This window comes from Tenericutes bacterium MZ-XQ (genome assembly GCA_002838205.1).
Lineage (GTDB): Bacteria > Bacillota_I > Bacilli_A > Acholeplasmatales > Acholeplasmataceae > Mariniplasma.
In genome coordinates this window covers 403700-461370 of record CP017950.1, presented here as the reverse complement: position 1 = coordinate 461370, position 57671 = coordinate 403700, and the positions used below count along the sequence as shown (strand labels likewise).

Annotated in this window: 55 protein-coding genes and 1 other annotated feature; of the genes, 46 read left to right on the top strand and 9 right to left on the bottom strand. The window is 32.2% G+C overall.

Translation table 11 applies throughout. The features are described 5' to 3' along the window. The first annotated feature begins 77 nt into the window (after positions 1–77). The 31 genes from BK011_02365 to BK011_02215 all read left to right on the top strand — a co-directional run bounded on the left by BK011_02365 (position 78) and on the right by BK011_02215 (position 35098). A complete protein-coding gene (locus BK011_02365) occupies positions 78–1289 on the top strand; it encodes a hypothetical protein (protein AUD64577.1) in 1212 nt (403 codons plus the stop codon). 89 nt (positions 1290–1378) lie between these two features. Continuing rightward, entirely contained in the window at positions 1379–1960 is a 582-nt protein-coding gene (locus tag BK011_02360) for a dTDP-4-dehydrorhamnose 3,5-epimerase (GenBank protein ID AUD66121.1), read from the top strand. A gap of 15 nt (positions 1961–1975) precedes the next feature. Further along, complete coding sequence (locus BK011_02355) at positions 1976–3442, top strand: hypothetical protein (GenBank protein ID AUD64576.1); 1467 nt, start codon at positions 1976–1978, stop codon at positions 3440–3442. Between the two features lie 86 nt (positions 3443–3528). After that, positions 3529–4599, top strand: coding sequence for a UDP-N-acetylglucosamine 2-epimerase (locus BK011_02350; protein AUD64575.1), 1071 nt, complete (start codon positions 3529–3531; stop codon positions 4597–4599). A gap of 2 nt (positions 4600–4601) precedes the next feature. Further along, positions 4602–5903 (top strand): UDP-N-acetyl-D-glucosamine dehydrogenase, encoded by a 1302-nt coding sequence (locus tag BK011_02345; GenBank protein ID AUD64574.1) that lies wholly within the window; start codon positions 4602–4604, stop codon positions 5901–5903. A gap of 14 nt (positions 5904–5917) precedes the next feature. Beyond that, positions 5918–6994, top strand: a complete 1077-nt coding sequence (locus tag BK011_02340; protein ID AUD64573.1) for an oxidoreductase — start codon at positions 5918–5920, stop codon at positions 6992–6994. After that, complete coding sequence (locus BK011_02335; GenBank protein ID AUD64572.1) at positions 6991–7887, top strand: hypothetical protein; 897 nt, start codon at positions 6991–6993, stop codon at positions 7885–7887. Before BK011_02340 ends, BK011_02335 begins: the two co-directional genes overlap by 4 nt. 10 nt (positions 7888–7897) lie before the next feature. Then, positions 7898–9034 (top strand): aminotransferase DegT, encoded by a 1137-nt coding sequence (locus BK011_02330; GenBank protein AUD64571.1) that lies wholly within the window; start codon positions 7898–7900, stop codon positions 9032–9034. A gap of 253 nt (positions 9035–9287) precedes the next feature. Continuing rightward, positions 9288–9385: a binding site (purine riboswitch), on the top strand. Between the two features lie 55 nt (positions 9386–9440). Continuing rightward, positions 9441–10904, top strand: coding sequence for an IMP dehydrogenase (locus tag BK011_02325; protein ID AUD64570.1), 1464 nt, complete (start codon positions 9441–9443; stop codon positions 10902–10904). Next, complete coding sequence (locus BK011_02320) at positions 10892–12415, top strand: glutamine-hydrolyzing GMP synthase (protein ID AUD64569.1); 1524 nt, start codon at positions 10892–10894, stop codon at positions 12413–12415. Before BK011_02325 ends, BK011_02320 begins: the two co-directional genes overlap by 13 nt. A 148-nt stretch (positions 12416–12563) precedes the next feature. Further along, positions 12564–13529 (top strand): hypothetical protein, encoded by a 966-nt coding sequence (locus tag BK011_02315; GenBank protein ID AUD64568.1) that lies wholly within the window; start codon positions 12564–12566, stop codon positions 13527–13529. 366 nt (positions 13530–13895) lie between these two features. Continuing rightward, positions 13896–14894, top strand: coding sequence for a hypothetical protein (locus BK011_02310; protein AUD64567.1), 999 nt, complete (start codon positions 13896–13898; stop codon positions 14892–14894). 32 nt (positions 14895–14926) lie between these two features. Continuing rightward, positions 14927–15313 carry a hypothetical protein gene (locus tag BK011_02305; protein AUD64566.1) on the top strand — a complete coding sequence of 129 codons (387 nt, stop codon included), beginning with the start codon at positions 14927–14929 and terminating at the stop codon, positions 15311–15313. A gap of 100 nt (positions 15314–15413) precedes the next feature. Beyond that, positions 15414–16340 carry a LysR family transcriptional regulator gene (locus tag BK011_02300; protein ID AUD64565.1) on the top strand — a complete coding sequence of 309 codons (927 nt, stop codon included), beginning with the start codon at positions 15414–15416 and terminating at the stop codon, positions 16338–16340. 119 nt (positions 16341–16459) lie between these two features. Further along, on the top strand, positions 16460–17050 hold the full coding sequence (locus tag BK011_02295) for a hypothetical protein (protein AUD64564.1): 591 nt from the start codon (positions 16460–16462) through the stop codon (positions 17048–17050). 4 nt (positions 17051–17054) lie between these two features. Then, complete coding sequence (locus BK011_02290) at positions 17055–17804, top strand: aminoglycoside phosphotransferase (GenBank protein ID AUD66120.1); 750 nt, start codon at positions 17055–17057, stop codon at positions 17802–17804. A 13-nt stretch (positions 17805–17817) separates the two neighbouring features. Continuing rightward, positions 17818–18060 carry an NADH dehydrogenase gene (locus BK011_02285; protein ID AUD64563.1) on the top strand — a complete coding sequence of 81 codons (243 nt, stop codon included), beginning with the start codon at positions 17818–17820 and terminating at the stop codon, positions 18058–18060. 8 nt (positions 18061–18068) lie between these two features. Continuing rightward, positions 18069–19745: a histidine kinase gene (locus BK011_02280; protein AUD64562.1), complete on the top strand. Its 1677-nt coding sequence runs from the start codon at positions 18069–18071 to the stop codon at positions 19743–19745. Further along, complete coding sequence (locus tag BK011_02275; GenBank protein AUD64561.1) at positions 19738–20907, top strand: serine/threonine protein phosphatase; 1170 nt, start codon at positions 19738–19740, stop codon at positions 20905–20907. Before BK011_02280 ends, BK011_02275 begins: the two co-directional genes overlap by 8 nt. 9 nt (positions 20908–20916) lie before the next feature. Further along, positions 20917–22341, top strand: a complete 1425-nt coding sequence (locus BK011_02270; protein ID AUD64560.1) for a ferredoxin — start codon at positions 20917–20919, stop codon at positions 22339–22341. A gap of 204 nt (positions 22342–22545) precedes the next feature. After that, positions 22546–23559 carry a hypothetical protein gene (locus BK011_02265; protein AUD64559.1) on the top strand — a complete coding sequence of 338 codons (1014 nt, stop codon included), beginning with the start codon at positions 22546–22548 and terminating at the stop codon, positions 23557–23559. Between the two features lie 58 nt (positions 23560–23617). Continuing rightward, positions 23618–25240, top strand: coding sequence for a glucohydrolase (locus BK011_02260; GenBank protein AUD64558.1), 1623 nt, complete (start codon positions 23618–23620; stop codon positions 25238–25240). A gap of 12 nt (positions 25241–25252) precedes the next feature. Then, entirely contained in the window at positions 25253–26485 is a 1233-nt protein-coding gene (locus BK011_02255) for a hypothetical protein (protein ID AUD64557.1), read from the top strand. Positions 26486–26525: 40 nt separating this feature from the next. Continuing rightward, positions 26526–27407: a sugar ABC transporter permease gene (locus BK011_02250; protein ID AUD64556.1), complete on the top strand. Its 882-nt coding sequence runs from the start codon at positions 26526–26528 to the stop codon at positions 27405–27407. Next, a complete protein-coding gene (locus BK011_02245) occupies positions 27400–28224 on the top strand; it encodes a sugar ABC transporter permease (GenBank protein ID AUD64555.1) in 825 nt (274 codons plus the stop codon). The genes BK011_02250 and BK011_02245 overlap by 8 nt, the downstream gene beginning before the upstream one ends. Continuing rightward, complete coding sequence (locus BK011_02240) at positions 28221–30047, top strand: hypothetical protein (GenBank protein ID AUD64554.1); 1827 nt, start codon at positions 28221–28223, stop codon at positions 30045–30047. The genes BK011_02245 and BK011_02240 overlap by 4 nt, the downstream gene beginning before the upstream one ends. Further along, entirely contained in the window at positions 30037–31980 is a 1944-nt protein-coding gene (locus BK011_02235) for a hypothetical protein (GenBank protein AUD64553.1), read from the top strand. The genes BK011_02240 and BK011_02235 overlap by 11 nt, the downstream gene beginning before the upstream one ends. A 138-nt stretch (positions 31981–32118) precedes the next feature. Then, the gene (locus BK011_02230) at positions 32119–32766 is read left to right on the top strand and encodes a hypothetical protein (protein ID AUD64552.1); all 648 of its coding nucleotides are present in this window, start codon (positions 32119–32121) and stop codon (positions 32764–32766) included. 21 nt (positions 32767–32787) lie between these two features. Further along, positions 32788–33528 carry a hypothetical protein gene (locus tag BK011_02225; protein ID AUD64551.1) on the top strand — a complete coding sequence of 247 codons (741 nt, stop codon included), beginning with the start codon at positions 32788–32790 and terminating at the stop codon, positions 33526–33528. A 120-nt stretch (positions 33529–33648) separates the two neighbouring features. Next, positions 33649–34305 carry a hypothetical protein gene (locus BK011_02220; protein ID AUD64550.1) on the top strand — a complete coding sequence of 219 codons (657 nt, stop codon included), beginning with the start codon at positions 33649–33651 and terminating at the stop codon, positions 34303–34305. Position 34306: 1 nt separating this feature from the next. Continuing rightward, positions 34307–35098: a hypothetical protein gene (locus BK011_02215; protein AUD64549.1), complete on the top strand. Its 792-nt coding sequence runs from the start codon at positions 34307–34309 to the stop codon at positions 35096–35098. Positions 35099–35276: 178 nt separating this feature from the next. Here the strand turns inward: BK011_02215 and BK011_02210 are convergent, their stop codons facing one another. Further along, complete coding sequence (locus BK011_02210) at positions 35277–36437, bottom strand: hypothetical protein (protein ID AUD64548.1); 1161 nt, start codon at positions 36435–36437, stop codon at positions 35277–35279. 265 nt (positions 36438–36702) lie between these two features. On the opposite strand from BK011_02210, the gene BK011_02205 reads away from it, so the two are divergent. Genes BK011_02205 through BK011_02180 form a run of 6 tightly spaced genes read left to right on the top strand, consistent with a single transcriptional unit; the run spans position 36703 to position 41554 of the window. Continuing rightward, positions 36703–37653 carry an export ABC transporter ATP-binding protein gene (locus BK011_02205; GenBank protein AUD64547.1) on the top strand — a complete coding sequence of 317 codons (951 nt, stop codon included), beginning with the start codon at positions 36703–36705 and terminating at the stop codon, positions 37651–37653. Next, positions 37646–38362 carry a hypothetical protein gene (locus BK011_02200; GenBank protein ID AUD64546.1) on the top strand — a complete coding sequence of 239 codons (717 nt, stop codon included), beginning with the start codon at positions 37646–37648 and terminating at the stop codon, positions 38360–38362. Before BK011_02205 ends, BK011_02200 begins: the two co-directional genes overlap by 8 nt. Continuing rightward, positions 38363–39052 (top strand): hypothetical protein, encoded by a 690-nt coding sequence (locus tag BK011_02195; GenBank protein ID AUD64545.1) that lies wholly within the window; start codon positions 38363–38365, stop codon positions 39050–39052. After that, positions 39052–40134 carry a hypothetical protein gene (locus tag BK011_02190; GenBank protein AUD64544.1) on the top strand — a complete coding sequence of 361 codons (1083 nt, stop codon included), beginning with the start codon at positions 39052–39054 and terminating at the stop codon, positions 40132–40134. Before BK011_02195 ends, BK011_02190 begins: the two co-directional genes overlap by 1 nt. Next, entirely contained in the window at positions 40134–40745 is a 612-nt protein-coding gene (locus tag BK011_02185; protein ID AUD64543.1) for a DNA-binding response regulator, read from the top strand. The genes BK011_02190 and BK011_02185 overlap by 1 nt, the downstream gene beginning before the upstream one ends. Before the next feature lie 8 nt (positions 40746–40753). Then, entirely contained in the window at positions 40754–41554 is an 801-nt protein-coding gene (locus BK011_02180) for a hypothetical protein (protein ID AUD64542.1), read from the top strand. Between the two features lie 65 nt (positions 41555–41619). Here the strand turns inward: BK011_02180 and BK011_02175 are convergent, their stop codons facing one another. Genes BK011_02175 through BK011_02140 form a run of 8 tightly spaced genes read right to left on the bottom strand, consistent with a single transcriptional unit; the run spans position 41620 to position 49650 of the window. Then, positions 41620–42717: a hypothetical protein gene (locus BK011_02175; protein AUD64541.1), complete on the bottom strand. Its 1098-nt coding sequence runs from the start codon at positions 42715–42717 to the stop codon at positions 41620–41622. 9 nt (positions 42718–42726) lie between these two features. Further along, on the bottom strand, positions 42727–43479 hold the full coding sequence (locus tag BK011_02170) for a hypothetical protein (protein ID AUD64540.1): 753 nt from the start codon (positions 43477–43479) through the stop codon (positions 42727–42729). Next, the gene (locus BK011_02165; GenBank protein AUD66119.1) at positions 43470–44510 is read right to left on the bottom strand and encodes a hypothetical protein; all 1041 of its coding nucleotides are present in this window, start codon (positions 44508–44510) and stop codon (positions 43470–43472) included. Before BK011_02165 ends, BK011_02170 begins: the two co-directional genes overlap by 10 nt. Further along, the gene (locus BK011_02160) at positions 44494–45036 is read right to left on the bottom strand and encodes a hypothetical protein (GenBank protein ID AUD64539.1); all 543 of its coding nucleotides are present in this window, start codon (positions 45034–45036) and stop codon (positions 44494–44496) included. Before BK011_02160 ends, BK011_02165 begins: the two co-directional genes overlap by 17 nt. 49 nt (positions 45037–45085) lie before the next feature. Then, entirely contained in the window at positions 45086–45427 is a 342-nt protein-coding gene (locus BK011_02155; GenBank protein ID AUD64538.1) for a hydrogenase nickel incorporation protein HypA, read from the bottom strand. A gap of 2 nt (positions 45428–45429) precedes the next feature. Further along, positions 45430–48123 carry a pyridine nucleotide-disulfide oxidoreductase gene (locus BK011_02150; protein AUD64537.1) on the bottom strand — a complete coding sequence of 898 codons (2694 nt, stop codon included), beginning with the start codon at positions 48121–48123 and terminating at the stop codon, positions 45430–45432. Positions 48124–48131: 8 nt separating this feature from the next. Then, positions 48132–48803 (bottom strand): hydrogenase accessory protein HypB, encoded by a 672-nt coding sequence (locus BK011_02145; protein ID AUD64536.1) that lies wholly within the window; start codon positions 48801–48803, stop codon positions 48132–48134. Next, on the bottom strand, positions 48796–49650 hold the full coding sequence (locus tag BK011_02140) for a hypothetical protein (protein ID AUD64535.1): 855 nt from the start codon (positions 49648–49650) through the stop codon (positions 48796–48798). The genes BK011_02145 and BK011_02140 overlap by 8 nt, the downstream gene beginning before the upstream one ends. Before the next feature lie 180 nt (positions 49651–49830). Here BK011_02140 and BK011_02135 point away from each other — a divergent pair, with 180 nt between their 5' ends. The 9 genes from BK011_02135 to BK011_02095 all read left to right on the top strand — a co-directional run bounded on the left by BK011_02135 (position 49831) and on the right by BK011_02095 (position 57545). Beyond that, positions 49831–50790, top strand: coding sequence for a hypothetical protein (locus BK011_02135; protein ID AUD64534.1), 960 nt, complete (start codon positions 49831–49833; stop codon positions 50788–50790). Between the two features lie 223 nt (positions 50791–51013). Beyond that, positions 51014–52162, top strand: coding sequence for a hypothetical protein (locus tag BK011_02130; protein ID AUD64533.1), 1149 nt, complete (start codon positions 51014–51016; stop codon positions 52160–52162). Positions 52163–52266: 104 nt separating this feature from the next. Beyond that, positions 52267–53034 carry a hypothetical protein gene (locus BK011_02125; GenBank protein ID AUD64532.1) on the top strand — a complete coding sequence of 256 codons (768 nt, stop codon included), beginning with the start codon at positions 52267–52269 and terminating at the stop codon, positions 53032–53034. A gap of 113 nt (positions 53035–53147) precedes the next feature. After that, the gene (locus tag BK011_02120) at positions 53148–54323 is read left to right on the top strand and encodes a hypothetical protein (GenBank protein AUD64531.1); all 1176 of its coding nucleotides are present in this window, start codon (positions 53148–53150) and stop codon (positions 54321–54323) included. 59 nt (positions 54324–54382) lie between these two features. Then, complete coding sequence (locus tag BK011_02115) at positions 54383–54994, top strand: hypothetical protein (GenBank protein AUD64530.1); 612 nt, start codon at positions 54383–54385, stop codon at positions 54992–54994. A 114-nt stretch (positions 54995–55108) separates the two neighbouring features. Further along, complete coding sequence (locus BK011_02110; protein AUD64529.1) at positions 55109–55654, top strand: hypothetical protein; 546 nt, start codon at positions 55109–55111, stop codon at positions 55652–55654. A 20-nt stretch (positions 55655–55674) separates the two neighbouring features. Further along, positions 55675–55887 carry a hypothetical protein gene (locus tag BK011_02105; protein ID AUD64528.1) on the top strand — a complete coding sequence of 71 codons (213 nt, stop codon included), beginning with the start codon at positions 55675–55677 and terminating at the stop codon, positions 55885–55887. Beyond that, the gene (locus BK011_02100; protein AUD64527.1) at positions 55865–56794 is read left to right on the top strand and encodes an ABC transporter ATP-binding protein; all 930 of its coding nucleotides are present in this window, start codon (positions 55865–55867) and stop codon (positions 56792–56794) included. Before BK011_02105 ends, BK011_02100 begins: the two co-directional genes overlap by 23 nt. Next, positions 56781–57545, top strand: a complete 765-nt coding sequence (locus BK011_02095) for a hypothetical protein (protein ID AUD64526.1) — start codon at positions 56781–56783, stop codon at positions 57543–57545. Before BK011_02100 ends, BK011_02095 begins: the two co-directional genes overlap by 14 nt. The last annotated feature ends 126 nt before the right edge of the window (positions 57546–57671 follow it).

Here is a 57671-nt window from a genome sequence, read left to right as displayed (position 1 = left end):
AATTTTGATAAGATCTTTTAATGCTTTCACTATATTTTAATGATTGTTAAACAAAATAACATGGAGGTTTTTCTAATATGGATAATAGTTATAAAAAAAACATTAATGGCATTGAGTATATAGTCCCTATAATCAATAGAAAATCAATAGATTTAGATTACAAAATGATAGTTGATAAAAAAATCAGAGAAATTGAATACTGTATTTTAGATGTTGGACAGGATCAATTAACTCATAAAGCTTATTATCTTTCGAAAGAGTTGGAAAAAAAAGGAGTAAAGACTGTTTTTTTTGCAGCTGATAAGACAGGCTTGAGTGACGAAAATATAATTAAAGATAAATTAGTTGCAAAAAAAATTGTATTTAATCCTTTTAAGAATGCTATTAATTACATTAGATTAATAAAAAAATATAAACCTATACATATTGAGTTGTATCTTGATGTAATGCCTTGGGATTTAATGTTTTTTGTATTTTATGCAAAACTTAAAAAAATACCTATAGTATCTAGGTGTAGAGGAGGAGAAATTCTAAATTGGACACAACATAGAAAAATTTTGAGAATTGCGTATAGATACACATTGCGAAGATCAAATATAATCTTAATAAGAGAACTTTATATGGTCGATCACATAGTTAAATATAATATTTGCTCAATGAAAAATGTGAATTTTTTTCATAATCATACCCCTGTTCCAAACGAGTATAATAAATTGCCGACGAATATTATTCTTTATTTGAATTCACTAAAAGCATTTAGAAATCCATATATGATGATTGATATCGCTTTAGAACTGAGAAAAAGAGAGATGGATTTTAAATTTGTTGTTGTTGGTTTCACTAAAGGATATATGACTGCTTTTGATGCAAATATCGAGGAAACAAAATTTATTACTAGTATAAAAAAAGAAAAACTTGAATCATATTTTGAGTTGCATAATTTTTCAAATAAAACTTATGAATATTTCTTGGATGCATCTATATTTATCTTACCAACTGATATGGTGTTTGTGAATCATAGTTTAATAGAAGCTATGGCTTACCAAAATGTGCCAATAATACAAAAAAGTAATGGAGGTAACTTAATTATTGAAAATGAAATATCAGGATTTATGGTTGAAATGGATCACATGAAATATGCTGACAAAATTGAGTATTTGTTAAAAAATAAGGATGTTTTAAGAGAGATGGGATTGAATGCAAGAAAAAAAATATTAGCAGATTTCGATTCTAGTAAGCAGGCTGAAAAAATATTAGAATTCTATGCAAAAAATTTGTGGGATATCTAGATGTTATCAATCAGAAAGAAGGTTATGAAATGAATCTTAAAGAAAAATCTAAATTTCAATTTGATTTATGTAAAGACAAAAATAATAGAATTATTTCAGATCTATTTTTAATAACTCCCACTGTATTCGGTGATCACAGAGGTTACTTCATGGAAACACACAATGAAGAGTTTAATAGGTATATTAAACATATAGATGGGAGTCCTGCTTTATATGTCCAAGACAATGAATCTAAATCAAATAAAGGTGTTTTAAGAGGATTGCATTTTCAACTGAATAATCCTCAAGGAAAATGTGTAAGAGTTATATCTGGGAAAGTTTATGATGTGGTGGTTGATTTAAGAGTGAATTCAGAAACATTCGGTTCATGGTATGGTATTGAGTTATCCTCAGAAAATAAAAAACAATTACTAATACCTGAGGGTTTTGCGCACGGGTATTTGGTTTTATCTGATTACGCTATTTTCGCATATAAATGTACAAGAATATATGCACCGGATGATGAAGTCGGACTACTTTGGAACAGCGAATTAGTTGAAGGTGATAAAATTATTTGGCCACATATTGATTGCGATATAAAGCTTTCTGTAAAAGATAAATCTAATAAAAAGTTTTTAGATTTAGTAAATTCAGGTAAAACATTTACTAAGTACTTAGTTAACAAATTATAAAAGTGGGAGTAAACCTTGGAAAATAATTCGATCGGGCAGGATACAATCAAATTAACTATCTCTAAAATCTTTACCATGACCGTTTCATTAGTTTTTGCTATGCTTTTATCGAGACTTGTATCATTGGTTGAGTATGGGACATACTCACAGTTATTAATTGTTGTTAATTTGGCTACAACGATATTTATGCTTGGGCTTCCTTATAGTATTAACTATTTTTTAGCACTTGCCAAAGATGAAGAACAAAAGAGAAAATTTTTGTCGATTTATTTTACATTATCAACAGTTATTAGTATTATAATTGGAGTGGTACTAATCTTAGTTTCCCCAATTATAGTCTTATATTTTAAAAACACTCTATTAGAAAATTTCATCTATTTCCTTGCTATTTTTCCGTGGACTCAAATATCACGAACGAGTATAGAAAACGTATTAATTGTTTATAAAAAAACTAAATTATTATTGATATATCAAACTACCCATGGAATTTTTCTATTATTAAGTATAGTGCTTGTTTATCTTTTTAGTCCCAAATTTGAACACTATATTTTACTATTCTTGATAATTCATTCCATTTTTTCAATTTTTGTGTACGTAATAATATTTAGATTGAAAGCAAGACTTTATACAAAAATAAGTTTTGTGAATGTAAAAAATATTTTGTATTATTCTTTACCTATTGGATTAGCAACCATTGTAGGCACAATTAGCATTCAACTAGATAAATTGATTATTGGTAGATATTTCTCAACTGAGCAATTAGCAATATATACTAACGCATCAAGGGAATTACCGGTAACATTCATTGCCACTGCATTTACTGCTATTGTGATGCCAATAATAGTTAAAAAGATAAGCAGTCAACGAACACATGAAGCAATATTTTTATGGAAAGACTCGATAACTATAAGTTTCATATTTATTTGTTATTTATCAATTGGAATTTTTGTTTTTGCACCAGATGTAGTTTCAATTTTATATTCTAGTAAATATTCATTGGGTGTCAATGTTTTTAGGATCTACACTTTGGTTTTGCTATTGAGATTTACTTACTTTGGAATGATCCTTTCTGCCATGGGAAAGACTAAATTAATCTTGTATAGTTCTGTAGGCTCATTAATATTGAATGTAATTTTGAATTTTTTATTTTTAAGTATATTTGGTTTTGTTGGGCCAGCCCTTGCTACATTGTGCTCTATCTTAATTATGAATTTTTTTCAATTACTGATTACTTGCAAAAAAATATCTGTAAAATTATCTTATGTTTTTCCATGGAAGGGTATGCTATCAATATTGTCAGTAAATATATTATTGGGGACATTATTTTATACTATCAAAAACTTGTTTACTATTGAAAACTACTTAGGTGAAACATTTGAATCGATTTCATTAGCATTAGTTTGGGGAGTAATATATTTACTATTGTTTAAAAGTAAGTTGATCTCGACATGGCGTGACATAAATAACTATAAAATTGTGTAATCATTTATCATATTACTGGATTAGAAACACTTTTTTGATAGCTTATAGTTAGTAGAATAAAATTCGTATAAAAGAAAGGATAATATATGAAAATCATATCAATAGTGGGAGCGAGACCACAATTCATTAAAGAAGCAATGATGCAAAAAGAATTAAAAAAACATCCATTTATTAAGAAAAAATTAATTCATACGGGCCAGCATTATGATTACAATATGTCTGGTAGTTTTTTTGAAATACTAAAACTTGAACAGCCTGACTACAATTTGGAGATAAATAACTCTACTCATGGTAAAATGACTGGTTTAATGATGATAAAAATAGAAGAGATTTTAATGTTAGAACAACCGGATTATGTAGTTCTGTATGGTGATACAAATTCGACTTTAGCAGGTGCATTAGTTGCTAGAAAGCTAAATATTCGCATTGTACATATAGAAGCGGGTTTGCGACAAAACCCAAAAAGTATGCCAGAGGAAATTAATAGGGTTCTTACTGATCATTCTTCTGATATCTTATTTGTTTCGTCACAACTTGGTATTGATGTTTTAAAAAATGAGGGCATAACACAATCAGTATTTAATGTCGGTGACATTATGTATGATTTATTTTTACTAATGAAGGATCAATTTAATTATGACTATTTCTCAGAATTAGGATTAGAAAAAAATAAATATATTTTATGCACCATACATAGGGATTTTAATGTTGATAAAATTGAGGTACTAGAACCCTTAATAAAATCTTTGAATACTATTTCAAATCAATTCCCTGTTGTTATACCAATTCATCCTAGAACAGCGGATAGATTAAAAAAATTCAATCTTAGTAAGTTTACCGATAATTTAGTAATTATTAATCCAGTCGATTACTTTCACCTAATGGGATTAGTAGCAAACTCATATAAAGTCATTACTGATAGCGGTGGATTGCAAAAAGAAGCATATTATAGCAATAAGGAAGCAATAGTAATAATGCCAGATACTGGATGGATTGAATTAGTTGAACTTGGTTACAATAAACTAAGAGATTGTAATAATTTCATTAACGACTCATTGAGTGAGCCCATGAAAATAGAGAATAAAAACATATATGGTAATGGTACTGCATCTAAATTGATAGTAGAGATTATGATAAAAGATTTCGAAGGGAGATAACAATGTTAAAAGATAAGTTAAAGGATAAAACAGCAATACTAGGGGTTATTGGACTAGGATATGTAGGTCTACCACTAGCTGTAGAAAAGGCAAAAGCAGGGTATACTACCATTGGGTTTGATATTCAAGAGGATAAAATTCTTAAGGTTAACTCGGGAATAAATTATATTGGTGATGTTATAAATGAAGATTTAAAGAAGATTGTTGATAATGGGAAACTTAGAGCAACGACAGATTTTTCTGAAGTCGCTTCTGCTGATGCAGTTTGTATATGTGTGCCAACACCACTTGATGAGTATCAACAACCAGATATTACTTACGTTAGAGCCTCAGCTGAAAGCATTGTTCCATACATGCACAAAGATATGTTAATTATACTCGAGTCTACAACATATCCTGGCACAACAGAAGAATTATTAAAACCCATCTTAGAAAAATCAGGTTTAAAGTGTGGTGTGGATTTTTTCCTTGCATTTTCTCCTGAAAGAGTTGATCCGGGTAATCTAATATATAAGACAAAAAATACACCAAAAGTTGTAGGTGGTGTTACAAAACAATGTACTGACATTGCGGCTACTATGTATGAGAATATTCTTGAAGCACCTGTTCACAGAGTATCATCACCAGCAATAGCAGAAATGGAAAAAATTCTTGAGAATACATATCGAAACATTAATATTGGTTTAGTAAATGAGTTGGCAATATTATGCAATAAGATGGACATTAACATTTGGGAAGTTATTGATGCTGCAAAATCAAAACCTTACGGATTTCAAGCTTTTTATCCAGGGCCAGGTTTAGGTGGACACTGTATTCCTCTTGACCCTTATTACCTTTCATGGAAAGCTAGAGAATACGGTTTTCATACATCTATGATTGAATCATCAATGATGATAAATGATAGAATGTCAGAATATTGTGCTGAACGTAGTTCTAAAATTCTAAATAGATTTAAAAAATCAGTTAATGGTTCAAATATTTTAGTATTAGGTGTTGCATATAAACAAGATATTGAAGATTATAGAGAAAGTCCTGCAATCGAGGTTATCAATGAACTTGAGAAACTTGGAGCAAATGTTATGTATTACGATCCATATATTTTTGAATATAAAGAACACGGTAAAGTGAAAAATGGTCTGCAAGAATTAAGTTCGGACGCATTGAAGCATGCCGATCTTGTTATAGTTACAACTGCCCACACTAATGTGGATTATAATTATGTTCAAGAAAATTCACAAATAATTTTTGACACAAAGAATGCATTAAAAAAAGTGAAAAATAGAGAAAACATTGAGTTGCTCTAGGAAGGATGATTAGAATGAAATACGCATTGATTGGATGTGGGAGAATTTCACCCAATCATCTAACAGCTGCAATAAATAATAAATTAAATATCGTTGGATTATGTGATATTGTTATTGACAAAGCAATCAAACATATTAATGATTATGAATTGCAATCAACTGCAAAAAGTTACACTGATTACAAGTTAATGATTGATCATGAAAAACCAGATTTAATTGCAATTGCGACCGAAAGTGGAAATCATGCAGAAATTGCAAAGTATTGTATTAAAAAAGGTATTCACTTGATAATTGAAAAACCAATAGCACTTTCTCTAAATGATGCTGATGAAATCATTGAACTATCAAAAAAATACAGTGTTGTTGTAAGTGCTTGTCATCAAAATAGATTTAACAAATCAGTACAAAAGATAAGAGAATCGATTGAACAAAACAGATTTGGGAAATTATTCTATGGAACTGCACATATTAGATGGAATAGAGGAAAAGATTATTATACCCAAGCACCTTGGAGAGGTACATGGGAACAAGATGGTGGTGCATTAATGAATCAGTGTATACACAACATAGATTTATTGAGATGGATGATGGGAAATGAAATCGACGAAGTGTTTGCATACACGGATAATCTTAAACATGATTATATTGAAGCCGAAGATTTAGGGATAGCAATTGTAAAATTCAGAAATGGATCATATGGCATCATTGAAGGAACTACAAATGTTTATCCAAGAAATTTAGAAGAAACGCTATACATTTTTGGAGAAAAAGGAACCGTCAAAGCTGGTGGTAAATCTGTAAATATTATTGAAGAATGGATGTTTGCAGATAATCTAGATGATTCAGAAGAAGTTAAAGAAAAGTATAGAGAAAATCCACCTACGGTTTATGGTTTTGGACATACACCTTTATATGCAAATGTAATTACCTCTATAGAAAATAATGTTACACCATATGTAACGGCTTTAGATGGACGTAATGCTTTAGAATTGGTTTTAGCTATATATAAATCTGCACAAGAGAGAAAACCTGTAAAACTTCCAATTTACAATTTTTCAACCTTAAGTATGAAAAAGGAGATTTTAAAATGAAACTATCAGAAGTAGTGAAGTTAATAAACGATACAAAGTTAGTCAAGGATGCTGATTTTAATCAATTAGGCATGGCTACAAGTGAATTTACAAAATTTGGAGTGTTATCATTTTTAAGTGATGTGAAGTTTATTAATTCAATATTAGATAATCAAAGTATTTCTGCTGTAATTACAACAGAAGATTTAGTAGAAAGGTTTATTCAAAGTGAAATAGGAGTAATCGTTACCGAGAATCCAAAAGCAAGTTTTTATGCACTCCATAATCATTTAGTTGAAAAAGAATTTTATTGGGAAAAATTTGATAATATGATAGATCAAAGTGCTTCTATTTCTCCAAATGCAACATTAGATAATAACAGTATTCAAATTGGAAAAAATAGCAAAATTGAGGATGGTGTTATTATACATGGCGGAGTCATTATTGGAGATAATGTAACTATTAGATCTAATACTGTGCTAGGTTCATCAGGTTTTCAGTTTTTAAGTGATAACAACACAGTAATTCCTGTAAAAACTGGTGGATTATTGTATATAAATGATAATGTAGAAGTTCAGCATAATTGTTGTATAGATAGAGGTGTACTTGGTGGAAAAACAATTCTGAAAAATGATGTCAAAATTGATAATTTTGTTCATATAGCTCATGATTGCATAATTGGTGAAAGAACATTTATTACTGCAGGTGTAAAATTTGGTGGAAGAACAGTTGTAGGTAAGGATTGTTGGTTAGGTATCAACGCGACGATAAGCAACGGTTTAGTAATAGGTGATAATGTTACTGTATCTTTAGGTTCTGTAGTAACACGTAATGTCCCTGATAACTCAACTGTAACTGGAAACTTTGCTATTGATCATAGTAAGTTTATTGCTTTCTTAAAAACAATAAGATAGGTGAACATGTATGGAATTTAGAGATTTGAGTAAACAATATTATGTGATTAGAGATAGAGTTCAAGATGCTATACAAGATGTTATAAATTCAACGAACTTCATTAGTGGAAAACAAGTTAATGAACTTGAGAGAAGATTAGCTGAATATGTTGGTGTTAAACATTGCATCTCTTGTGCTAATGGGACTGATGCCTTGTCTCTCGTCTTAAGAGCATGGGGAATCGGAAAAGGTGATGCAGTATTTGTTCCTGACTTTACATTTTTCGCAACAGCAGAAGTGGTTTCTTTTGTTGGAGCAACACCAATATTTGTCGATGTAGATGAAAAAACATTTAATATTGATCCTAAAAAACTAGAAGTGAAAATCAATGAAACTATAAAAAATTCTAATTTAAAGCCAAAAGTTATAATTCCAGTTGATTTGTTTGGATTATTAGCAGACTATAAAAATATAGAAAAAATCGCAAAAAAATATAATCTGTTAATTTTAGAAGATGGTGCACAAGGATTTGGAGCTGAACAAGATGGAAAAAGAGCATGTAGTTTTGGCGATGCCGCAACCACTTCGTTTTTTCCAGCAAAACCACTTGGCTGTTACGGTGATGGTGGAGCAATTTTTACAAATGATGAGGACTTAGCTGCATTACTTATATCTCTTAGAATTCATGGTAAAGGTGAGGACAAATATGATAACATCAGAATAGGTGTAAATTCAAGATTAGACACTTTACAAGCTGCAATTCTTAATGTGAAGTTTGATGAGTTCATAAATAATGAGCTAACATCTATTAACAATGTTTATTTGAAATATAATAAGTTACTATCTGACTTCCTTGATGTTCCATACATTCCAAATGGATATATATCAAGTTTTGCACAGTATACAGTGAAACTAAAAAGTAAAAACCAAAGAGATGCATTGAAACAATACTTGTCAGAAAATGGAATACCAAGTATGATATATTATACAAAACCTATGCATAAGCAAACAGCATTTTTAGATTTAGGTATTGGGGATGAGGATTACACTGTCACTAATAGGTTATGTGAAACGGTTTTATCTTTACCAATGCATCCATATTTAACCGATGAAGATATTGAGTATATATCAATGACAATAAAAAATTTTCTAATTAACGATGTTTAAAGTGTAGGTTTTCACAATGACCGACAGTCTTTAGTAAAGGGATAAGGCAAGATTAATAACATTGTATACATTACAATCATGCAATTGCATGATTTGGCCTTTGTAAAGATAATAAGTGTCTAACTAGTTCATAGAAAAAAACGTCTATTTTTGCATATCAATACTAGTACAATGTTTTACGGAAAAGATATGACTTACACATTACACTTGTGTAAGTTTTTCGTTTTACAATTGCTTATCTCGAAATCATTTGTTATAATACTCTTAATATATGCGTATAAAGCTTGAATATGGCAAGCCGTTTCTACCTCAAACCTCAAATTTGAGACTACGCAAAAAGACCAAAATGGTTTTTTTGCATATGCGCAAATAAAACCATTTTTTTATTATAAATAGGAGGAAACATATGAAAAAAGGTTTAACATTTGATGATGTTTTAATCCTTCCAGGAGCATCAGAAGTTGTTCCAAGTGAAGTATCTTTAAAAACATCACTCGTGGGTGGGATATCACTTAATATCCCTATATTATCTGCTGCTATGGATACAGTTACAGAAAGTAAACTCGCGATTGCAATTGCAAGACAAGGTGGGATTGGATTTATTCATAAAAATATGAGTATTGAAAATCAAGCAAAAGAAATTGATTACGTTAAAAGAAATGAATCAGGTATGATCAAACATCCAATCACTCTAAAAGAGACAAACACGCTTCATGATGCGGAAATGATCATGTCAACTTACAAAATCTCTGGTATTCCAATCATTAACGATGAAGGGATCCTAAAAGGGATTGTGACCAACAGAGATTTAAGATATCGAGAACTTGATGATACACCAATCAGTGAAGTTATGACTAAATCAAATCTTATCACAGCACCGACAAACACATCACTAGATGAAGCTAAACAAATCTTAATGGAACACCGCTTAGAAAAACTACTGATTGTTGATGACACCTATCATCTCAAAGGACTTATCACATCTAAGGATATCGATAATATCCTAGATTACCCACATGCTGCAAAAGATGCTCATGGCCGTCTTTTATGTGGTGCTGCAGTAGGAGTTTCATCTGATACTTTAGAAAGAGTAGATGCACTTATCAAAGCAGGTGTTGATGTCATCACAGTGGATAGTGCTCATGGACATTCTAAAGGTGTGATTGATATGGTGAAACTGATTAAATCAACATATCCAAATCTTAAACTCATTGCAGGTAACATTGTCACTAAAGCAGCTGCACTTGCTCTTAAAGAAGCAGGTGTTGATGCAGTGAAAGTGGGTGTAGGTCCTGGATCTATATGCACAACAAGAGTGGTTGCTGGTATTGGTGCACCACAAATCACTGCCATCATGGAAGTTTATGAAGCATTAAAAGATACAGATATTAAGATTATTGCGGATGGTGGTGTCAAATATAGTGGTGATATCACAAAAGCTTTAACTGCTGGAGCAGATACTGTTATGTTAGGATCACTTCTTGCAGGGACTAAAGAAAGTCCAGGAGAAGAAATCATCTATGAGGGACGTTCATATAAAACATATGTTGGTATGGGATCACTTGCAGCGATGCATAGAGGATCAAGTGATCGCTATTTTCAAAAAGGAAAAGATTTAAAGAAACTTGTTCCAGAAGGCATTGAAGGTAGAGTCCCTTATCGAGGAGAAGTTGCTGATGTTTTATATCAACTTTGTGGTGGGCTACGCTCAGGCATGGGTTATATTGGTGCTAAAACCATTTCAGAACTAAAAACAAAGTCAGAGTTTATAGAAATCTCATCTGCAGGCTTAAAAGAAAGTCATCCACATGATATTTCAATTACGAGAGCTGCACCGAACTATCAGGGGAATCACACATGGACAAAATAGTTATCATTGATTTTGGATCACAATATAATGCATTAATTGCTAGACGGATTAGAGAAATACATGTTTATGCAGAAGTGATTTCTCATCTGGATGAGATTATACCTGATCAAAGCATTAAAGCAGTCATCTTATCTGGAGGACCTAACTCGGTTTATGATGAACTTGCACCTAAACTACATCCATCAGTCTTAGCTTTAAATGTACCTATCTTAGGAATTTGTTATGGGATGCAACTTCTCATTCAAACCTTTGGTGGGAAAGTCGCTCCAGGAGATATTAGAGAATATGGTAAAAATCAAATTACTATTGAACATGAAAGTTTATTGACACTAAACATGCATGATACATCGACGGTTTGGATGTCTCATGGTGATAAAGTTTTAAAACTTCCAGAAACCTTTGAAATGCTTGCATCATCCAAACATGCAATGGCTATGGTGAAACATAAAGATCATAATATCTATGGTGTTCAGTTTCATCCAGAAGTCACACATACAACAGAAGGTAAGACACTCTTAAGTAACTTTGTTTTTGAAATTGCAAAAGCGAAACCTAATTGGAGTATTAAAGATTTCATCACTTCAAAGCTCAAAGAGATTAAAGAAGAAGTCAAAGATGAAGAAGTCATCTTAGGTCTTTCAGGTGGTGTCGATTCTACGGTTGCTGCTGCATTATTATCAAAAGCGATTGGAAAAAACTTAACGTGTATCTTTGTAGATACCGGACTTCTAAGAAAGCATGAAGCCATTGAAGTCATTCAAAACTATGAAGTCTTTAGTGACATGCATATCATTAAAGTTGATGCAAAACAAGACTTTTATCAAGCACTTAAGGGGATCACAGATCCTGAAAGTAAAAGAAAAATCATTGGACGTGTCTTTTTCGAAGTCTTTGAAAAAGAAAAAGCAAAACTTAAGAACGTTAGTTATTTAGCTCAAGGTACGATTTACCCAGATGTCATTGAATCGATATCGATCAAAGGACCCTCTCATACGATTAAATCTCATCATAATGTTGGTGGACTTCCTAAACAATCAACATTTAAAATCTTAGAGCCATTAAAAGAACTTTTTAAAGATGAAGTGAGAGCCGTAGGTAAATCTTTAGGTCTCGGAGAAGAACTTGTGAATCGTCATCCTTTTCCAGGTCCTGGATTAGGCATAAGAATCATTGGTGAAATTACAGAAGAAAAGGTTCATATCTTACAAGAAGCTGATGACATCTTTATTAAAGCATTAAGATCACATGGTCTTTATAATCAAGTCTCACAAGCATTTGCGGTTTTACTACCTGTAAAAACTGTAGGTGTGATGGGTGATATGAGAACCTATGAACATGTGCTTGCGATCAGATCAGTCAATAGTACTGACTTTATGACCGCTGATATCTCAAGGCTTTCTTATGATTTTTTAGATGAAGTCTCTACAAGTATTATCAATCAAGTTAGAGGTATTAATCGTGTGGTTTATGATATTACATCAAAACCTCCAGGAACGATTGAATGGGAGTAAATATTAGCATATACTGATAAATATTAAAAAGTCTATAGGAAATTATAGACTTTTTTGATAATATAGATATGTTCTATGAACGATACATTACATATCTAGATATATGTTATCAAATCATTAAAACATCTACAAAAAGAGGTTACAACATATGCAGCAAACAAAACTTATATTAATCGATGGTATCACAGGTTCTGGTAAATCAAGCACCTCACAATACTTAAATCAAGTGTTATCTGAAAATCAGATTGCATCTATTTGGTATCACGAAGAATCTTCAAACCATCCACTCGCTTACGAAAAAGATGTAGAAGTGTTTGAAAATGAGCATGAGATGAAGCATTTCATGACTTCAATCATCTCATTATGGGCATCTTTTACCAAAAAAGCCATAGACTCAGATCAAGTCCATATCATTGAAAGTCATTTCTACCAAGACACAGTTAGAATCTTATTTCAAAATCTTGTGCCTATATCGATGATTAAAGAATTCACAAACAAAATTCAAGACATTATAAAGCCTTTAAATCCTTATTTTATATATTTTCACGAGCCAGATGTTCATATGGCGATTAATACAATTTGGGAAAGAAGAGGTGAACGTTGGAAAAACTGGTTTATCTCATCTGATATTCAAACACCATTTGTTAAGTCTTTAACCATGAAAGATGAAGATCGAGTGATTCAGTTATGGAAATCATATCAAGATTTAACTGATATTTTATTTAACGAGTTTATGTTTACTAAGATAAGAATTGATAAAAACGACTATACTTGGCCAGATATTAAAAAAGAGATATGTGCATGTTTAGATATCACTTACCTTGAAGCATCTATAGAGAAGGCTTTATCACATTTGAATGATTACTGCGGAACCTATCATAATGAAGATCAATCAAAAACATGTACGATAAAACTAATAAACAATGAATTAGTAACAGATCTTAAATGGAAAGATATCACACTCATACCAATTAAAGAAAATAAACATCAGTTTATACTTTCATCTTTTCCGGTGATAATCACTTTTGATACTGACACTATAACAAACAGTTTAAAATTTGCAGTTCATGGAAGTTATTCAGATTTAAATGGACAAACGTTTATAAAATTCTAGCCATAGTACTTAAAAAGCTTTACTCATGAAAACTTAAGCTCTTAATGAAAATAATTGACAATGATTAAAGCTTTTTATAATTAATAATAAATATAATTAAACACCAACGATTTATGACATAATAATTACGTATACAAATCAATGAAATGCACTTATACATAGGATAGATGAAAATGAACTATACAAAAAATATGTATGTTTTCATGTTTATCAAAGGAAGAAAAAGAGAACGACATGGCTTACTTTCATAACGATCACTCATTTTACTATCATTCTTGTTTTAATGATATTAGGTATCATATATCTCATCACATAAACAATATATAATAGATAAAGTATTAAAATTTTGAAGAAAGGAACATCACTATGTCCATACATCAACAAAACAAAAATAAAATAGACGATGCACTTTATACAAAAGGAACACTTAAGTATCTTGTTAAAGATAATCCTTGTGTCCTTCTTGATGGAAGAAGAACACCTGGGATAATTGAAGATATAGATATGGAATCTGGAATGTTTACTTGGCGTATCTTAGATTTTGAAGATAAGGGCAAATGTTGGGAGTTACCTTTTGAAGATATCAGTCAATTTCAGTTTTTAGATGATGAAAAATATAGTGATAAAGATGTCATCAGGCTATATGAAGATATCATTAAACAAAAGAAAATTGAACTCAATATCAAAATCGATATCGACACCCAAAAACAAACATTCAAAAACATTACCAAAATCAAAGAAGATATCATTGCTTGGATGAATAAAGAAAGTAAGTATTTCAAATCTTATGACAAGCTTGATTGGTCTATGAAAAAAGGAAGTCCATTATTGTCAGAAGATTTAAAAAGATATTTAGATAATGAGCATCTTTTATATCTAGAAGATGAAACAACAAGTAATTTTTGTCTTAATCCGCATTCAGGAGAACTCATCAAAGGTATGATCATTTGTTTAGCTGAATTAGGACTTGTCAATTATCAAGGATTTGAAGTCAGAAAAAAATCAACTTTTACGAAACCATACGAAAAAGAAACAAGAAAAAGATATTTGATGCATAGATTGGCTTTTGTTCAAGCCATGTTTGAAAAAGCACATCAAAAAGAATTAACAGTTTATAGAGGTATGACATCTGAACAGACATTTAAATCATTTGAACGACCTTTGATCTCTACTACAGCGCATTTAGAATCTACTAAAGCATTTTTTGATGAAACGATACATCCAAAGCATAAAAGTGCTTATTTGCTGAAGTTAAATATGCCTGTATCACAAATACTGATGACTTATCTAGAAACACCAGCATTTAGCCATCAATATCTTGAACAAGAAGTCATTATCTTAAATAAAGATGGGTTGCCATTTTAAGATGATTAAAGTCTTTAGAAAGAAGGAAATTTATGATTACAAGAATCCATAAAGATAACATTCATTTGTTTGAAGAAATCTATCAAAAGCGTACATCTCAACCATTAAGTATCAACTCAATAGAAGACGATCATCTTTATCTATACGTCATCCATGATGAAGCGGTCTATGGATGGATAAGCATTGTTAAAATACCTAAAATTGGTTACGTTGATAGTATCTATTATTTAGATGAACTCTATATTGCACCTGAAAACAGACATAAGGGATATGCAAAACAATTGTTAGATCATATGCATCAAACATTTAAAGACAAACCGCAAAGACTTTATGTCGAACTATCAAATAATGATGCGATTGCTTTATATGAGAAAGAACACTTTAAAAAACAAAATCAATGTTATTACATGACTAAATAAGAAGACTCATCATACATAAAAACATTTTTTAAACAACTGAAATCGTTTACTTTTTCTTAATTAAAATCTACATGATATAATACATTTAGGTGAAAAAAACATGAATATCATGCATTTACGATACGTTTGCGAAATCGCAAAAACACAATCCATATCTCAGGCTGCAGAAAACCTTTTTATGTCTCAGCCAAACTTAAGTCGAGCGATCAAGGAACTTGAAGCTTCTTTAAATATTGAAATATTTACAAGAAGCTCTAAAGGGATGAGATTAACATCAAAAGGAGAAGAGTTCATTCAATATGCATATCGCATATTAAATGAAGTCGATGAAATTGAACATATGCTAAATGCTAAAGACGAAGAGTATGTGAAATTTTCAATTTCTGTTCCTAGATCAAGTTATATCGCAAAATCATTTACTGAGTTTGCAAGAAAACTACAAGTCTCATGCAAATGTGAGCTATACTATAAAGAAACCAATGCATTAAGAGCAATTAAAAACATTTTAAGTTCACATTACAATTTAGGCATTATTAGATATCAGAGTAAGTATGAATCATATTTCAAACTCATGCTAAAAGATAAAGCACTTGAGTCAGAGGTTATTTGTGAGTTTAAACCAGTTATTGTGATGTCTAAAAATCATGCACTTGCACATAAAGATATAATTTATAACAAAGACTTAAATGATTATGTAGAAATCGCACATGCAGATCCATATGTGCCTGACATGCCGATGACTGAAGTGAAGAAGATGGAATTACCCGAGACGGTCAATCAAAGAATATATGTTTTTGAAAGAGCATCTCAGTTCACACTACTAGAAACCATACATTCAACATTTATGTGGGTTTCAAGGGTTCCAAAAGAGTTACTGGATAAACATGATTTAATTGAAAGAACAGTTGCTGACTGCGATAAGATCTATAAAGACGTGTTAATATACAAAAAGAACTATCAATTTAGTGAAGTAGATCAATTGTTTTTAGATGAATTAGTTGTTCAAAAAAGGTGTTACATTTACTAACTAACCAACCGTGGTTAGTTTTTTTATATAGATATATCGATAAAGATATATCGATATATCAAATAAGCATTTCACTTGAAAACATGGGTTTGTTAACATAGTAGTGTGAGGTGATTTTTATGTTGCAAAATGGCGTATCAGAAGCTATCTTAAGTAGAGTTCCAGGATATATTGCATTTTTGGAAAACTATCATAACAGCTATATATCAGCAACGATCATTGCAAGTGAGTTAAATTATGGTGAAGTCATGGTAAGAAAAGACTTAGCAAAAATCAGTACAGGTGGAAAACCGAAAATAGGATATGAAGTTAGTCAGTTACTCAATGACCTTAAAAGCTATATGGGATATGATCATGAGACAAGAGCAGCTATTGTTGGTATGGGAAGATTAGGCAAAGCCCTTTATCACTACAATGGTTTTGATCCTTATCATATAAAGATTGTTGCTGCCTTTGATTTAAACAACTCATACGAGCATATTCACCGCTTCAAAGCGATATGCAAACTTAAAAAGATTGATATTGGCATCATAACAGTTCCAAAAGACATGGCACAAAGTATTTGTGACCTCATGGTCGAAAGCAACATCAAAGCCATATGGAACTTTGCACCTGTGATTTTAGATGTTCCCAAACATATTATTGTTAAAAATGAGAACATGGCATGTTCTTTATCAGTATTAGCAAAACTTACACACGATCGGAAGTGACTTGATAAATATGGAAAAAATTATCGGTATTAGAAATGATAAAACGATATTTAAAGATGGAGCATTAGTGATTAAAACTTTTCATAAAAACTACACGAAAGCTCAAGTGTTAAATGAAGCATTAAATCATGCTCGAGTAGAAGAGACAGAGCTTTGTGTACCAAAACTTTTATCTGTTACTGAGCAGAACGGACAATGGGTCATGGTTTATGCATATGTTCAAGGACAAACACTTGAACATATCATGCAAAAAAACAGTGATCGTTTTGATCATTATCTTGAAATCTTTGTAAACCTACAGTTAGAAGTACATCAACAAAACATTATGCATTTGCGAAAGCAAAAAGATAGACTGATTGAAAAGATAGAAAAAACAGATTTACTTGCAACAACTAGATATGAGTTACAAAGAAAACTAGATATGATGAGAGTACATAAAAAACTTTGTCACGGTGATTTTAATCCATCAAATATTATTATAGATCAAGATGGAAGATATTATATCATTGACTGGGCACATGCAACTATTGGAAATGCATCTGGAGATGCATCCGCAACCTACTTAGATTTTTTAATCAATGATAATCAAGAGCATGCAGAGAAATATCTTGATCTTTATTGTCAAAAAACAAAGACATCGAAGACCTATGTTAAAGCATGGTTACCAATTGTTGCTGCTGCTAGGCTTTTAAAAGCGAAAAAGAATGAAAAAGATAAGCTATTAGAAATTATCAATCAAAGAAATGATATTTAGGAGATAAGAAGTTATGAAAATCAATGTTTGTATCGGTAGTTCATGTCATTTAAAAGGTTCAAGATTAGTTGTTAGTGCTTTACAAGAGTTAGTAAAAGCACACGGTCTTGAAACATCAGTTGATTTATGTGGAAAGTTTTGCATGGGCAATTGTCAAAAAGGCGTAAGCATAGAGTTTAATGGAAAACATTTTTCTGCAAATGAAGAGAATATAGAAGATTTATTTCATAAAGAAATTCTATCAAATATAAAGTGAGGTAGATCATGAGTGAGATTATTGCATTAAACCGTAATCAATGTAAGAATTGTTATAAATGCATTAGACATTGTCCGGTTAAATCGATTAAGTTTTCTGGTAATCAAGCAAGTGTTGTTAAAAACGAGTGTATCCTATGTGGTAACTGCTATGTAGATTGTCCTCAAAATGCTAAAGAGATTGTCAGTGATATCGAAAAAGTTAAAGTGTTATTACAACAACATGATCAAGTCATTGTTTCTTTAGCACCATCGTTTGTCGCAAACTATGATGGTGCTGGTATCAGTATGATGAGAAAAGCCATCAAGCGATTAGGTTTTTTTGATTGTGAAGAAACAGCAATCGGAGCAGCACTAGTTAAATCAGAGTATGAAGATTATATCGATACAAAAAAACCGAAAATACTCATCACTTCTGCATGTCATTCTGTTAATCTACTCATTCAAAAGTATTATCCGAATCTTCTACCTTTTTTAGCGCCAATCATATCCCCAATGCAAGCACATGCACTTGATATTAAACGCAGATACAAAGATGCTAAAGTTGTTTTTGTTGGACCTTGTATTGCTAAAAAGGATGAAGCTGATTATTATCAAGGTTATATCGATGCAGTGTTGACTTTTGAGGAACTCAGTCGATTATTTGAATACAGTCAAGTTAGATTAGAAAAAGAAGTTGAAGAACACGACGGGTTTAAAGCTAGATTCTTTCCAACGACAGGGGGTATCATTAAGTCACTGTCAAGAAGAAATGATGATTATCAATATATAGCTGTTGATGGTGTCGAAAACTGTATCAATGTGCTAGAAGATATCTCTAAAGGAGATTTGAAGAACTGTTTTATTGAAATGTCAAGTTGCGTCGGAAGTTGTATTCATGGACCGATTATGGAAAAGTATCATAAAACACCGTTAAGAGATTATTTAACAGTGATTTCTTATGGCAGTAAAAATGATATTGATGTAGATAAACTTGAACAAAAGGCTTATCTGAAAAAGTTTCATTCAATCAAAAAGAAAAATGAAATACCAAACAAAAACACGATTGATGAAATCATGAAACAAATGGGAAAAACAAATCAAAAAGATGAGTTAAACTGTGGATCTTGTGGATATGATACTTGTCGGGAAAAAGCAATCGCTATTTTCCAAGGCAAAGCAAACATATCCATGTGCCTACCTTTTTTGAAGGAAAGAGCAGAGAGTTTTTATCGTAATATTCTAAATTATACGCCGAGTGGTATTATCGTCATCAATGAACATCTTGAAATACAAAAAATTAATGATGCAGCAAGAAAAATCATCAATGTAAGATCAGAAAAAGATGTTTTAGGTGAGAAGATCATCAAAATCTTAGATGAAGAACCTTTTAAAAAAGTGTTAGAGCAAAAAAGAAGTGTCTATCAAAGAAAAAAATACTTAGCAGAATATCAAAAGCATGTTGAAGAGTCTATCATTTATGATCGTGATTATCATATCATCATGTATCTGATGAATGATATCACAGATAGTTATAGACAAAATGAAATCAAAGAACAGCATAAAAAACAAACGATAGAAGTTACAAATCAGGTTGTTGAAAAGCAAATGCGCATTGTCCAAGAGATTGCTTCACTTTTAGGGGAGACAGCTGCAGAGACCAAAATTGCTTTAACAAAACTTAAGGAGCATCTAGAACATGAATGATTTATTTTTAGATGTTGGATATGCTTCTATTTGTAAACATAATGAAACATTATGTGGTGATCAAATTGAAGAAGTAAAAACTGAAGATAGTCACATCTATGTGCTTGCTGATGGATTAGGCAGTGGTGTGAAGGCATCCATTTTAGCAACACTTACTGCAAAAATTGTATCGACAATGATCTCACAAGGCATGAGCCTTGTAGATTGCATTGAAACTATTGCTCATACACTACCAACCTGCAAGGTTAGACAAGTAGCTTATTCAACATTTACTTTAATTCGAGTGAACCATTTAGAAGAAGTAGAAATTGTCCAATATGACAATCCCTCTGTTATTTTGATTAGAGATCAAGAGCATTATGAATTTTATAAGACTGAAATGATGATTGCGAATAAAAGAATCTTTCATTCTAAGTTGAAACTACAAGTTGGAGATTGTTTTTTAGCGATGTCTGATGGATGTGTTCATGCTGGAGTAGGTACTAAGCTTAATTTTGGGTGGGAAAGAGAAAACATTATAAAATACATTAAGCATTACAATAGAAAGCATGTAAACGCAAAAGTATTGGTAAATCTGATGATGAATAAATGTAAGGGTTTATATGATCATCAACCTGGAGATGATGCTTCCTGTTTAATGATTAAAGTCATTAAACGAGAACCATTAAATTTATTGATTGGTCCACCTAAAAATAAATTTGATAATCAGCAAATGTTATCGTTGTTCTTTTCTAAAAGGGGTAAGAAAATTGTTTGTGGTGGAACAACAAGTCAAATCGTCTCAAAATATTTAGGTAAACCCATAAAGACAAGTTTAGACTATAATGATCCGAATATGCCACCAACTGCTGAGATTGAAGGTGTTGATTTAGTCACAGAAGGTGTCATAACGATGAATCAAGTCTTGATTTATGCAAAAGATTTTTTAGGGGAAAACAAATTGCATGATCAATGGTCTTTTCAAAAAGATGGAGCATCAATGATTGCTAGATGGTTATTTGAAAAGGGCACTGATATAAATTTTTATGTCGGTAAAGCAATCAATCCAGCACATCAAAATCCAGATCTTCCCATTCATTTTAGTATTAAAATGCAATTGATAGAAGAGATTAGCACATGTTTAAAAAAAATGGGGAAAAACATAAAAGTCAGTTATTTTTAGGAGTAGAAGATGAGAAAATTCGATACACAAGTACAATATATAAAATATCAAGTGTTAAAAGAGGTATCTAACCAAGCATTTAAGGATTCTTTATTTGAAAATATGCTTGATATACCTAAACTGATCAATCCGACGAAAAAACCAATCTCGAGATGTTGTATCTATAAAGAACGAGCAATCTTAACAGAGCGGATCAAACTAGCCATTGGTGGAGACTCAAAAAACAGCAATATTGTTGAAGTTATAGACATTGCATGTGATGAGTGTCCTGTTGGTGGTTATGAAGTCGGAAGCGGTTGTAGAGGGTGTCTGGCACATAGATGTGCTTCAGTTTGCCCAAAACAAGCGATATCTTTTGATGATCATAAACGAGCAATCATTGATAAGTCGAAATGTGTTGAATGTGGTTTATGTGCTAAGGTTTGTCCTTATCATGCAATATCAAATCATATGAGACCATGTGTTAGTGCCTGTAAAGTCAATGCAATCACCATGGATTCGAATAAAGTTGCAGTGATTGATAATGAGAAGTGTATCAGTTGTGGTGCGTGTGTCTATCAATGTCCATTTGGAGCTATAGTAGATAAATCATATATTGTTAATGTGATTGATCTTCTTAAAAAGAGCAATGAAAATAAAGCATATAAGATCTATGCAGTTGTTGCGCCATCCATTGCAAGTCAATTTACGCATGTGAATTTGAGTCAAGTGGTTACTGCGATTAAGAAGGTTGGATTTCATAGTGTTGTAGAAGCAGCTTTAGGTGCAGATATGATTGCTGATCTAGAAACAAAAGAACTTGTTGAAAAAGGTTTTTTAACAAGTTCCTGCTGTCCAGCTTTTGTATCATATATCAAAAAGAATCATAAAGATTTACTTAAGCATGTTTCTCATAATTTATCACCCATGGCATTTTTAGCGAAGTATATTAAAGAAAATGAACCTTCAGCTAAAGTTGTTTTTATTGGACCATGTATCGCAAAGAAACAAGAATCTCAATTAGATGAAGTAAAACCTTATGTTGACAGTGTCATGACTTTTGAAGAACTTCAAGCGCTCATAGACAGTAAACATATAGATATTGAATCTTTAGAGGAATCACCATTAGATAATGCTTCTTATTATGGTAGAATCTTCGCAAGATCTGGAGGTTTAAGTGAAGCGGTGATGCAGTCACTTAAAGAAAACGAAACCCATGATTTTGAAGTGAATCCTGTCATTTGTGATGGGATAGAAGAATGTAAGAAAGCTTTATTTAAAATATCTAAAAATATATCTATTGGAAACTTTGTTGAGGGTATGGCTTGTATCGGGGGATGTATTGGTGGTCCAGGATCACTTAGTCATGGACCTAAGGATAAGATGCAAGTCGATAAATATGGAAAAATGGCATTTGAGAAAACAATTAAGGATTCAGTGAGCCAGTTAAAATAATGATTGGGTTATGATGAGTGTTATGTAGATAAAACAAAAAATCTTTCGATGCTGAAAGATTTTTTTTATACCTCATATATTTATATATGAAGGATTAGAGTCAGCATATATCAACTTTATTCTTATAAAAAAATTTAAAAATATCGTTGACAAACGCTTACATCTCATATATAATTTTAGTATACCGGTAAACGAGGTGTACATATGCCGTCTTTAGAGGATATTGCACGTTTAGCCAATGTCAGTAAAATGACTGTGTCAAACGTGATTAATAAAAGATATGATAAAGTATCTGAAAAAACTAGAATCAAAATTGAAAACTTAATCGAACAATTAAACTATACGCCTAATTTGTTTGCGAGATCTTTAAAGAGTCATGAATCAAAAATCGTGATGCTTGCGATCCCACAAACGATAGAAGCGGATCCTTATAAGAATAAAGCATTAATCAATCCCTTTTATGGAGAATTGATTAATAGCATTGAGTATAACTTAAGAAAACTTGGATATTATCTCATGTTTCGTTTCATTAGTGAAAAAGAAACATTAAAACAACTCATCTTAAATTGGAATGTTGATGGTGTGATTGTCTTAGGTGCTGTTGAAAGAGAAATGAAGACGATATTTAAAGATATTGATGTCCCATCAGTCTTTCTAGATAGTTACATCGAAAATGATCAATTAGATCTCATCATCACCGATGATGAGCAAGGTGGATATCTTGCAACTGAGCATTTGATTCAAACAGGTAGAAAAAATATTGGTATTGTCTTATCATCTTTAGAAGAAGTAGGTGTTTCTTCAAAAAGATTTGATGGCTATAAAAAAGCCTTAAAGAAATACGGATTAACGTATACCAAAGATAATGTATTTGAAGGCTATACCTCATATGAGTTCGGACTTGATATTGGTAAAGTTGTAAAAGAACATATCTCAACGATTGATGGATTATTCGTTTATTCCGATATTATGGCTTTAAGTGTCATGAAGGGCTTAAATCAATATGGGATTAGAGTACCAGAAGATGTTGCGATTGTCGGATTTGATGGACTGTTCATCGGTGAGCTTGCTCAACCGTCCTTAACAACCATCAAACAAGACATAACCCTAAAAGGTGAAGTGGCAGTCAATCTTTTAAATAAGAAGATGCAGCATCAAACGAACAAGCCAGAAAAAATCATCATGCCAGTACAGCTGGTTCAAAGAAAAACAACATAATACCCACCAGTTGGGTATTAAAAATACAGAATTAGTTTAACGTTAAACGGAGGTTCATATGTGGTGGAAACAAGCAGTAGTTTATCAAATATATCCCAAAAGTTTTTATGATACCAATGGTGATGGTATTGGAGATATCAAAGGTATTATAAAAAAACTCCCATATCTTCATGATTTAGGAATCAATGTCATTTGGTTATGTCCAGTCTATCCATCACCTCAAAAGGATAACGGATATGACATATCCGATTATTATGGCATCCATGAGACCTTCGGTACATTAGATGATATGAAGATGCTCATCAAAGAAGCAAAAGCCTTAGATATCCATATCATGATGGATATCGTCGCAAATCATACATCAAGTGAACATGAGTGGTTTAAAGAAGCCTTAAAAGATGAGATGAGCCCTTATAGAGATTATTATGTGTTTAGAAAATCAGAATCAGGGCCACCAAGTGACCTACAATCAATATTCTTAAATTCTGCTTGGACGTATCATGAACCTACAGATTCATATTACTTACATCTATTTGATAAAGATCAGCCTGATCTTAATTGGCATCACAAACCTGTAAGAAAAGAAATCTATGATATTTTAAAGTTTTGGATTGATTTAGGGATTAAAGGGTTTAGATTCGATGTCATTGATTTAATCGCAAAAGAGATTGATGAAAACATCATTGGGGATGGACCAAAACTTCACGAGTATATCAAAGAGATGAACAAAGAAGCTTTTAAAAATCACGATCTGATTACAGTTGGTGAAACATGGGGTGCGACACCTGAGAAAAGTAAACTATATTCAAATCCAGATCAATCAGAGTTTTCAATGATCTTTAATTTCCAACACAGTCTTCTTGATCAAGAAGCAGGCAAGGAAAAATGGGATTTAAAACCATTAAATCTTATGGATCTTAAAAAAGTGTTTGAAGAACAACAAACAACACTTTACAATCAAGGATGGAATTCACTGTTTTGGAATAATCATGACTTGCCAAGAATCGTTTCAAGGTGGGGCAATGATAAGACTTACAGAGTAGAATCAGCAAAAATGCTAGCGACACTCCTACATTTCATGCAAGGCACACCTTACATTTATCAAGGTGAAGAAATTGGGATGACCAATCTATCCTTTGAGATGGATGAATATCAAGATGTTGAAACGATCAATATGATCAATGATCGCATCCAAAAAGGATTCGACATGAAAGATATCATTAAATCGATAGAAGCTAAGGGTAGAGATAACGCAAGAACGCCGATGCAATGGAATGATCAAGCATATGCAGGCTTCTCAAATGTCAAACCTTGGATTAAAGTGAATCCTAATTATATAGACATTAACGTATTAGCTAACTTAAATGATCCGTCTTCAGTATTCAATTATTATAAAAAACTGATTCACTTAAGAAGGTTTAGTGATTATCAAGACATCATCAAACATGGAAAATTCATCATGACATTTAAAGATCATCCATCTATCTTTGCTTATGATCGTGTAACTGATGACATGACACTTAAAGTCATCTGTAATTTCTATGATGAACAAATCACATTAGATGAACCAATATCAACAGATGGAAATATTGTGATTCATAATTATCAAGACGTATCACCAGAAATTTCGGTATTAAGACCTTATGAAGCTATCGTCATAGCTTACAGGGCAAAAATATAAAAGGAGAAAAATATGAAAAAACTTATGTTATTAGGCATGCTCATCATTGCGTCAGTGATGATCGTTGCATGTCAAGAAGAAGAATCTGAAGATGTAGAAATCACATTCTTAAACTATTCTTCTAATGGAGGTCAGGAAGATACACTTACTGATATGGTTGAAGCTTTTGAGGAAGAAAATCCAAACATTACGGTAAACGTAGAAACACTTGGATATGATGATTATTTCACTCAATTAGCAATTAGAGTTGCTGGAAATCAAGCACCAGATGTATTTGAATTAAACATCGAAAACTTTAGAGCATATGCAGATAAAAATGCATTACTAGAAATCGAAACAGATGATCTTGATTTAGATAACGTTCATGCAACAACTTTAGAAGCATTCCAAATTGGTGATAAACAATTCGGATTACCTACTAAATTTTCAAATGTTGTGTTAATCTATAACAAAGATCTATTTGATCAAGCAGAAATAGCTTATCCTACAAGCTCTTGGACTTGGGCAGAAGAATTAGCTGCTGCACAAGCAATTAGTGACTTAGGTACAGATATCTATGGTATTTTCCGTCCAATTCAAACATGGGAGTTTTATAAGACTGTTGCACAAAACGGCGGATCAATGATGAATGCTGATCAAAGCGCATTTACAATCAACTCAACTGAAAACGTTGAAGCATTAGAAATGATGATTGCAAGAATCAATGAAACCAATGTAACACCTAATGCAGAACAAATGGGTGGTATGGGTGACTGGGATTTATTCTTATCAGGTCGCTTAGGTATGATCGTTACTGGTATTTGGGCATTTAGTAACTTTGCTGAAAATGCATCATTTGCTTGGGATATCGAAGTTGAACCAGGTATCTCACAAAAAGCTACGCATTTCTTCTCTGATGCAGTTGTTGTAAGTGCACAAACAGAAGAAAGTGAAGCTGCTCAAAAATTTGCTGCATTCTTATCAGGTAGTGAAGAAGCTGCATTACTTAGAGCAAACGCGAACTGGGATTTACCAGTTGCACTTACAGATGAAGTAAGAACTGCATATACAGCGATTACACCTCCTGCAAATAAAGAAGCAGTATTTGAATCACTGAATCATTTAGTGATGCCACCATCATTAGAAAAATTTGGTCAAGTTGCAGATGTACTTCAATCTTACTTAGATTTAGCAATCGCTGGTGAGATTACTGCACAAAAAGCTCTTGATGATGCACAAGCAGAAATCGTTTCAAAATTTAGTTAATTCATAGAGTAGATATATCTATAGGAAGTAGGAAAAAAGCATGAACCACTTACAAAAAAACATCAAATTCTATATTGTTTTATTTCTAGTACCAAGTATTCTTGGCTACATCATCTTTTCACTACTTCCTATGTTATCTGCTTTTTATTTAAGTTTTACGTCATGGGATATTATCGGTGGAACACCAGACTGGATAGGTATCACGAATTATAAAGATATCTTTAGTTCTGATGAATTTTACCGGGTTTTAAAAAATACATTAAAATTTATTGTGATGTATATACCGTTAATCATGATTTCATCTTTCTTATTAGCATTACTCTTTGATCAAAAAGTTAAAGGTGTCGGTGCATTTAGAGTCTTATTATTCATTCCAGTACTCACCAGTTGGGTTGCAGGTTCTATTATATGGAGATCAGCTTTAAATGGACAATATGGTATTATCAATAACTTACTTGATCTTGTGGGCATCCAGGGACCTGGATGGCTAACTGATCCAAAATGGTCGATGGTATCGATTGTGATGGTGAGTATTTGGAAAGACTTAGGTTTCTTTTCACTGATCATCTTTGGGGCACTTAGAAATGTTGATAAAGAGGTTTATGAAGCGGCTGAGATTGATGGAGCTAGCTCATTTAAAAAGACTTTAAAAATTACATTACCACTTGTATCACCAACTTTATTTTTTGTATTGATTACGACAATGATTAACTCGTTCCAACTTTTCCCTCAAGTCATGGTTATGACTGGAGGCGGACCATTTGGATCGACTCAAGTGTTAGTTGAGCGTATTTATACCTATGGATTTAGATATTTCAATATGGGTTATGCTGCAGCACTGTCTATTGTCTTACTCATTATGATTGTGATTGTGACGATTATACAACTGGTATTTCAGAAGAAGTGGGTGTTTTATGAATAAGAAATTTAAGCTGAAAAGCATGAATGTCATTTTAATCTTATGCGTAATCACTTTCTTAAGCATTATTCCCTTTTTTTGGATGATTTCAACATCTTTAAAGAGTCAAGAAGCTTTGATGGCCATTCCGATCGAATGGATACCTAAAAATGTTTCTTTTGATGCTTTTATTAAGGTTTTGACGAAACTACCATTTTTAAGATCAACGTTTAACAGTTTGCTCATCACATTAAGTTCAACCATATTAACGCTTCTAAGTGCGAGTTTCGCAGCGTTTATTTTTGCGAAATTTGAATTTAGATTTAAGAATGTGTTATTCGTGTTGTTTTTAATGAGTATGATGATTCCTCTACAAGTGACTGGAATTCCAATATTCATTATTTTAACGAAATTGGGTTTGAATAATTCATACTTAGGTGTTATATTACCATCTGTTTATAATGTGTTTGCGATTTTCTTGCTCAGACAATTTATGAGAAAGATCTCAAATGAACTCATTGAAGCAGCTTATATGGATGGAGCTTCATTAATTCATGTATTTTTTAAGATTATTATTCCGATTAGTATTGTGCCATTAACAACGTTATTCGTGATCAATTTCATGCATTACTGGAATGATTACTTTTGGCCTTTAATTATCCTTACTGATCCAGATAAGGTGACTTTACCTGTACTTTTAAGTAAACTGAATGCACAGTATGGTACTGAGTATAATACACTGATGGCAGGATCACTTGTTTCTATGGGGCCAATCTTATTGGTTTATGCATTTGCACAAAAATACTTTATCAGAGGCGTACAAGAAGGCGGTGTCAAATGAGATATCCAGGGCTAACATATATTGGATCAAATACATTTAGTGCTTTATATGGTCTTCATGATACCATCATTGATCAGAAAGCTTGTGGACTACAACACTTATATGTAGATACTTATGAAAAAGATTTGATTCATACCGCAACATCTGTTGTTAAAAAAGATGATGTACTCTATTATGCAGACCGGGTTAAACCTAAAGTTGGACATCCGAAAAGGCACCATGCAAAAGTAAGTGAAGTGATTGATTATGCAATCATGAAAGATCATTTTGTTTATGATGGTTTTGAGAAAATCGATCAAGTTGCTGCTCATGAGACATATATTAGATTTCAAACAACAATTATGAATACAAGCAATGAAAAACAACAGTTTTCAGTAGGTGCACTTGCGATTACTCAACTGAAAACAACTTCAAAGTGGAATTATCAAGATGGGAAACTAGAACTTGATGTTGATGGTTATCCATTAGGGATAAAAACCGATCAACAAAAAACTTATGCATATATCGTAGAAGATGCACCCAGTGGTTTTATGTATCGTGGGTTTCAATCCATGTTATTTAATGAGCATAGAACAGATGCATCTAAGGGGATGACGAAAACACCTTTAGCATCTATCATTTGTTCAGATATCATTTTAGACCAAGGTGAATCATATACATTTAATTGGATGTTATCTGTTAAGGCTCAAAACTCATATGATTTTTCAAAAGGTTTTGATGATGTCAAAACCTATTGGAATCATTATTTATCAAAAATCAATCCGGATATGATCATGACTGAAGAAGTTAAAGTGAAATTGGTAGCATTAAAAGGCGCTTTACTTGGTGGACTTCTTCCAGCTGATTTAACCGGACATTATTTCGCAAATGGACATGTTGCCTTTTATTCAAGAGATGCACTGATGGGTGCAAGAGCATTTTTATATGCACATCTGTTTGATGATTTCATGTCAATCATTCAATTTTTCTTAAAGTGTGAACTTAAAGAAAATGGTGAATATTTTCAAAGATATCGCTTCGATCAAACCGGTGATGAAGGCGCAAACAATGATGTTTTTAAGCAAATTGACTTTATCGGTTATTTCGCATCGATATTTAAAGACTATTATTTAGCTAAAGGCGAACTATTATGCGATTTTGAGACGTTAGATCGCATCTTAAGTATTCTCTTACAAACCGAGAAGAAAAACGGTTTATATGGGCCTGAAGGTGGTGTCAATGAAGGGGTTTACGGACCTGCATTTATTACGTCAACCAACATGTTTATTTGTGGAGGATTAAAAGCTGCACTAGATATGTTTGCTATCTTTCAGATGAAGGATTTAAAAGATAAATGGATGAAGCATTATGAAAATCTTCATCAAGCAATTGAAGCTACTTATGGTCAAGAAGACTATTACTATTATGGCTATGTGGATTATCATCATGATGTGATTAAACGTTATGATACACCACAGCTCTTTGGGACAAGTTTCCATTATCCCTTAACGGATAAATATAGAGCATCATATCACACATTAAAAACACACGCAGCCTATTATACATATGGCATTGGTTATAGTGAACAAGAATATCATGATGGTCCTTGGATCTTTAATACAGCTGCAGCTGCAGAGACTGCTTATGTATTAGGTTATGAAAAAGATTATTTAAATTTTATGGATTTCATGAAAGCACATCAAAATGGATATGGCATGTTACCAGAAGCCATTGATGCTCAATTAGAAGCACGACCACTCATTAACCCACTGATGTGGGCAAATGCAGAGTTTGTTTGTGCTGCATATATCAGATATGTATGGAAGGTAAGAAATGATGCATAAAATGTATAAGTTAAAAGATTTAACATCAATTAAAACCAAATCATATCTCATTACAAAAACACGTAGTCATCTGATGATTATGGGTGAATCATCATTTGTCTATGGACTTGGTGAAAAATATAATGGTATCAATCAAAAACATCATATAGTCGTTAATGAGGTTTTTGAGAAGTTTTGTAATCAAGGTGAAAAGACATACTATCCATGTCCTTTCTTTATCTTAGAACATGGATTAGGTGTATTTATTCATACGAAAGATGTCATCAATTTTGAGTTTAAACAACCGATCATGATTGATATTTCTAAGTTAGATGAACATACAGAGATTTATATCTTTGAAGGATCTTATGAAGACATCATCAAATCATATAATGCATTAACAGAAACATTAATGCCACCACTTTGGGTATTTGGTCCTTGGATTTCAGCTCACAGATGGAACTCACAAGAACTGATATTAAACCAATTAAACATACTAAAAAAGCATCAAATTCCAGTTTCAGCTTTAGTGATTGAACAGTGGAGTGATGAAGCAACCTTCTATATTTTTAACGGTGCATCTTATCAAATCAAAGATACACCTTATCGTTATGAGGACTTTACATTTGATCCACATGGCCTTTGGACAGATCCAAAAGCCATGATCAAAGCACTACATGACGAAAATATCAAAGTCCTACTTTGGCAAATTCCGGTTTTAAAACACATGGAATCTCATGAGAAGCTTAATCCAAAGCATGAAAATGATAAGGCTTATGCAGTTAAAGAAGATATGATTGTAAAACTAGATGAAAAGCCCTTTAAAATACCTGAGGGTCGTTGGTTTCCTGGATCATATGTTCCAGATTTCACCAATCCAAAAACAAGAGATTGGTGGATGAAACAAAGAAGATACTTACTAGATATTGGTGTTGATGGATTTAAAACCGATGGTGGTGAGTTTATCTCAGATGAAAAATGTAGTTTTTATGATGGTTCAACTGGAAAACAAATGACCAACGATTATTCAAGACTTTATACTGAAACGTATAAAGAAAAGATGACAGATGATCAAGTTCTATTTTCTAGAGCTGGCTATCATGGCAGTAAAAAAGATACGATTATCTGGGCAGGAGATCAAAAATCAACGTGGGATGAATTAAGACATGTTTATGGTGCAGGCTTATCTGCAGCACTATCTGGTCATGCGTTATGGAGTTTTGACATTGGCGGATTTGCAGGTGATATGCCTTCTTATGAACTTTATGTGAGATCAACACAACTTGCGGTGTTTGTGCCAATCATGCAATGTCATTCTGAGCCTGTAGGTGGACAGTTTGCAAAACTAGATCCATCTAAAGAATTACATAATGAACGCACTCCATGGCATATTGCATCTTATCATGAAAAAATAGAAGAACTACCACAACTGATTAACTATTATTATTTGCGTATGCATTTACTCCCATCCATCTATAGTTGGACAACACAGGCGATATTAGATCATACCACAGTGATGAAGCATATGATGGTTGCGTTTAATGATGAGAAGTATGCACATATCGATGATCAACATATGTTTGGTAATCTATTGGTTGCACCTGTGTTAAATCCAAATCAAAAACAAAGAGAAGTAATCTTTCCAGAAGGTACTTGGATACATTTACTAAGTAATGAAGCCTATCAAGGTAATCAAACACATACCTTTGATGTTGATCTTTATGATATGCTAGTCTTTTTGAGATCAGGAAAAGCATTAATTACTCAAGGTGATGATCTATTATCACCGATCACTAATGACTTAGACTTTAAGTTACTTTCGATCAATCTTTATGGTGAACAAGGCAAAGATACATTTATGATTAACCAAAAAGAAGTTTCCATTACATGGAGAGATCAATCATATCAATTAAAAAATGAATCAAACATTCAGTTTAAGATAAACTTTAAATAACATCTCCTCCTAAAACAAGTAGATTCATACCTACTTGTTTTTTCCTTTTTTAAACGTGTGAGGTCATCTTTCCTTTTTAGAACACTTATGCTAGAATAAAGTAGATAAAAACGATCAAAGGAAAAGGGATATAAACATATGCAAATGACAGTCATATCATTTTCACAAAATACGAGTAAAGCTGTAACAAACTCAACACAGATTGGTAGAGTCATCCAAAAACTGACACATCAAGATGTTGATATCATCAACATCAAAGATTATGGATTAAAGCCATGTCACTTATGTGGTAAGTGTGCGGAAAGTAAAACATGTGAAGTAGATTCATCTTTTAAAAAATTATTGGAAGATATCAAACATCCAGATCTCATCTTTTTTGTCATTCCTTTTTATGCACCATTCCCATCAAAACTGATGATTTTTTTAGAGAAACTAAACGAAATATTTTATGCATCTTGGTTAAAAGATCCGTCTTATGTTCATCCTCTTCAAAAGGCAAAGATTGGTCTTGTTACTCACGGTGGACTTGTAGATCGTGTTGATGTAGTAAAACATTATCAAACGATGCTTAATGAGCCTATGGTAAAAACTCTAAATGGTTTAGGATTTAAAGTGATTGTTGATCCAAAAGCGTATCCATATGGACTCACGTTTGGATTAGAAAGTGATCACTCAATAAAAATGGACAAAGATAACATCTTTCCTGATATTTCTCATCAAGAATCGTATGTAGAACATCGGATGAAAGATTATGTGGGATATGTCATAAACCAAATGAGTCAATAAAATATCGTTAGGAGAGTGATTATGAAAAGACATGATATAAAACAAGGGGTTTTGATTCAAAACCATAAGATCGTTGATCTAAATCAAATGGAAGTCATCAATCTAGAGACGCTTATGAACTCTAATATCAATCATGTATCTGATTTTCATCTAAACTCAAATCAAATACTGATTGTTGATGGACCTTATATCGATATGAGTCCAGCAACCCAAGATTTAGATATATTTGAAATTGTTAAACGTAAAGTGCTAAATGCCATTCATGAGGCACACCGATTAGGAGCCAAAGAAATTATTTTTCTTTCGAACTACATTCCAAATATCAATGTTTCGTTTTATGATGATGATTTTTTACAAAAATCCATCTCATTTTGGAAACATATGATTAAACATTCCAAAGATATCACCATCTCACTTTGTAACACCTTTGAGCATAACCCAAAGATGATGCTTGATATCTATTATGGCATATCGTCTAAACGCTTTTCTCTTGCATTTGACATGGGTCACGCACTTGCATATGCAACCATGGATTTAAACGCTTTTTATGAACAAATAAAGCCATATATTCATACAGTCTATATCCATTCAAACGATCAAAAAAGTGATGCTCATTTAAGCATTTTAAAAGGCAATCTATTAAAACAAACATCAACATTAAATATCATCAAAGGTTTTAAAGATATCAATTTAGTTTTTAAATCTTTTGATCAGTCAGATGTTAAAAAGCAATTAGAACAAATTAAGATGATATTAAATTAAAACTTTCAAAAAGTACTATATATATAGTGCTTTTTTCATTTTTATCTATAACATATTGATTAACTTACTAAATATTGATATCATGAACTTAACGAATAAGCGCTATTAGGAGTTTATCAAATGGAAAATAAAAAAGAAAAAATAAAGTTATTTTGGGATGATGTTTTTAAACGTGAAGAAGCAGTTTATCCGAAAACCAAATCAACTGGAAATAAAGATTTAGATGACATGTTGGATCAATTAATCAAACCCAATGATGTAGTCTTAGACTTTGGGTGTGGCAATGGATCTATGCTGATTTACGCAAAATTAAGAGGAGCTTCAAAGCTTACAGGTATTGATTTAAGTGAAGAAGCGATTCGTTTATGCAAAAGAAGAACTGGACGTAAAAGAGGATTTAGTTTTATTCAAGGCGACGCTCAGCAGTTAACTCAAATTAAGGATCAGAGCTTTGATAAAATTATCTTGTCCAATATCATTGACAATACCGATTATGCTGAGACCAATCATATACTCACCAGCGCTATAAGACTTCTAAAACCTAACGGGTTGATATGGATTAAACTTAATGATTATATAGATCCTAGACTCTACGAGTCATATGGTATTAAAGTCATTGAAAATGATTTAGTCGATGATGGTTTATTACTGCTTAATCAAAAAACAGAAGTATGGGAAGAGTTTTTTAATATGTATGGTGATATCATCGATTATAGAAAAATCTATTATCCAAAACACGATACATATAATCGATCATTTATGATAAAGAGGAAATAAGATGAAATCAAATAAACCTTTAAAGATACTGATCAGTGGTGGTAATCAAGGTATTGGCTATCATATGGTTCATACATTATTAAAACAAGGTCATCATGTCTATGTTTTAGATATCGAGCTCGATCAACTTAAAATTTTATCTAAAACCTATAATCAAGAAGCGCTCGCATATACGATATGCGATATGAAAGATGAAGATATGGTCAAAGCGAGTATTGCAAAAGCAATAAACACTCTTGGACATATCGATTATGCCATACATAATGCGTGTATGTGTACATTTGAGAGTTTCATGGACACTGATATCAAAACAATGAAAGAAGTGCTAGATATCAATTATTTTGGGGCAATCCATATGATTAAGCATATACTGCCTCATTTTAATCAACGACATCAAGGACATATCTTTTTAACAAGCTCTGGCGTAGGCATTATGGGCTTTAAAAATATCAGTCCTTATGCTTCATCTAAAGGCGCATTAGAATCACTTGCCAAGTGTTTAAATATTGAATTAAAAGATACCAATATAAAATGTCATCTGATTCATCCACCATTAACGCATACCAAATCAGCAAGCGGTTTAGGTATGCCTAAGGAAATGATGGCTGATCCAAAAGTTGTTGGTGAAAGATTAGCGAAAAGGATGCATCATAAAAAAAGAATCATTACATATACTAAAAGAAATAGAGTGATGGTAGCGCTCATGTATCTCATGCCTGTAAGATTAGGTCGATTTATGAGTATGATGACAGATAGATATCAAAACAATTTAAAAAAACCTAAAAAGATGTGACAAATGTCACTATGACGATTGTTTATGATTTGATATGATAGTGTCGAGGTGACTAACTATTAAAAGTCAAGTACTTTTATTAGACATACTGTAAAAACCTCCTATAGCAGATAAAATATGGAGGTTAGCTTATATTACAGATGACTTTTTACTTAACCGCCACAGTTTAAGTAATCAGTTATTTGAGTTTAGAAGAATCAAAATCTTCATGATGAGTTTCCAAATGATGAATCACTCTAATCAGTTTTTTGGCGAGATGAATAAGTGCGACACGGTGATGTTTCCCCTCTTGTTTCTTCTTGGTGTAATAATCATAGAACACAGGGTTGTGAGTCATAACCATCAGGCAAATATTAACGAGCGTAGAACGTAGATATTTACTACCGCGTTTGACAAGTTTACCTGTAGAAGACATGGTGCCAGATTGTTTGATGGTTGAATCTAGACCTGCATAGGATAACATTTCAGAGGGATTTGAGAAAAGCCGAATGTCTCCGTATTCACATATAATAATAGCTGCTGAAATGATGCCAATACCCATAATTGTTTGAATCTTTGTTGGATACCGTTCCATTAAAGAAGTGATTTGTTTCTCAGTTTCTTCGATATCAGTGTTAAGTTTCTCAACATATGAGATTGAGGTCTTTAATTTAAAGAGTTGATGATCTTGAGTGACACCAATGGTTGATTTCGCGAGGTCTTTCAGCTTCACAAACTTAGGATAATTGAACTTACCCTTTGATAGTCTTCGAAGTTTATCGAAATGACTATCGGTCATCTTAGCGATTTTATCTGGAGAAGAAAAACGTTTTAAAATGTGCAAAGATGTACCACTATAGCCTTGTTCTCGCATAAAAGGCTTATATTCAGGAAAGATGACATCTAAGACCTTAGTCATCATATTGTAGTGCTTTGTCCGTATAGAAATGAGTTTAAATCGTAACCTAGTCAGTGATTTTAAAGCACTTATATGATAAGATTGATGATGATAGGCTTTGTAGTCTACAGATCTCATATAAGTTGAAATCAATTGAGCATCTTTCTTATCCGTCTTTGTTTTTCTTAGTGAATGGGCTTCTCCAAACTTCTTCACTAGAAAAGGATTAATCTCCATGAACGAATAGCCATGGAGGGTAAGAAATGACTTAAGATTTTCACCATAATGACCTGTAGCCTCTAAGCCTATTATCATTTCTTGCTTCACATAGGGTTTAAAATGCTCTAAAAGTTCTTTAAACCCGGACTGACTGTTCTCAAATGAGAACTGATAATCAACTGTTTCGGTGGCGATGAAACAGTCGTGCTTGTACTTTGAAATATCGATACCGATATAGATCATAAGTACACCTCCTTAAAATTATGTGTACATGTGGTAAGTCCAGCTAATCTTTATCTCATAATCATGTAAAAAGCGTCTTGCGCTAACTAACTATTGCTGATTAAAATAAAGACCGTGGTAAGCGTCACCTCGAAATAGTCTAAGCTATATAAAAATGAAACAAATCCACAGTACATTATTATTATATTAAATTAGAAAGAAAGGGGAAAGATTTAAATCCGTCTTAAGTACTAACTTAATACAGTTTAAATCTTACATGAACAAAATGATTGTAAAAATGAAAGATGTTATTAAACGTTATGGCGATGAAGTCATGGCACTAGATTATTTAAATTTAGAGATTAAAAAGGGTGAAGTGGTTGGACTACTTGGTCCTAATGGTGCAGGTAAGACGACTGCCATCAACATTATTTCTGGTTTGTTAGAACTGGATGAAGGTGAGATTTTTGTTTTTGGTGAAAAACAAACACCTAAAAACAAAAATGTTAAGAGAAAAATAGGTTTAGTTACGCAAGAAGTAACTGTATATGAAGATTTAAGTGCATATGAAAACCTTAGATTTTTCGGAAGTCTTTATGGCTTAAAAGGTAGGGCATTAGAAGATAAGATTCATGAAGTTGCTGAACTTGTTGGGATTACCGAAAAACTACATGTCATACCTAAGAAATACTCAGGTGGAATGAAAAGAAGATTAAATATCGGATGTGCACTCCTTCATGATCCTGAGCTTGTGATTTTAGATGAACCGACTGTAGGGATAGATCCACAAAGTAGAAATTATATCTTAGAGTTTGTTAAAAAACTAGCAAAAGATAAAGATATATCTATAATCTATACATCACATTATATCGAAGAAGTCGAACAAATCAGTGATTTTGTCTATATCATCGATCAAGGACATATCATTGCGAAAGGCACAGTCAAAGATTTAATCTCAAAGATGAAGGGAGATCAAATCATTGACATTGAAGTCAGACATCCTGAAGAAGAAACAGTGAAGTCAATCAAAGCATTGCCTGATGTTAAAGATGTCCATTTAGAGCATCAAACCTATAAGATTATGATTGAAACATCAGTCAATATCTTAGATCAAATCTTACAGATTGTCTCTAAAGAAACAGTACTTCATATTAAACACAATGAACCAAACTTAGAAGATGTATTCTTAATGCTTACAGGTAAGCATTTAAGAGATGGTGGTGTTTTATATGATTAGGTTTTACGGACTTAGATTTCTAAGAGATTATATTGGGCATATCATCTTAATTGGATTACCGATTGTGATGATTATTGCGATGGTTTTCATCAATCAGGGTATAGCAGACCCAAGTGAACGCAATGACGTGATCTTATATATTAGTTTAGTTTATATCATCATGTTTCAAGGGTTTGGTACAGCTTATGCTTTTGAGGGTATCGAACATGACTTTTTTAAACCCTTTCGAGCAAGATTAATGATTGCACCTGTATCGCAAATGCGATTCATATATATGAATTTGATTGGAAGTATCATCACATCCCTTTGTCAAACATTTATCATTTTAGCGACGATATGGCTGATTTATAACATTCAAATACCGATGTTTGGATTTGTTGTATTAGTTTTAATGATTGCTTCAATCACATTGCATTTCCTTGGAACGTATTTAATCTTAGTATTTAAGAAGGCTTCTGTTGTGCAAACGATCATGACTGGGTTTATCATCGTATCGATGTTTGCAGGTGGATATTTCATTCCATTTAAATCTTCTAGATTGACAGATTTTCTAAATGAATACGGATCTCCAATTGCATGGACACACACAAGTGTTTATGGATTTATGAATCAAAATTATAATGAAGCATTCATGGGGATTGGTTTACTGATCCTTCTAACGATCATCTGTGCATTATTGATGAAAAAAGCGTTAAAGAAGGTATTATAAATGAAAGAGATCTATGGATTAGCACTCAAGAGATTATGGAAACAAAAAATCATGCTGGTGGTGCTTACGATATTTCCGATGATTGTCTTATTGATACCATCAACTGGAAATACGACAGCACCACAGATTGCATACGGATTGTTTGGATTGATTATGCTGTTTAGTTCTGTACTTTTAGCCAAACAAATGATTGATGATCGTTCGTATAAAACGATTATAAGAATTGCAGCATCACCCATATCGCATTTGGCTTACTTATGTGGTCATTTGCTAGCATATTTTATGATTATGGCTATGCAAATATTGATGTTTGCGATCGTCGCACATATGGTGTACGATTTAACGTTTTACTTTACTGGATTTGGTATGTTGATGATATTCGCTTTTTCAATCTTTTCATTAGCATTTGCACTCTTTTGGCATACATTATATAAAAGATTTTCAACATCTATTTCCATTTATAGTGTCGTCGCAAATGTGATCGCACTGGTTGGTGGATTGACATTTCCATTATCGATGTTACCGCAAGCCATTAAAGATTATGCAATTGTTTTACCAACATATTGGTATGCTTATGGTATTGAACAAGTTGTATCTAAGGATTTCTTACAAATCATGTTAAGCATAAGTATCATTTTAGGATTTTCGATGATGTGTCTTATATTAGGTTCAAGAAGGAGATTTGATTAATGGTTAAACGCATCACCCCATCACATGTCTTTTATGGCATCATGGTAGTGACATATTTAATCATCTTATTTGCAATAAAACTGCAAGACCCTGCAGTTTTTTTGCTATGGTTGGTATCAGCCATAGCGATGTTAATACGCATGCGATTTCATCAGTATATCAACTATTTATATATTGAAGGTATAATACTTGCTATTATCATATATTTTGATCAATCTTTGGCTTTATTGATGATACCTTATATCATGGTGATGATCTATAAAGATCGTTATCTCATTTTTGGAGTGATCATGTCTATATGGATCCTTACCATGTTAAAGACACCTTTAGCATATGGGTTTTATAGCTATCAGATGTTGTTATCATTTGTTTTATATCAATGGAAGAAATCTTATGATTCACATTTAAGAAAACTTGATCAATGGCATCATGATGCGCACATCAGAGAAAACGAGAAAATTAAAATGATGTCATCCTTAGATGAATTATCAAGAATTAGTATTCTATCTGAAAGAGATCGAATTGCTCATAAGCTTCATGATAATTTGGGTCATGAGTTAACTGGCGCATTATTATCTTTAAGAGCATATGAAATGTCTCAAGATCATTTAATAGAAGATGACAGTTTTAAAACGTTAAAAGTAAAGCTAGAACAATCAGTATCAGCTTTAAAAGAAACTGTAAGCTACACAAAACCTCAAGAGTCTTATGGGATGGATCGCGTTAGAGCATTGATTGAGGCTCATCCAGGACCAGCAGTTGATTTAAAAACAACTGGAAATATGCTTAAACTGAGTCAAACGCATTATTTTATGATGGCATCAGTTATCAAAGAAGGCTTAACTAATATCTTAAAACATGCTGATGCAAAAACGATTGAGATAAGAATAGAGGTTGTTGAACCTGTCTTAAGATTGATGATTAAAAATGATGGAATCAAATCAAAAAAATCACCATCTGGTGTTGGATTAAGTTATATGAGAAAAACCATTGAAGCCGTTGGTGGTACATTAACATATCAAAGAAACGATAAGTTTGTTTTGATATGTGTTATGCCACTAGCACTTGAAGGAGGATTATGATGCGTATACTACTTGTCGATGATGATCAAACCATTAGGGATAGTTTAGACATCATATTATCAAAAACTAAAGACTTTCACATTGTTGGTAAAGTTGAAAATGGCCAAAAAGCAATTGACTTTGTGTCAAATCATGATGTTGATATGATTTTAATGGATATTAGAATGCCTGTTTTAAATGGGATTGATGCCACTGCAATCATTAAATCGATGAAACAAGAGATTAAAATCATAATGCTTACAACTTTTAATGACTTCAAAAACATCCATCAGGCACTTCATGCGAAAGCTGATGGGTATTTACTTAAAACTGATGATATAGAAAAACAAATCACAACGATTCAAAATGTATATTTAGGTCAAGCAGTTTTAAGCGATGAAGTTTTAAAAATGATGACTTCAAGTGAATTTATCGATTCATTAACAGAAAGAGAAAATAGTTGTTTAGAACTCATTGCTCATGGGTATTCTAATAAAGAGATCTCGCAAAAACTATGGATTAGCGAAGGATCTGTAAGAAATGTGATTAGTGTCATCTTAGATAAACTAAACTTACGAGATCGTACACAACTTGCAATATATTATTGGCAAACCAAACATGATAAAAAATGAGGAACACCATGAAACATACAATAATTCATCCGAAAGAAGATATGGCTTATAACATCAAAGAAAATATATTTTTAGTTTTAGATGAAAAAAGTGAAGTGATTAGTCATGCATATATTTATCAATCGTTTAATGTATTTCAAACTGAACAAACACCATTGCTGCTTTATTTTTATATTGAAACTGAAAATGAATCTATAAAAAATGAGTTATATCAAAAAGTATATGAACGAGCACTTGAAATTAAGAAGATTTATCCTAACTTAACTGCAAGGTTTTATACGACTTGTGAAACTGAGCGTGATTTAAAGTTTCTTAAAGACCGTCATCATGATGATGCTTCAGTATATTATATGGAAAATAAAGTAGAAGCTTCATTTCAGGGACATATATCCTTAAATAAAGTATTGATCGATGTTGCTGATGAGAAAGTATCACAAGCATATATTGAAACACATAATCGACTTTTTGTGACGCCTATGAATGATGAAAAACTTAAAGAAATATCAAATCATCAGCATTTTAGAATGGTCTATTATTATCATAATGAAGCCATTATTGGAAGTTCCAAAGTATATTTAAAAGACCAAAAAGGATATATTGAAACCATTTGGGTTGATCCTAAATATCAAGGTCAAGGATTCTCAAGACAAATCATGGCAGATATTTATCAATATTTTGCGAATCTAAGGATTGATGATCTCGAACTAGAAGTTTGGAGCATTAATTTTAAAGCATTAAAACTCTATCATTCACTTGGATTTAAAAAGACTAAGATCCATTATGATACACCGAGTATCATACTCAAATGATTCAACAAATGAACTCATAAATTTATTAAAAACATAACAAACATATAAAAAAATGACCACTAGGGTCATTTTTGTAGTTCAGTTTGATAACCTTGATGATAGTCACTATGAAGACTTTCATAAATATCGATGTTTAAGAATGCTTGTCCTATGTCATTTACTTTATCTTCTATATCAATATCACTAAACTCATCTGGATAAAGTACAGATCCTAAATGGTAACAGTTAGCAATCGCAACCTCAATGTTTGTTGAATAGAAATTATATGGAAACTGCATATAGACCTCGTTGTTTTGAAATGCATTTAAGTGCTCATAGTATGTTTGATGTGTTTGATAATCTGTTAAAAACAGGTCATATCCATTAAGATCAAGAATAATAATCTCTGGATTCCAAGAAAGAAGTGTTTCTTTCTCGATATTTGCATATTGATCAATACCTTTTGTATGTGCAATATTTATGACATTGACTAAATCAAAAATTTCATAGCTGCCAGAAGTGCTTGTGATTTGCTGATGTCCAGCTTTTGATAAACTGCCGATATAGGCAGTTTTTTTATGATTTAATTCCTTGGTTCTTTGGTTTAAATCAGCTTTTATACTATTGATATATTCAATGAGTTGTGTTGATCTTTCAGTATTTCCTGTGATGATGCCTATATTTTCTAGAGAGTTCATGAGATCTTCACTAAACAAACTACCTTCAGATGTATCATTGGTTATCGTTACGATTGGAATGTTTAGCGTTTGATATAAATCATCAATAACGTTTTTTTCATAAAGACTGCTCGCAATGATCACATCTGGATTTGCAGATAAGATAAGTTCTGCATTTGGAGATGCTTTAGGTCCACCTTCACCAATGATTGGTAATTGATCAATGATATCTTGATATTTTAAGATATAAGGTCTACCTTTTGTTTGTTGTAATAGTTCAAAGTTTTCGATACCTACAATGTGATTTGGATCAGCTATATATGTGTATAATCTAAGTGCGTTAGGTCCTATACAAACAAATGTCGAAGCATCTTTAGGTATATAAACTTCACGATCATAGACATCAATGATTTTGATGTCATCATTTAGTGTTTCATCCGTATTCATGCATCCTGTTAGAGTCATGAATAAGATTATTATAATGCATATCATTATTGATTTTTTCATTTTAATCTCCTATAGTGTTATCATGTGTTTTTTAAAGTCATGCTCAATCATTTTTACATCAACTTGATAAATAGCTTTGATGAGTTTTTCAGTGATGATGTCACCTGTGCCAAACTCATAGACTTGATGATCTTTTAGAAATAAAAATTTGTTTCCAAATCGAAGTGCAAGATTGAGGTCATGCATCGTTACAATCATTGTCTTATCATGATTTTGTGCAATATGTTTCATGAATTGTGTTAGTTCAAGTTGATTTTTTAAATCAAGATTTGCAGTGGGTTCATCAAGCAGCAGTAACTCTGTTTCTTGATTAAGTGCTCTAGCAATCGCAACTTTTTGTCTTTGCCCTCCACTTAATTTTGTAATATCATCAAACGCGATCTCATCAAGATTTAGCGCTTTGATGATTTGATCAGTTTTGATTAAATCATCATCTGAAACTCTATGTGACATATAAGGTTTTCTACCTAATAAAACTGTATCAAAAACAGATGCTTCATGAAATGATAAAGACTGTGGGACATATGCAATCTTCTGAGCTCTTTTAATGGGAGTCATATCCTTGATGTTTTGATTATTCATAATCACACTACCAGTGTTTGCTTTTAGCAAATGATTGAGCGTTTTTAAAAGTGTTGATTTTCCAGCACCATTATGGCCCAAAATGACCAAACAGTCCCCTTTTTGAATTGAAAAACTAATGTCTTTTAATACGACTTTATGACCATATGCAAAAGAGAGGTTATTGACACTTAACATGATGATGACTCCTTTTTCTTAAGTAAAATATATAAGAATAAACCAGCACCTAAACAAGAAGTGATTGCGCCAATTGGTAGTGTGATTGGTGCAATAATCGTTCTTGAAATCATATCTGCAAAAAGTAAGATGATGCTACCTAAAAGGGCACTTCCTGGAATAAATAAGCGATGATCCTTTCCAATCATTTTTTTCATGATATGAGGACCAATGAGTCCAATAAAACCAATCATACCTAAAAAAGACACACAAACACTTGTCAAAAGAGATGCAACCAATATGGATATCAGTCTAAGCTTTTGTGTTTTTATACCTATACTTGCTGCATATAACTCTCCATGAGATAATCCTTCATAATCATGACGCTTTATATAAAAGAAGACATAAGATAAAATCACAGTTACAGTTAAGATGATAATATCTTGCCAGTTCGCTCTAGATAAATCCCCAAACGTCCAAAAAACTGCTTGTGACAAAGTATTTTGGTCTGAGAAGTACTGGAGTATAGTCGTCATTGCTTGAAATAAAGAGCTCATTGCAACCCCCGCTAAGATGATCACACCAGGGGTAAAAGTTTTTAATTTTGATAATCCTAATATCAAAGATACAGCAATCATTGAACATAAAAATGCCGTAAGTGTAGTGATATAGGGCATTTGCATGAGTACTGTAGACCCTATAAAAATAATGGAAAGATTGGCTCCAAAAGTTGCTGCTGAAGTAATGCCTAGAGTAGAAGGAGATGCTAAGTCATTGTTTAGGGTCGTTTGCATAATCGCACCTGATATAGATAAACCTGCTCCGGCCACAACCGCAACAACAACTCTTGGAAGCCTCATGTTCCACATGAGTAACACATGCGCTTGCTCTTCACTTGTTTTAAAGAGTGCTGTTAGCATCTCTAAAAAAGTGATATCATATGTGCCTATAAAAAGCGCACTGATACTTAATTTAATTAATAAGAAAGATAAAGCATATAAAACGAGCCTTTTCTTTCGTTTGATGAACTTATAACGATCAATAGAATTCGTGATTTCTTTCTTTAAAACATGTTGCACACATCTCAACTCCTTGGTGTACTTTCTTTAAAGGTTCAGCAAAGTATTCATGACACATCGGACACTTCATATTTGCATATATCCGTGCTTTTTTAGGCAGTGGTTCACTCACATCTGTTAATGTAAATAAATCCTTAGGATCTTGATTAAGTATATATCGAAGCTTATCTGCCTTTGACATCTCAGGTAATGGTTTTAAAACAATACGAAAAGCGATTTTTTGATCTCTAACATAAAATGAAAAAGCCATTTTACCAACCATGTTAATCATCATATTACCTTTACCAACAGTACATCCTAAACAATATTGAAGTGCATCAACAGCACAACTATCATTTTCACTGATACAGACAATTTCTTCATCAAGACTAAACATATCTATGTTTGTATGTTCTAAAAAATATAAATAAGCTTGATATCCAATCGCAAGTCCAGGACATGCATGTCCATGAAATTCTATACATCCTTTAAATTCTTTTTTCATAATGATTCCTTTCTTCATATAAACCTATAAAAAGCTAGTATTGGAAATCAACACTAGCTTTCTAACGTTAATATGCGTGTAGTTCTTTAATCAAAAATTCTCTTCCACTAATGATTGAAAACTTGTTTTCTTCACAAAGTGGACATACATTATTATTCTCTGTTAAATCATAGACAAATCCGCATGACTCACATTTACCAATACCTGCAGTTTCCTCAACTTCTAGTATGGTATCTTGAAGTTTTGTGCCTTCAACAGCTATCGGATAAACATCTTTTAAGTATTTAGGATAAACTTCACTAAGTTTACCAACTTGTAAAACAATCTTTTCAACTTTTGATAAGTTGTTTTCAACCATATACGATTCAACTTGTCTAACGATTTGAATGACTAATCCTAATTCATGCATGATTAATCTTTTCTTTTAAAGACATTGCTAATGTTTTTAGCAGTAATCTTAACTTTTCTCTTTAAGACGTTTTTAATAACGACTTTCTTTAAATCAGGGAAATCAACACCATGGACATTGCTTGTTTTCACTAAATGTATGGCATCAAAATTACATTTGGTTGTACATTGGCCACAACCAACACACATATATTCATCAACAATCGCGATACCACATTTTAAACATCTATTGGTTTCTGCAGCGATTTGTGCTTCAGTTAAGATACCTCTAGGATCTGTGAAGTTTCCTTCAAGTTTTTTAAGATGCTTCGCAGTTGCTCTTTGACGTCCTGCTTGATCATAACTACTTAAATCAATTTGATCACGATCTAAAGATACATAATGATGTCTTTGACGACCATAAACTAAGCTTTGACCACGTTGTACATGTCTATGCAGTGAAATAGCACCTTCTTTACCAAGTGCGATTGCATCAATTGCAAATCTTGGACCAGTCACTACATCGCCACCGAAGAAGATGTCTGGATCAGTTGATTGCAATGTGAAACTATCAACCATCACTGTACCATTTGGATTCAATCTAACACTTGTTCCAGCAAGTAATTTGCCCCAATCAAACGATTGACCTACCGAAATTAATACATGGTCTGCTTCAACACTAATCGTGTCTTCTTCATCAAATACTGGTGCAAATCGTCCTTGTTCATTGAAGACTGATAAACATTTTTTAAACACAACACCCTTAACCTTACCTTCTTCAACGATAAAAGATTTAGGACCATAAGAGTTATTGATTGTAATATTTTCTTCTAAAGCCTCATGAATTTCATCTTTTAAGGCTGGCATGGTTTCTCTAGTTTCTAAACAAAACATTTGTGTATCTTTAGAACCCACTCTTTGAGCTGTTCTTGCAACATCGATTGCAACGTTACCCCCACCAATAACAACTGTCTTACCAGTAAGTTTCTTATGTTTTCCTAAAGCAACATCTCTTAAGAAATCAATACCTGTATCAATACCTCTAGCATTTTCATTATCTAAACCTAGACGACGTCCACTTTGAGCACCGATCGCGATAAAGAATCCGTTATAACCTGCTTTTTTCATTTCAGGTATGGTGATATCTTCACCAACGTGAACACCCATTTCAAAAGTAACACCTAAAGCTCTTAAGATATCAATTTCAGCGTTAATGACATCTTTTTGTAATCTAAATGCTGGAATACCAAATTGAAGCATACCACCTAAAGTCTTTTCTTTTTCAAAAACAGTGACTTTATATCCTTCAACAGCTAAATAGTAAGCACATGACAATCCAGAAGGACCACCACCGATGACTGCGATATGTTTATCTTGATAGTTGTGCTTGATTTCTGGAACATATCTTGTTTCTTCATTTAAATCTTGTTCAGCAATGAATTTTTTAATATCATCGATTGCAACTGCTTCATCGATCGCACATCTCGTACAAGCTGATTCACACAATGCTGGACAAACTCTACCACATACAGCAGGGAAAGGATTGTTTTTCTTAATTAAAGCTAATGCTTCTTTATATTTACCTTGAGCTGCAAGTTGAATGTATCCTGGAATAGAAATATGTGCAGGACATTCGCTCTTACATGGTGCAGTACCTGTATCAAGGGATTCTTTTCTATTGGTTCTATAATCTGGATGGAAGTGAAGTTCTTCATTCCATTCAGTGTTACATGCTTTATGGTTATGAACAGGTTTTTGTTCTTCAATCGATCCGATTAAACGTTGTCCAAGTTTAATTGCATTGGTTGGACAGTAAATTGTACATTCACCACAACCTACACACTTGTCAGGATCAACTTCAGCAGTGAAGTTTGATCTAACCATGTCAGGGTTAGAATACATGGTTGCTGCACGTAGTGCGTAACATGAACATCCACAGCAGTTACAAATCGCATGTGTATGTCCTTCACCTTCTGTATTTGGAATTTGATGCATCAGTCCGTTTTCTTCAGCACGTCTCATGATCTCTTTCGCTTCTTCAACAGTAATTTGTCTAGCTTTACCTGTTCTAATATAAAGTTCAGCTGCATCATCCAATTGAATACACATATCTTCTTTTAAATGTCCACAGCCTTGACCCATCTCTTCACGAGACGTACGGCATGAACAATCAGATACGGAGATCAATCTTGCTTTTTCTAAGTATAAATCTACTTTTTCAGCGGTAACCACTTGTGATGTACCATCAATAGAAGAAGCAATCGGAATGACTCTCATGAGTCCATTACCCATTGGGATTTTACCAAATCCAATCGGATTTCTAAGTAGTCCATAATCATCAAATGCTTTAGCAATTTGTGGGTATTTTCGAACATTTTCTAAGTTGTTAACTGCCATTTCAAATATACCTGGAACCCATGTTTCATGCCAAAACTTAAATTCGCCATCTTTTTTATTAACAACTGCAGCACCAGCATAAGAGAGTTGCCATAACAATTCTAATGTACGGTCTTCCGTCCATCCAAGCTTATCTGCAATTTGTTTAGCTGTTTGTGGTCCTCTAAACTCTAGTTTTAAAGCAACCTCAGCCATTTCTTCAGTGACGACTTTTTCTAATAGTTTAAATCTAGGATCGTCATAGGTAACACCATTTTTAGATCCCATTTTTGTGTTTGATACTTTGTTACAAAACCTTAATAATTTTTCTTGATTTGCCATATATCCTCCTAATTTTTGAATGCAACGATGTTATCGACTAAAAAGTCACACCATTGATCCATACCCTCTCCAGTTTTTGCAGATATTGGGAATATCTTAATATCTGGATTTAATTTTCTAACATTCTCTTCTAAGCGTTTAAAATCAAAATCAAAAACTGATAATGTATCGATCTTACTGATAACTAAGACGTCAACTTTTGTAAACATCTTTGGATATTTAAGTGGTTTATCATCACCTTCAGGCACAGATAAGATCATCGCATTCATGGATTGTCCTAAATCATAAGATGCTGGACATATCAAGTTTCCGATATTTTCGATGACGACAAAATCTAAATCTTGATAACCGATATCTTCTAATCCTTCTTTAGCCATACCTGCATCTAAATGACACATACCACCAGAATGGAGTTGGTTTACTTTAACACCAGTTTGATCTAAAATCGTATACGCATCAACATCACTATCAATATCAGCTTCTACGATACCAATCTTGACTTTATGCTTAATGCGATTAATGGTGTTTACAAGCATGGTTGTTTTACCACTACCTGGACTTGACATGAGATTCATCACAAACGTTTTGTTTGTGTTAATCTCATCTCTTAAGATTGCTGCTTGTTCATCATTATTCGCATAAACTCTTTTTTGAATTTCAATCACTTTAACTTTATTCATAAGATACCTCTAACTTTCTTTGGTAGCTTGGGTTATCAATGCCATGAGATAAATAGTAATCTTTGTTTCTGATTTTAAAGAACCAATAAACTAAATAAATCACATGACCAATTAAGTTTGCTAAACCTAAGTAATATGCAACATCTGCATTCCACCATGCACTTGAATCCATGACTGGAGAGAAGATATCATAACTAGAACGAATTAGGATATGAAGACCTAAGGTATACATTCTACCCATGAGCCATAAATCAGAACGTTTTCTAAATAACATCCAAACAAATGGAATCGTTAAGATACAAATACTAGAAGCAACAAAGCCAGTGTTTTCTGCATAAACAAAAGTGACATTCCAAGTTGTATATAAAATACACCAAGCTAAAGGTAGATCTGCAATGAGTTCACCAAAACGATGTTTACCATCAAATGATGAAATGCGCCAATGTTTTGTTGGTAGTGGAATTGTGATACACAGAATCACACCACAAGCTGCATTGAAGTAGTTACCCATTTCAAAATCAGAAAGTGTAGCTTCGACGATGTTTAACATTAAAATGAAATATAATACCCATAATGGCCATCTCTTTTTTAAAGACTCTATCACATTTACGCCTCTACCATCATTTGCCATTCTGACAAATGAAACGAAACATAATGGAATTAAGACACTTAAAACTTTTGCCCATCTAAACCATGATAAGTCGTTCATAAACCATAATGGTGCTGAAAATAATACTAAGATAAAAAACCATTTATAAAACTTCGGTTTTTCTCTGGTTGCATCCAAAAATAAAAACAATAATAACATATATATGCCCATTGAAACAATATAACTTAATGCTGGCATAAAAATCCTCCTATTTATTTACTAATTTATCGCTTTATGCTACCTATATGATACAAAGATAACGTATGTTATGCAAGTAGAAATAAGTACTTCTTTATAGCAAGAAAGTCATAAAATCCCATAATTTGTTGGAAGAGATTAAATTGAGTTATGTTTTGTTATAATGAAAGTGGTGAACATATGAAAGAAACATGTTGCGATTTATTTAAAGAACTCAATCTACCATTTGAAACCTATCTTTATCAAGGACATCATCACGATGAAGTCATTCATGAGGAAATGGAGATCATATGGGTCATTAAAGGTAGTGCTAAAATTACAGTTGATGATAGAACCTATCAGATGGATGAGCACACCATTTTTTTAATATACATGTATAAAAAACACAAAATCGAATCAGATCATGATACGATGATTCTTGGCTTTCGCTTAAAAAAGACTTATTTACACAAACATAATCTATTTTTTGAAAAAATTCATTTTAACGAAAGAGTCTATACATTTGATGAGCTCAGCGTTAAATATAAAGAAGTGCCATTATTAATCATTCAAATTGTTCGTTTATTGGTTTCAAATGAAACGAGTTCAGCGATTAGATATAAGATTAATGGATACTATCATATGTATATCTTAGATTTATACCGAATGATTTTAAAAGAAAGATATTTAGATGTGAAGCATATTAATAATGATGATTATTTAAATCGAATTCATGTGATTGTTGAGTATACATATCAACACTTTCATGAAAAAATAACTTTGAATGATATCGCTAAACTGGTCGACATATCTGAATACCGGTTATCTCATTTTGTCAAAGAATCTCTAGGTATTCCTTATAGAGAGTTCTTGCAAAATGCTAGGTTTGAACACGCATTAAAACTTTTAAAAGAAACAAAGCTACCTGTAAGTGAAGTATCAAAATTATCAGGGTTTTCTGATCACAAATATTTAAATCAAATGATGAAAGAAAGATTTGATCAATCAGCATTAAAATATCGAAATGACCATGCATGTGAAAATGTCTGTGTATCAGAACCTGAAGCATATGCAAAATGTGTAGAAGTTTTAAAGACATGTATTAAAAATTTGGATCAAGGCAAGTTCAAACATTTATTTGAAATGAGTAAAGATATTTAACTATGTATCTTTCTTTTGATCATAATCATTAAAAAATGCATCTTATACATAATAAGAGTACCTATTTTTGAAAGGTGCTCTTTTGTATATGGATTTCATTATGCGTCTAAACATGTTATAGTGAAAGTAGATAATGTACATAGAATAGATTCATCCTAAACAAAATAAAGGCCTAATCAAGCAGTCAAAATGCTTTTTTATGAGTCTTGGAAAGAAGGGAATTATGAATTATACATTATTAAAAACATATTCACATGAATTTTTTGAAGAACAAAATCAGCCATGCATCTCTTTATACATGCCTGCAGATCCAAAAGGGTTTGATCACAAAAAAGATCAGCTGGTCTTTAAAAATCTTGTTAAAAAAATCGCTGATTCACTTGAAACAGATGAAGATTACAAGGATATGAAATTGATCCTTAAAGATCTTGAGTCCATAGAAGATGATAAACTCTTCTGGGATCAGGTAACTTCAGGGCTTGCGCTTTTTGCAAACCAAAAAGAAATAGTGATTTATCTTTTAGAACAGGAAGTCAACCCTTTAGCGATTGTGTCAAACACTTATCATTTAAAACCACTGCATGGATATTTTCAATCACTTGAAACATATCATATCTTAGCACTCGATCAAGATAGATTTGAGGTTCATCAAGGTGACTATATAACGATTAAAAAGATTGACTTACCTTCTAAGATTAAAACAACCTCAAAAGAAGTGTTAGGCAAAGAGCATACAGAAAGTTATCAAACACATGGTACATATGGTGGAGCCGAAGATGGATCTACATTCCATGGTCATGGTGGTAAATCAGATGAAATTGATATTGATCGATTAAATTTCTTTAGATATGTTGATAAAACTGTATTAGAAGAAATTTCAAAACATCAGAAATATCCACTCATTCTCTTATCTCATAAGGAACATCATCATGTGTTTAAGGATTTATCAAAAAATCCTTATTTGATTGAAGAGAGTATTGATGGATCCATAAAAGATGTATCCGATAAAGCACTTAAACAAAAAATCTATGAAATCAATCAAAAGCGATTTAAAACAGTGTTAGATAAACTGATAGAGCAATATCATACACTTAAACAAAGTCATCTAAGTTCAGATCAACTCAATACCATTATTAAAGCACTTATAGAGAAAAAAGTAGAAACCCTATTTATAGAGGATCAAAAAATTATCCCAGGAAAAATCGATTACAAACAAGGAAAAATCATCAAAGGTAGTTTATCAGACCCAAATACCGATGATATCTTAGATGATATGATAGAGCTTGCGATAAAGACTGGTTCTAAGGTATATGTTTTAGATAAAAAACAAATGCCTACAGATACGAGTGTAGCAGCTATATTTAGATATTAATTAAGTACAAAAAAGGTTCAGATGTTCTGAATCTTTTTTCATTTAAAGGCATTAGGTTTCTATTTCATGATATACTATTTATAAACATAAGAAAGCGTGATTTCATGAATTATAATCAAGAATTAAATTTGTTAAAAGATATCGTAAAACCTATATATAATGATGCTGTTCTTTTTGCTAAGTCAGTAACTTTTAAAGGCGAACAGGACTTAGTAACATCAACAGATTTATATATCGAAAGGCATCTCATTGAAGCTATTAAAAAAGCATTTCCTAATGACTTATTTCATAGTGAAGAGTATCATAATCAAACAGCTTTAAAAAATCGTATGTGGATTATTGATCCTATAGACGGAACCAGTAATTATGCTGTAGATTTAAGTCTATATGTTGTTCAAATTGCACTTTATGATCAAAATGATATCGCATTATCATTTATATATGCACCTAAGTTTGACAAGGTTTATTATGCGATTAAAGGTCAAGGTGCATATGTCAATGATCAAAGATACTTAGTCACTGATAAAAACCAACCTTCAAATTTTATGATTTCTATGTGTGGACTAAGTCATAAAAATGAAAATAAATCATATTTTAAGCAGATCATTGATTTATCAATCACCCATAGATTTAAACTTAGAATTTTGGGGACCATGGGTTTAGAGCTAGCACTAACTTCTGAAGGAATATTTAATTTATTTTATTCTAATGTTACAAACCTTTGGGATTTGTGTCCAGGCATCTTACTTTCTAAAGAAGCAGGTGCAATCCTTCTTAATGAACAAGGCAAGCCTTATCAACTCGGTGATGAGAACCTTTTTATTTGTAAAGATGAGCATGCAAAAGCTGTTCTTCTAAAGTACGTTTTCTAGATATGTAAATTAACATCATCTCAAATGACGTCTTTTTTATCTTTTTACTTCATATCTTTTGCTTGATTATGCTATAATAAAAAAGATTTGAAATTCAAACAAACGGAGGCATCATGACAAGAAGAAAATTTATCTATATCATCATCTCAAGCATATGGATGATGTTACTGATGGGAACTGTTTATGCATATAGTATTTTTAGAACTGAAGTAGAATCTATGTACAATCTGTCCACTTTAGAAAGTGGACTTCCATATATGTTTTCACTCCTTTTTTATGCATTAGCAATGATGATGACAGGAAAGTTCTTAAATGAGAAATATTTAAGGTCTACCATGATTTTAGGGACCATGATGATTATTTTCGGATTCGTCATCTCTAGTGTCGCTTCTCATTTTTTACTCCTAATACTAGGATATGGGATCCTCATAGGTACCGGGGTTGGTATGGTTTATGGTATACCCATCTATATCATTCAAAGATCGCATATCGAAAAAAAAGGATTATATACTGGTATAGTTTTATTAGGATTTGGTTTATCACCGTTAATTACAGCACCGATCGGTAGAGTATTATTGGTTAATGTTGGCCTTGATCAAACATTTTTAATATTTGCGGCTATCTTTTTATTAACACAACTTCCACTTGGTGCATTTTATAAGCTGCATTTTGATGAAAAAGAACAAAGAGAACCTCTTGTTTTAGATAAATTACTCAAACATAAGTTTTATATTTTATATGGTCTTTTCATGATTACAACCGCAATCGGGTTAATGATGATTGGTTTGTCTTATCAAGCCGGTGCACAATATTATGCTTTTGACGATAAACTAGTAACTTTATCATTGTCAATTTTCGCGATTTGTAATGGTTTTGCAAGACCACTTTTTGGATATCTTATTGATCGTCTTGGTTTGATTAAACCAAGCATGATCAGTTTATCACTTATTGGATTAGCTGCACTTATCGGTATTTTAAATCAGGGACAAAGTTTTTTATTATATATAATCACCTATGGATTGTTTTGGTTTAATTTAGGTGCATGGTTATCGATTATGCCATCGATGGTAAAAGCTTACTATGGTTCTAACTATTATGCTAGAGTTTATGGCATGATCTTTACCGCTTATGGTTTAGGTGCAATCATCTCCACATTAATATCTGGATCCATTATTGATGCACTAGGAGATACCTTATATTTATATATCGCAATTTTAGGATTATTAGGCATTGGCTATATATTTATATATAAACTCAAATCTTATGAATCTATAAAAGATACACTTTAAAAGATTCACAAATAAAGGTATAATAATCCTATATAAATCATATGGAATGGATGGATCATATGAAATCAAGTGAACACTTATCAAGATATGAAGAAATCGCTTATTTAATTGCTAAAAGAATCGTATCAGGAAATATTAAAGAAAACGAAAAACTAAGAGGTCGTTCTTTACTATCTTCTGAATATAATGTCTCAAGTGAGACGATTAGAAAAGCAATGCAGCTTTTATCAAATTACAATGTTGTATCTGTTAAAGAAAGAAGTGGGATTTATGTATCTTCGATTTTAGATGCGAGGGCATATATCAAACATTTCGAACATACCAGATCAAATAAAAACATTGTAAAAGAAACAGAACATCTTTTAAATGAGCAGGCAAAAATCAATCAACAACTAGAAAAGAAATTTAAACAAATCGTTAACACTTATGAAAAAGATGTTTTCCCATTTTCATATTTCACATGTGAAATACCAAATAATTCTTTGCATTTAGGACAATCATTTGAGTCTTTAAAAATATATGATAACACCAAAGGCTTGATTATAGCGTATGAAAAAGAAGGAGATTTATATCAAATCCCTGATCCGAAAACAATCATAGAATCTGGAATGACCCTATACATTTTAGGCGATAAAAAGGTTAAAGAACAGACAATAAAATATCTTAAATGATAAAAAGTCATCACTTCGATGATTTTTTTTATTTTATGTATTGACAAACATTATCACAAATGATAACATATACATGCATGATAACGTTAGCAAATATAAAAAGAAGGTGTAAATATGGAAAAAGATGCAATTAAAGCAATAATGCATCCAGTATGCATGAAAATTATACAAGAATTAGGCATTAGACAGCAGGCAACAACCAAAGAAATCCAAGAAGCATGTGCAGATACATCACAAGCGACTTTATATAGGCATCTTAAATCATTATTGTCATTAGAAATCATTGAAGTAGTTTCAGAAAATCGTATTAATGGCATTATTGAAAAAGTATATGGATTAAAGAAAGATGGATTAAACAGTGTTGTAAGTGATCCAAAAAATCTTACAAAAGATGACTATTTAAGATTGTTTAGTCAGTATATCATTTCTTTATTATCAGATTTTTCTGAATATATGAATCATAAAGATGCTTTAAAAGATGTTGCCAATAATATTGGGTTTAGTAGTGTATCCATCTATTTAACAAATGAAGAAATGATGGAGTTATCAAAAGAACTATCTGAAAGCATTATGAAACGTATTCAAAACCGCGCAGATGATGGTAGAAAGCTAAGAAAAATTTCACACGTTGTCACAACGACAATGTTAAATAAATCATAAAAGATTAAAGGAGAAAAGAAATGTTTGATGAAATGTTAAAGTATTTATGGCCATTTGCGGTTGTACAAATTATACTGCAAGTGACTGCTCTTATTAGTTTGTCAAAGAGACAAAAAGTTAGATTCGATAGTAAAAAAGTATGGGTCTTAATAATTATCCTTGGTGGATTATTCGGATCAGTTGGTTACTTTGTTTTTAGAGGAGAAGAAGATGTCGACAGCAGTGAAGATTAAGGGACTCGTTAAGAATTATAATGGTGTCTTTGCTGTTAACAACTTAGATTTATCTGTACCAGAAGGGTCAATTTATGGATTCTTAGGATCTAATGGCGCTGGAAAAACAACAACACTTAAAATGATCATAGGCATGACAGAACCAACTGCCGGTGAGATTGAAATCATGGGTAAAAAAGTTGTCTTTGGAAGTAATGAGTTTATAGATGTCATTGGATATTTACCAGATGTTCCAGGGTTTTATGATTGGATGACTCCAAAAGAGTTCTTACATTTTTCAGGTGGACTTTATGATATGTCTAAAGAAGAGATCATCAAGAGAACCAAAGAACTTCTGGAATTAGTTAATCTTAAAAAAGTTCAAAATCGAAAAATCGGAACTTTTTCAAGAGGTATGAAACAACGTTTAGGTATCGCTCAAGCACTCATCAACAATCCAAAAGTCGTTTTACTTGATGAACCTGTATCAGCCCTTGATCCGATCGGAAGAAAAGAAGTGATGGACATCATTCAATCACTCGCTGGAAAAGTAACAGTATTCTTTTCAACACATATCTTAGCAGATGTTGAAAGAATCTGTGACCGCATCATTATCATTAATGAAGGTAAAAAATTATTAGAAGATTCGATTGAACATATTAAAGAAGTACCTGATATTAGAACATTAGATATTGAATGTGAAAATGAGGAAGATGCAAAGATTTTTGAAGATTTCGCTAAACACGAATCTATTGATCATGTGGAAATTGATAAATTTAGAGTTGCCATCTTTGGTTCAGACATTGATCAAATGAGACATCTTGTAAGTGGCCTACTTTATGAACGTAAAGTCTATGTTAAAAAAATTCAAGTGAGAGAAGTATCACTTGAAGATATCTTTATTAAGGTGGTGAATGGAAATGCTTAAATTCCAGTTGCTCAAAAAAGAGTTAATCGAATATATCAAGACATCTAAGGGATTTATCCTTACTGCAGTTTTCGTATTTTTTGCGATATCTTCGCCTGCAACAGCGAAGTTCATGAATGAAATTCTTGCAGCAGTTGCAGGGGATATTACGATTAGTTTTCCAGATCCTACCTTATATGATTCTTGGGGACAAGTCTTTAAAAACATGAACTCTATTTGTTTAATTGTTTATTTGATTGTCATGTCTACAACAGTGTCACAAGAAAAAAGTAAAGGATCAATCTTACTCGTTTTAACAAAAAAAGTCTCTAGATTCCAGTTTTTAGTAAGTAAGTTCATCATTGGTATCTTGGTCTTTACCATCTTGCTTTTAGTATCTACAATCTTATCTGGATGGTATACAAATCTTTTATTTGGCGCATACATGTATGATGGATTTTGGATGAGTTTACTACTCTATTGGTTAATGGGTATTTTCTTTACTGCAGTTGCGTTATTCGTAAGTGTGATTGGTAAAACAACAACAACTTCAGCTTTACTTGCTTTTGCCATCTATGCAGTTTTACAAATCCTAAATATTTCCATTGAAATCGCTGTGTTTAATCCTTCAGGTGCATCATCAATTGTCAATAGTATCCTTACAGGTACGATCGAACAAAGTGAACTTTGGAAACCAATTTTATCGACAGCATGCTTTAGTATTGTCTTATTCTTATTAACAAATCATATTTTCAAGAGACAAGAGATTTAAACGCGATAAAATCCATTTATAAAGCCATCAATCGATGGCTTTTTTTTATGAGTTAAAACCGTTTTCATTATAGTTATCCTTTACAAACTGACAACCTATAGGTATAATAGAAGTTGTGAGAAAAAA

Bases quoted from the DNA above. Each gene is read 5' to 3' on its own strand.
- BK011_02125 (AUD64532.1), top strand. From the start codon at position 52,267: ATGAATTATAATCAAGAATTAAATTTGTTAAAAGATATCGTAAAACCT.
- BK011_02200 (AUD64546.1), top strand. From the start codon at position 37,646: ATGATTAGGTTTTACGGACTTAGATTTCTAAGAGATTATATTGGGCAT.
- BK011_02340 (AUD64573.1), top strand. From the start codon at position 5,918: ATGAAATACGCATTGATTGGATGTGGGAGAATTTCACCCAATCATCTA.
- BK011_02235 (AUD64553.1), top strand. From the start codon at position 30,037: ATGATGCATAAAATGTATAAGTTAAAAGATTTAACATCAATTAAAACC.
- BK011_02155 (AUD64538.1), bottom strand. From the start codon at position 45,427: ATGCATGAATTAGGATTAGTCATTCAAATCGTTAGACAAGTTGAATCG.
- BK011_02110 (AUD64529.1), top strand. From the start codon at position 55,109: ATGGAAAAAGATGCAATTAAAGCAATAATGCATCCAGTATGCATGAAA.
- BK011_02160 (AUD64539.1), bottom strand. From the start codon at position 45,036: ATGAAGAAAGGAATCATTATGAAAAAAGAATTTAAAGGATGTATAGAA.
- BK011_02220 (AUD64550.1), top strand. From the start codon at position 33,649: ATGGAAAATAAAAAAGAAAAAATAAAGTTATTTTGGGATGATGTTTTT.
- BK011_02250 (AUD64556.1), top strand. From the start codon at position 26,526: ATGAACCACTTACAAAAAAACATCAAATTCTATATTGTTTTATTTCTA.
- BK011_02270 (AUD64560.1), top strand. From the start codon at position 20,917: ATGAGAAAATTCGATACACAAGTACAATATATAAAATATCAAGTGTTA.
- BK011_02190 (AUD64544.1), top strand. From the start codon at position 39,052: ATGGTTAAACGCATCACCCCATCACATGTCTTTTATGGCATCATGGTA.
- BK011_02350 (AUD64575.1), top strand. From the start codon at position 3,529: ATGAAAATCATATCAATAGTGGGAGCGAGACCACAATTCATTAAAGAA.
- BK011_02120 (AUD64531.1), top strand. From the start codon at position 53,148: ATGACAAGAAGAAAATTTATCTATATCATCATCTCAAGCATATGGATG.
- BK011_02175 (AUD64541.1), bottom strand. From the start codon at position 42,717: ATGAAAAAATCAATAATGATATGCATTATAATAATCTTATTCATGACT.
- BK011_02240 (AUD64554.1), top strand. From the start codon at position 28,221: ATGAGATATCCAGGGCTAACATATATTGGATCAAATACATTTAGTGCT.
- BK011_02320 (AUD64569.1), top strand. From the start codon at position 10,892: ATGGACAAAATAGTTATCATTGATTTTGGATCACAATATAATGCATTA.
- BK011_02300 (AUD64565.1), top strand. From the start codon at position 15,414: ATGAATATCATGCATTTACGATACGTTTGCGAAATCGCAAAAACACAA.
- BK011_02150 (AUD64537.1), bottom strand. From the start codon at position 48,123: ATGGCAAATCAAGAAAAATTATTAAGGTTTTGTAACAAAGTATCAAAC.
- BK011_02195 (AUD64545.1), top strand. From the start codon at position 38,363: ATGAAAGAGATCTATGGATTAGCACTCAAGAGATTATGGAAACAAAAA.
- BK011_02280 (AUD64562.1), top strand. From the start codon at position 18,069: ATGAGTGAGATTATTGCATTAAACCGTAATCAATGTAAGAATTGTTAT.
- BK011_02185 (AUD64543.1), top strand. From the start codon at position 40,134: ATGCGTATACTACTTGTCGATGATGATCAAACCATTAGGGATAGTTTA.
- BK011_02215 (AUD64549.1), top strand. From the start codon at position 34,307: ATGAAATCAAATAAACCTTTAAAGATACTGATCAGTGGTGGTAATCAA.
- BK011_02260 (AUD64558.1), top strand. From the start codon at position 23,618: ATGTGGTGGAAACAAGCAGTAGTTTATCAAATATATCCCAAAAGTTTT.
- BK011_02095 (AUD64526.1), top strand. From the start codon at position 56,781: ATGGAAATGCTTAAATTCCAGTTGCTCAAAAAAGAGTTAATCGAATAT.
- BK011_02255 (AUD64557.1), top strand. From the start codon at position 25,253: ATGAAAAAACTTATGTTATTAGGCATGCTCATCATTGCGTCAGTGATG.
- BK011_02180 (AUD64542.1), top strand. From the start codon at position 40,754: ATGAAACATACAATAATTCATCCGAAAGAAGATATGGCTTATAACATC.
- BK011_02135 (AUD64534.1), top strand. From the start codon at position 49,831: ATGAAAGAAACATGTTGCGATTTATTTAAAGAACTCAATCTACCATTT.
- BK011_02275 (AUD64561.1), top strand. From the start codon at position 19,738: ATGAATGATTTATTTTTAGATGTTGGATATGCTTCTATTTGTAAACAT.
- BK011_02285 (AUD64563.1), top strand. From the start codon at position 17,818: ATGAAAATCAATGTTTGTATCGGTAGTTCATGTCATTTAAAAGGTTCA.
- BK011_02105 (AUD64528.1), top strand. From the start codon at position 55,675: ATGTTTGATGAAATGTTAAAGTATTTATGGCCATTTGCGGTTGTACAA.
- BK011_02225 (AUD64551.1), top strand. From the start codon at position 32,788: ATGAAAAGACATGATATAAAACAAGGGGTTTTGATTCAAAACCATAAG.
- BK011_02210 (AUD64548.1), bottom strand. From the start codon at position 36,437: ATGATCTATATCGGTATCGATATTTCAAAGTACAAGCACGACTGTTTC.
- BK011_02345 (AUD64574.1), top strand. From the start codon at position 4,602: ATGTTAAAAGATAAGTTAAAGGATAAAACAGCAATACTAGGGGTTATT.
- BK011_02130 (AUD64533.1), top strand. From the start codon at position 51,014: ATGAATTATACATTATTAAAAACATATTCACATGAATTTTTTGAAGAA.
- BK011_02140 (AUD64535.1), bottom strand. From the start codon at position 49,650: ATGCCAGCATTAAGTTATATTGTTTCAATGGGCATATATATGTTATTA.
- BK011_02335 (AUD64572.1), top strand. From the start codon at position 6,991: ATGAAACTATCAGAAGTAGTGAAGTTAATAAACGATACAAAGTTAGTC.
- BK011_02330 (AUD64571.1), top strand. From the start codon at position 7,898: ATGGAATTTAGAGATTTGAGTAAACAATATTATGTGATTAGAGATAGA.
- BK011_02315 (AUD64568.1), top strand. From the start codon at position 12,564: ATGCAGCAAACAAAACTTATATTAATCGATGGTATCACAGGTTCTGGT.
- BK011_02205 (AUD64547.1), top strand. From the start codon at position 36,703: ATGATTGTAAAAATGAAAGATGTTATTAAACGTTATGGCGATGAAGTC.
- BK011_02245 (AUD64555.1), top strand. From the start codon at position 27,400: ATGAATAAGAAATTTAAGCTGAAAAGCATGAATGTCATTTTAATCTTA.
- BK011_02310 (AUD64567.1), top strand. From the start codon at position 13,896: ATGTCCATACATCAACAAAACAAAAATAAAATAGACGATGCACTTTAT.
- BK011_02265 (AUD64559.1), top strand. From the start codon at position 22,546: ATGCCGTCTTTAGAGGATATTGCACGTTTAGCCAATGTCAGTAAAATG.
- BK011_02115 (AUD64530.1), top strand. From the start codon at position 54,383: ATGAAATCAAGTGAACACTTATCAAGATATGAAGAAATCGCTTATTTA.
- BK011_02325 (AUD64570.1), top strand. From the start codon at position 9,441: ATGAAAAAAGGTTTAACATTTGATGATGTTTTAATCCTTCCAGGAGCA.
- BK011_02145 (AUD64536.1), bottom strand. From the start codon at position 48,803: ATGAATAAAGTTAAAGTGATTGAAATTCAAAAAAGAGTTTATGCGAAT.
- BK011_02305 (AUD64566.1), top strand. From the start codon at position 14,927: ATGATTACAAGAATCCATAAAGATAACATTCATTTGTTTGAAGAAATC.
- BK011_02295 (AUD64564.1), top strand. From the start codon at position 16,460: ATGTTGCAAAATGGCGTATCAGAAGCTATCTTAAGTAGAGTTCCAGGA.
- BK011_02100 (AUD64527.1), top strand. From the start codon at position 55,865: ATGTCGACAGCAGTGAAGATTAAGGGACTCGTTAAGAATTATAATGGT.
- BK011_02365 (AUD64577.1), top strand. From the start codon at position 78: ATGGATAATAGTTATAAAAAAAACATTAATGGCATTGAGTATATAGTC.
- BK011_02230 (AUD64552.1), top strand. From the start codon at position 32,119: ATGCAAATGACAGTCATATCATTTTCACAAAATACGAGTAAAGCTGTA.